Genomic DNA, 57,671 nt, shown 5'->3' on the forward strand with positions numbered 1-57,671 from the left:
AGATGACGTTGGTGGCGCCGATGTAGACCTGGCCCTCGCCGCGCGGCACGAGGTGCAGACCGCACGCGAACGACCGGTTCGGGGTCCGGATGACGCTGCGCGGCGCGGTGCCGTCGAACGTCTTCATCAGCACCGACACGCCGTAGCCGCTGACCAGCGGCGGAATGTGCCCGCCGACCGGCAGCCGGTCGAGCAGCGCCTGCGTGCGGGCGCCCGCGGCCAGCGCCACCTGCCCGCCGGTCAGGTGGTCGCCGTCGGTCAGCGTCACCCCGGTCACCCGGTCGCCGGTGTGGTCGACCTTGGTGGCCTCTGCCTCGACCAGCACGCCGCCGGCGGCGACGAAGGCGTCCTGCAACCGCACCATCAGGGCGGCCGAGTCGACCGCGTGCTCGCCGGGGATGTGCAGCGCCCTCAGCGGCCGGGAGAGCGGCTCCGCCTCGACCCACTCCAGGTCGAGCGGGTCCACGTCCTCGAACGGCGCGTCGTACCGGATCAGCTCGTCGCGGATGGCGCGGAAGTTCGTGTCGTCGATCTCGGCCATGCCGATGGCGTTGAGGATGACGGTGGTCCCGTCCGCGGTGAGGATCTCGTCGGCCGCGCCGTCGCCGAGGCCGTCGAGCCACTCCGGCCACATCCCGGTCGCCTTGATGCCGAGCTCCAGCTTGTGCCGGCCGGCGTCGCTGCCCACCAGCGTGGTGGTGACCTCGCCGAAGGTACCGAGCATCGCGCCGGACGCGGTAGTGCCCGCGAACGGGCGGTGCGACTCGCCCAGCACGGCGACGTCCTGCCCGCGTCGGGCCAGCACCAGGCCGAGCGACAGGCCGAGCACGCCGTTCCCGACGATGATCACGTCGAAGTTCTTCTTGGCCAGACCAGGAGAATTCATGCAGCTTCCCATCCAGTCAAAGGAAACCGCACGGCAAACTTTCATGGAATGTCGCCGAGCAGGATCGCCCGTATTCCGTGCGGCACTCCGGATCGTGCCACCGAATCCGCGATCCGACAATGAACGCAAGGCTGCGGCAACGCCGCGTCACGCACCCTCGCCGACAATTTCCACATCCCGTTTCACGCGCATGTGGATACGCTCGCCCTGTGGCCCGAGAATGTTCAGCACCTCGACCGGGCCCGCGCCCGTGGCGCCGAACCAGTGCGGCTCCCTGGTGTCGAACTCGGCCGCCTCGCCCGCCTCCAGCACCAGGTCCTGGTCGGCCAGGACCAGCCGCAATTGCCCCGAGAGCACGTAAAGCCATTCGTAACCGTCGTGCGTGCACAGGTCGGGCGTGCTGCGGTCCGGCGGGATGATCGTCTTGAAGGTGTGCAACGGTCCCGGCTCGCGGGTGAGCGCGAGCACCACGCTGCCGTCCACCCGGCGCGGTGTCGGCCGGACCCTCGGGTCGGCGACCTCCGGTCCGCCGATCAGCTCGTCCAGCGGAATCCCGTACACCCGGACAATGGGCAGCAATAATTCCAGGCTCGGCCGGCGCTGACCGACCTCCAACCGCGACAACGTGCTCCTCGATATCCCGGTCAGACCGGAGAGCTGGGACAGACTCATCCCGCGCTGGGTGCGAAGGCGGTTCAGCCGGGGGCCGACGGCGGCGAGGGCGGCCGTGATGTCGTCGAACTGTGCCATACCGCTATGACACCAGTGCGTCCCGGAAACGGCAACGGACGTTGCCCTGGCGCGCCCAGCCGATTCACCATGGCGGCGGAGGTGATCCACAATGACGGACTTGGCCACTGACAGCGACTACGACGTCGTCGTGATCGGCGCGGGCGCGGGAGGGCTCAACGCGGCTCTGCTGCTGGCCCGTGCTCGACGGAGGGTCGCGGTCGTCGACAACGGGCAGCCGCGCAACGCCCCGGCGGAGCACATGCACGGATTCCTGTCCAGGGACGGCATGTCGCCGTCGGCCTTCCTGGAGGTCGGCCGCGAGGAGGTGGTCGGCTACGGCGCCACGATGATCAACGCGGTGGTGGACGACCTGGTCGCGTTCGACGGCGGGGGTTTCACGGCGTCGATGGACAACGGGCAGGTGCTGCGCGCCAGGAGCGTGGTCGTGGCCACGGGCCTGCGGGACGAGCTGCCAGACATCCCCGGGGTGCGCGACCGCTGGGGCCGCGACGTCGTGCACTGCCCCTACTGCCACGGCTACGAGTTCCGCGACCAGGCGCTCGGCGTGCTCGGCGTCAGCCCCGGCTCGATCTCTCACGCGCAGCTGCTGCGCCAGTGGTCGGCCGACGTGACGCTCTTCGCCCACACCCTCGACCTGTCCGACGAGGACCGCGCCACGCTCGCGGCCCGGGGCATCGAGGTCGTGGACGGCGCCGTCGCCGAGGTCGTGGTGCGGGACGACGCCGTGCGCGGTGTCGTCCCGGCCGACGGCGACCTCGTGGCCCGCTCGGTGGTGTTCGTGGTGCCGCGCATGGTGCCGCGCGACGCCCTGCTGACCAAGGTGGGCTGCGCCGTCGGCGAGGACGGCTGGGTGACCGTCGACAAGGCCGGTCGGACCAGCGTGCCGGGCGTCTACGCGGTCGGCAACGTGATCGATCCGAAGGCTCAGGTCGTCACCGCGGCCGGGATGGGGTGCGCGGCGGGCTTCGCGATCAACTTCGACCTGGTCCAGCAGGACATCGCCGCCGCCGTGGCGGCGAAGACCTCCTGACCGGACGGCGGTGGGCGGGCGCACCGGGGGACACGGCCCCCGGTGCGCTCGGGTGTGCGATCGCGGGACATCCACTCGCGCGCTACTCCCCGACCGGAGGCGCTTCGCCCCAGCCCCAGACCTTGATGGACTCCCGCATGGCCGGTTGCGCGCCACGTTGCGAGTTGGCCATCGCGCCGCGCGAACCCCACTCCAGGTAGGCCACGAACGCCGACCGGAATTCCCGGTCCGTCGGCAGCCCCACGGCGTCGGCCGCCTGGAGCATCAGCCGGACCCAGCGCTCGCGCTGCTCGGGCTTGATGTCGCGGTTGCGGTGTTTGGACAGCAGGCGGGCGAACCCGCCGTGCTCGTCCGTGTACTCCTTGGGCCCGCCGAAAACCTCGCCGAGCATGACCGCGACGTCCTTGGGGTGGTCCGCGGTCATCCGCCGGAACACCGGCGCGAGCAACTCGTCCTCGAGGACGCGGCGGTAGAAGTCCTCGGTCAGCTTCTCCAGCGCTTCCGCGCCGCCCATCCACTCGAAGATGGTGGGTGTCCCCTCGACCATTGCGCGATCCTCCAGCTCTGTCCTGCGGTTACCGTGGGTCACAGTCCGAGCGAGCGCCCGATCATCTCCTTCATGATCTCGGTGGTGCCCCCGTAGATCGTCTGCACGCGGCTGTTGGCCCAGTGCGAGGAGATCGGGCTCTCCCTGACGTACCCGGAGCCTCCGTGCAGCTGGAGGCACCGGTCGGCGACCTCGACCTGGAGCTCGGTCGTCCACCACTTGACCTTCGCCGCGTCGGTGACGGTCAGCCGCCCCGCGTTCAGCTCGGTCGTGCAGTGGTTGAGGAAGACGCGGGCGAGGGTGATCTCGGTGTCCAGGGTCGCCAGCACGAACCGGTTGTGCTGGAAGCTGCCGATGGTCTGGCCGAACGCCTTCCGGGTGGTCGCGTGGGCCAGCGTGTCGGCGAGCATCGTCTCCGCGGTGGCGACCGCGACCGTGGCGATGCACATCCGCTCACGCGGTATGCCCGCCATCAGGTAGCCCTGGCCGGCGTTCTCCTTGCCGATCAGGTTGGCCACCGGCACGCGGCAGCCGTCGAAGAACAGCTCCGTGGTGTCGCTGGCCCGCCAGCCGAGCTTGTCCATCCGCCGACCGCGGGTGAACCCGGGCGTGCCGCGTTCGACGACCAGCAGGCTGATCCCCTGGTGGCCGCGCGCGGACATGGTCTTGGCCGCGACGATGACCAGGTCGGCGTTCTCGCCGTTGGTGATGAACGTCTTCTGGCCGTTGAGCACGTAGCAGTCGCCATCGCGCGAGGCTGTGGTCCTGATGCCGCCGAGGTCCGACCCCGCGCCCGGCTCGGTCATCGCGATCGCGGCGATGAGGTCGCCCGAGCACAGACCCGGCAGCCACCGCGCCTTCTGCTCGGGCGTGGTGCGCACGGACAGGTAGCAGGCGATCAGGTCGTTGTGCGCGACGAAACCCGGCGCGGTGACCCCGGCTCGGACCAGCTCCTCGATGAACACCCCGGTGTAGCGGAAGTCGGGCTCGTCGGCGCCGCCGTACTCGACCGGGACGCCGAGGCCGAGCAGTCCGGCCTTGCCCGCCTTGCGCCAGACCTCGCGGTCGATGATGCCCTGCTCCTCCCACCCGTCGTGGTACGGGACCGCTTCGCGGGCCAGGAACGTGCGGCACAGGTCGCGGAACTCCTCGTGGTGGGGCTCGTACGGGTTGACGTCCATCGGCTGTCCCCTTCGGTCAGCGGCGTGTGGCGAGTGGGTCGCCGGGGTCCGCACCGGTCGCGTCACCGGGGTCCGCACCGGTCGCGTCAGCGGGCGGGCACAACTCCGCGTGCACGAGCACGAGCGTCGCGGCCGGGTCCCTGAACGCGGCGAAGTGCCCACCGGTGATCTCGACCTGGTCGACCGGCGCGGTGGTGTGCTCGGCCCACAGCCGCATCTGCCGCGGCGTGACGTAGCGGTCGTCCCGTGCCGCGACCGTGGTGAGCGGGAACGGCACGAGCAACGTCCGATCCAGCGGGAACTGGGCGCGGACCGCGTGGTCCTCGCGCATCAGCCGGATCAGGTACCCGGCCATGGCCTCGTTGGCGAGCAGCTCCGGCGCGGTGCCGCCGTCGGCGCGGATCTTGTCCAGCAGTTCGGCGTCGCCGAGGGCGGCGACCTCGTCCTCGGTGGAGTGCAGCCGCGGCGGCAGCGAGGCCGACAGCACCGACCGCAGCGGCGGGTACCCGACCTCTCGGGCCACCGCGTCGGCCACGGCCAGGCTGACCAGCGCGCCGAAGCTGTGCCCGAACGTCGCGTAACGCGGCCGGTCCGAGGCCTGGCGCAGGTCGGTGACGACGCTGTCGGCCAGTGCCGCGACCAGCGCGCGGTAGTCGGTGACCCGCTGCTCGGCCCGCCGGGCGCCCCGGCCGGGCAGGTCGACGCCGACGACCCGCAGGCCGGCCGGCCCGACGGCACGCCACGGCCGGTAGATCGCCGAGGTGGCGCCCGCGTACGGGAAGCAGTAGAGGTGGACGGGCGACACGGCGCTCATCCGCCCATGGCGGCGGCGATCTTCTCCGCCAGCATGATCGTGGTGAGGTTGGTGGGCGCGCTGGGCATGGTGGGGAACACCGAGGCGTCCACCACGCGCAGGTTCACCACACCGTGGACGCGGCACTGCTGGTCGACCACGGACATCGGCACGCCGGCGGGCCCCATCCTGGCCGACCCGATCGCGTGCCAGCCGGGGCTCATGACGTTGCGGACGGCGCTGCGCAGCACCACGTCGTCCGCCACCATGGCGTCGTTCCACAGCTGGATCTCGGTGAGCCGTTCGGCGAACGCGGGCGAACGCAGGATGCGCCACGCCTTGCGCACGCCGAGCGCCAGGCGTTCGACGTCGTCGTCCACCGTGCCGAAGGCCAGCTCGATCACCGGCGAGCAGGCGGGGTCGGCGTCGGCCAGGTAGACCCGCCCGCGGGAGGCCGGTCGCAGCAGCATCACCGAGATGCCCACCACCATCGGCCAGCCGAGCCGGTCGGCGAACCCGGGGATCGACCTGGTCTCGACGTTGTTGAGCAGCCACACCTGGAGATCGGCGTCACCGTCGTCGACACCGCTGGACACCCGTGCGGCGACCTGCCGCCACGGGATGCCCGGCGTGCACAGGCCGTCCTGTGGCTTGGCCCAGATCACCACCGACGGGTGGTCGACCAGGTTCTCGCCGACGCCGGGCAGGTCCACGACCGACGGCACGCCCAGTTCCGCGCACCGCGCCGCGGCGCCGATGCCGGACCGCAGCAGGATCACCGGCGAGCCGATCGCACCCGCGCTGAGCACGACCTGACGGGCGCTGATCCGGCTGACCTCGTCGCCCCGCAGCACCTCCACACCGGTGACGCGACGTCCGTCGAGCAGCAGCCGCGTGACCTGGCAGCCGGTGCGGATCACCAGGCCGGGCAGCGAACGCGCCGGCGCGAGGTAGGCCGCGGCCGTGTCGACCCGCTCCACGCCCACGGTGTTGGCGGGCACCGGACCGACGCCGTCGGCCACCCCCGCGTTGAGATCGGGCAGCACGGGCAGCCCGGCGCGCACGCACTCGTCCCAGAACGCGGCGTCCAACGCGTGCAGCTCGTCGCGGCGCGGCCTTCGGATGGGGATCGGGCCGTCGGCGCCGTGATCACCGCCTGGGAAGTCGGTATCGCGCTCGATTTTCCGGTAGAACGGCAGCACCCGGTTCCAGGACCAGTCCGGGTTGCCCATGTCCACCCACTCGGCGAAGTCCCCGGGCAACGCGCGCATGGCCACGGCCCCGTTCACCGAGGACGACCCGCCGACCACCTTGCCCAGCCGGTAGGGGAACCGGCCCCACAACGCACGGGAGCCGCCGTTGCCGCCACCGCGCAGGTTGGCCTGGTAGTCCCAGTTGTGGCCCTCCAGGATCAGCTTCGTCCCGTCGCGCAGCGGGTTCGGCGCCGTCGGCACGAGCGGCTGGTCGGCGCCCGCCTCCACCACCAGGACCCGCCGCCCCGCCGCGGCGAGCCTGGCCGCGACCACGGAGCCGGCCGACCCCGCGCCGACGACGACCACGTCCCACTCCGGTGCGCCGGTCACGACTTCGAACCCCTGACCGCCTCGATCACCTTGGCGAAGTCGGCGACGGTCGCGTTGCTGAAGAGGGCCTCGACGACCTCCTGCTCGGCAGCGGAGTCGATGCCGAACTCCGAGCGCAGGACGCCGATGATGCCGACGGCGTGCAGGGAGTCGCCGCCCACGTCGAAGAAGCCGTCCTCGACGCCGAAGTCGGTGTGGCCCAACTGCTCCGACCAGAGCTTGAGCAGGCGGCGTTCGACGTCACCACGCGGCGCCGACCGCGCCTCCGACTCGGCGTAGTCGCGCCACGGCGCGGGCAGCGCGCCGTGGTCCACCTTGCCGTTGACGGTGAGCGGCACCGCGTCGATGGTCACGTAGTGGTTGGGCACCATGTAGCCGGGCAGCTGGTCGGACAGCGCGGCGCGCAGGGTGGTCGGGTCCGCGTCCTCGGGGCGGTCGACGACCAGGTACGCGGCCAGTTGCCGCTGCCCGCTCCGCGGGTGGGTCGGCGCGGCCACGAGCACCTGCCGCACGCCCGGCCGCCTGCTCAACGCGACCTCGATCTCGCCGAGCTCGACGCGGTAGCCGTTGATCTTCACCTGGAAGTCGTCGCGACCGAGGATCTCGATGTCGCCGCCCGGCAGGTACCGGCCCAGGTCACCGGTGCGGTAGAGCCGGTCGCCGGTGACCGGGTGGGTGACGAACCGCTCGGCGGTGCGCACCGGGTCGTCCCAGTACCCCAGCGCGACGCCGACACCCCCGATGTGGATCTCGCCGGTCACCCAGGTCGGGCACGAGCGGAACTCGCGGTCCAGGACGTGCGTCGTCTGGTTGGCCAGCGGCTTGCCGTAGGGGATGCTGCGCCACTCCTCCCCCACCTCGCCGATCGGGTGGAAGATCGACCAGATCGAGCCCTCGGTCGCGCCGCCGAGGCTGATCACGTCCATCTCCGGGAAGCGGGCGCGGATCCGGCCGGGCAGCGTGGTCGGGATCCAGTCACCGCTCAGCAGCGCCAGCCGCGGACCGCGCCCCGGCGGGAACTCGGCGCCGTTCAGCGAGTCGATCCAGAGCCGCATCGGCGCGGGCACGCTGTTCCAGATCGTCACGCGGTGCCGGTCGATGAGCTCGGTCCAGTGCACGACGTCGTCGGCCCGGCTCGGCGCGGGCAGCACTACCGCGCCACCCGCGCCGAGCACACCGAAGATGTCGTACACCGACAGGTCGAAGCCCGTCGGCGCCAAGGCCAGCACGCGGTCGTCACGGCCGAGGCCGAAGCGCAGGTTGATGTCCTGCACGGTGTTGCCCGCACTGCGGTGGGTGATCATCACGCCCTTGGGCTCACCGGTGGAGCCCGACGTGAAGATCACGTACGCCAGGTCGTCGTGCCCCTGCACGCGGTCCGGCGAGGTCGTGGGCCGGCCCACGGTCTCGGGGTCGTCTGCGGTGACCACCTCGACGCCGTCCGGCCAGACCAGTTCCTCCCGCAGGTCCGCGCTGGTGACCACGGCGCGCACCCGGCACCGGCGCAGCAGCTTGAGCCGCCGCTGCTCGGGCAGCTCCGGGTCGATGGACACGTAGGCGGCACCCGAGTGCAGCACCCCGAGGAGGGCGGCGACCAACTCCGCGCCCGGCCGGATCGACACCGCGATCACCGTGTTGGGATCGGCGCCGCAGCACTCGCGCAGCCGGTGGCCGAGCCGGTGCGCGGACTCCGTGAGCCGCCGGAAGGTGACCTCGGCGCCGCCGGCGATCACCGCGACCGCGTCCGGTGTGCGCTCGGCCGCCGCTCCGACCAGCTCGTGCAGCAGCACGGGCGGCAGGTCGGTGGCCGTGGCGTTGGCGCGCCGCCGTTCGTCCGCCTGCGCCGCGGGCAGCTCCACCACGCCGTCGATGCGCGTCCACTCGTCCTCGTCGTCGGCGAGGCGGTCGAGCAGCTCGCGGTAGGTGTGGAACATCGCGTCGACCATCCCGGGCGGGAACAGTCCGGTGACCCAGTTCCAGGTGACGACGACACCGCCGTCCCGCTCCACGACCTGGTTCTCCAGCCACACCTGCGGTGTCTGGCTCGCGCTGTGCACCAGCTCGCCGAAGCAGCCCAGGGCGTCGCCGTCCAGGCCGAGCATGTCGGAGAACACCACCGGCGCGGACGCCCGGTTGCCGTCGCCTCGCCTGCGGGTGAGCTCGCGCAGCACGCGGACGCCGCTGAACGCCGTGTGCTCCAGGTCCGCGTGCAGCCTGCGTCGGACGGCCGTCGCGCGGTCGAGGAAGGTCGGCCCGGCATCGGCCTCGACGGCGAACAGGCTCGGCGACAGGAAGTCACCCACGACCTCCTCGACAGCCGCGTGCGGCGGCGACTTGTCGAGCAGGCTCAACGCGACGGTGAAGTCCGGTCGGCGCGACCACGCGCGCAGGACCTCGCAGTACGCGGCGAGCAGCACGGCGCTCCGGGTGAGGTCGTGGCGGGCCGCCGCCGCGGTCAGCGCCGACCAGCGCGGTGCCGGCAGCACCGCGCTGCGACGGCTGAAGTCGGGCCTGCCGATCATCTCCGGCGCGGTGGCCAGGGGCAGCTCGGGCGCGGCGGGCAGTTCGTCGAGCCTGGAGAGCCAGTACTGCTCCGCGCGTTGCCCGACAGGCTCGGCGGCGACCTCGCGTTCGGCCAGCACGTAGTCGCGGAACGACAGGCCCGGCGGCGCGGGGTCGAACCCCGGGTCGTCGTAGTGGCGCCGCCACTCGCGCAGCAGCCGGAACAGGCCGCGGATGTCCACGAACAGCAGGTCCACGCTGACGTGCAGGCGGAGGCGGTCCTCCGGCAGGAGCGTCGCGCGGATGTCGAAGGAAGGCCAGTGGTCTACGGGCAGCACCTGGTCGGCCAGCTCGGCGCGGACCTCCGCCAACGCGGCCGAGCGCGCGGCGGGTGGCTCGCCGCTCAGGTCGGTCGCGGCGATCTCGTAACGCGGCGCCCGGTCGAGGACCCGCTGCTTGCCGTCCGGCTCCACCACCGCGCGCAGCATGTCGTGGCGGTCGACCACCTTGTTCAGGGCTTCGGTGAGCCGGATCAGGTCGAGCCGCGGGCTGTCGAACTCGTAGTAGAAGTGGCTGGAGACGCCGCCCAGCTCCAGGCCCCGGTTCCGCCCGATCACGTAGGCGTACTGGATGTCGGTGAGGGGGAAGGGCTTGTGGCGCCCGTCCGGCCGTACCCCGTCCTGGGCCGGTATCCGGCTGTTCAGCATCCTCGGCCTACTGGATGGATTCTCGTCCACGGCTCCGCTCCTCATTCTTGACAGCGGTGATCACAGGTGCCGGCGGATCGACACCACAATATGGGAAATCATTCCGCGAATGACCGCGCCACACCACGTCGAATCGACTCCGTAATCGTCCGGGCGTTTGACCGGTCGCCTGGCGCCTTCGCATGACACCAGCACCTCTTAGGCTTGTCAAGCAGGCCCTGACACTGCGGAATGGACGCGTTGAACACCCAAGAAAATGGCGGCACTCTCACCGCATGAGCCAAAACGTCCCGACGCCCGGCGAACCGCGTGTGCTCATCGGCGCGACCGGTTCGATCGCCGTGACCAACCTGCCCGCCTATCTCACCGAGCTGCGCGCCCAATTGGGTGGCACGTACACCGTGCTGATGACGCACACCGCTACTACTTTCATCCCCGCGACCACCGTGGCGATTTTCGCCGAACGGGTGCTCAGCGGCGATTCACCGAAGGACTGGCCGACCGACAAGCCGTCACGCCTCGCCGCCGAGCACGACATCGTGGTGGTCCTGCCCGCCACCGCGCACACCCTCGCCGCGGCGGCGACGGGCGCGGCGCCCAACCAGCTGACCACGGTCCTGCTCTCGGTGCGGTACCCGGTGGTGTTCTTCCCGTCCATGGGCGCGGCGATGTGGGAGAAGCCCGCGGTGCGGCGCAACATCGACCGGATCCGCGAGGACGGCAACCACGTGCCCGAACCCGCCTGGCACGACAGCCTCGACGTGTCCACGGGCGCCCGGTCCACCCACCCGACCATGCCGCCACCGCCGGTGGTCGCCAAGATCGTCGGTGGGCTGCTGTCCCCACGCCAGGCGGGCTGACCTGGGCAAACCCGCGGGTCCGGACCATCACCGGTCCGGGCCCGCGATGTTCTCCTCACACCTTGGCTTCGGCGCCCCTCGCCAGCCAGGTGGCCAGTTCGCACCACGTCTGGGCACACGCGTTGGCCAGCTCCGCGACCACGCCCCGGCAGTGCTCGGGCACGGTGTTCAGCAGGCGCCGCCGCTCCTCCGCGGTGAGCGCGTGCACGCTCAGCAACCGGATCAGCGCCCGCCCGGACTCGGTGAGGCGTATCGACGGGTCCTGCCTCAGCCGGACCAGCAACCGCGACATCTGGTCGTCGGTGCGCTCCGGCAGCACGTCGACGGACGCCGACCGCACCACCTCCGATCTCGGGCGTTGCCTGGACGGCACGGGGTCCTCGCCCCTGGCCAGCCGGTCGCGCACGTCGCGCACGGTGCCCAGGGAGATGCCCGAGGCCGAGGCGATCTGCCGCAGCGAGGCCGCCGGGTTCTCCTGGAGCATCACGCACGCCTGCAACCGACCGGCTGCGCTGCTGAGCGGGCGGACCCGGCCGTCGCGGCCGATCCGGGCGCGCAACTGCGGCGAGTCCTCACTCGCGCACCGGCGGATCATCCCGACGGTCTTGGCCGCGAGCCCGGTCACGGACGCGATCGCCCGGTCCGACCACTGCGGGTGCGACTCGATGATGCGCTCGGCGGCGACCCGGCGGTCGGCGAGCGACAGCGGCAGGCCGTGCGTGATGTTCGCTTTCACACCCAACACGAACGCCTCCGTGGCGGCGCCGTCGAAGTACCGCACCAGGACGGTCTTCTCCCCGCGCAGTTCCGCGGCCCGCAGCCGGTGCATACCGTCGATCACCCGCATCGTCGCGCGGTGGACCAGGATCGGCGGCAGCTCGGCCCCGGATTCGGCAAGCGTGCGCGCGTGGGCGGAGTTCTCCCCGGACGTCCGCGGCGAATCCGACGGGTGCAGCGCGTCGATGGACACCGACTCCGCAGGTGGGTGGCCGGGCGGACGCCCGAGGGACGGCAAGGCCGGGTGCGCGTCCCGACACCTCGTATCCATCAGCAAACTGTTCTCGGCGTGGTGCTCCAATTTGCACAACCCTCCGATTGGCTCGGTCCTCACGTGACCCTTGGTTGCATGCACAGCGGGCGATCCGGGCCGCGGGAGAAGCGTTACCCGGCCGGACCGCCGACTACGGCCCACCTGCCCGTGGTGGCCGGCGGATTCGGGAAAGTCGTCTGGTGCGGAGTGACCGCCGCCGCGCGGGCGCGTTCTCGACCCCGGCGCGGAAGGGCGATCAGCCGAACGGCACGCCACGGACCGCGACACGGTGCGCAGCGGGCGCCGTGGCGCGACCGGAGGAGGAACCGGGCGGTGTTCGGTGGAGGCGGCGAGGCGGCTCGGCCGGGCGGTAGGCGGTCAGGACCGGCCGACCGTCGATCTGGTGGACGCGGACCGGGTTGTGACGGTCACCGCCGGCCGTTCACCGGCGGGCTCCGACGTCCCGCGGGCACCCCCGGCGACTCCCGCTCGACTGTGGCAGCGCGCCCGAACAGGGCCACGTCGCGGATCGGCTGGTCCGTCTCGCTCATGAACCTCTCCCCCCAACTGTCGTGCCGCGAGTCACCTGCGGTGCGCCGCGGAACAACGGATCCGGCGCGGTGCCGCACGAGGACGATGGCGATGGCGATCGCCTTCGAAGGTTTCCGCGTGGCAGCGCGCACATATGTCGACACCCCTCGCCCAGTACGCCGAAACGATCAACGAGAGCCCCGCTGAAACATTAGCCGATGGCACATCGCAAACATTTCCACAGCAGCAATCAACATTCCAGAACCCGGACGCCACGTCACCATAACACCCACCAATAAGGCCTCGCGATTCCATCCGAGAAAGCACCGAAACGGCCCTTACTCGCGCACGGTGAGTGATGGGGCCACCGAAACCCGCAAGGAAGGGCACCCTGATAGGCGCACGCCGCCTTGCGGCACGACGACCGAACCCCACATTTGATCACCGACCGTAACCGGAGGCGTCATCGCGGAGAAATGCGCATGACATGCCTCAACCACCCACACGCGAGCCCATTCGGCCCCCGAGCAACATCGCCCTTGACACCGCTTGTCTCCATCAATGCCGGAAGAATCACGGGAGCACGGACGCGTCACACCCATTCAAAATACGGGAACCCGAATAATCGCGGCACGGAACGGCGGCGATGCCGTACGCCGGTTGAACCAACCCGGGTACGCCATCGCCGCCGGCCGCGACGAACATCATTTTCTCCGGTCACCGTTGAACGTGCGCGACACTCGGCAGCACCGCGGGAATCCGGTAAACCAGGGCCATTACTCGGCCACAAATCTTCGGCCGTCGGCCACCTTCCCCGCTGCCGGTGTGGCAGGAAACCCGCGTCCACCGTGATGCCCCGTGCGGGTGGTCCCGTGGCCCACCTGCCGTAGCCAAGGTCCTCGAGCCCGCGACCGAACGCGCCCAGGCTCAGCCGGTGAATTCGTTGACGCCGAGGGCGAAGTCCCAGTGGCCGACCCCGTTGCCGGCGAGGCCGACCGTGACCACGCCCAGTCCTTCCAGCCAGTGCGCCATCTTCAGGCCGCCGACGTCCAGCGGGCGCAGCCCGAGGCTCTCGACGAATGCCGCCACGCCCGCCTTGGCCCGCGCATCGTCACCGGCGATGAAGACGTCGGGCCGGCCCTTCTCCAGGACGTCGCGGAAGACGGTGTTGAACGCCTTCACCACGCTCGCGCCGGCCGGGGCCACCTTGGCGACTTCCTGCGCGATCGAGGTCTCCTCGCTGTGGGCCAGTCCGTCGAACGTGGCGTTGAAGGGGTTGCTGATGTCGACGATGACCTTGCCCGCGAGGGCGTCTCCGTACTCGCTGACGACCGGAACGACGCCGTTGTACAACAGGGCCGTGATGACGATGTCCCCGACCGGGACGGCGCCCCACTCGCCCGCCGTCGTGCCGCCGCCCAGAGCCTTGGCCAGGTCGTCGGCCTTGGACTGATCGCGTCCCATGACCTCGACGGTGTTGCCGCCCGCCACCGCGAGCGTGCCGATCGTGCGTGCCATGTTCCCCGTGCCGATGAGGGTGATGCTGCTCATGAACTCTTCCTGTTCTCGAAGTGTCGCTCTGCCTCGTCCGTGCCGGGTCAGATGGCGGTGGTGCCGCCGTCCGCGACCAGTTCCAGGCCGTTGACGTAGCTGGAGTCGTCGGAGGCGAGGAACAGGGCGACGGTGGCGATTTCCTCGGGACGGCCCATCTGTCCGCGGGGGATGAGGGATTCGAACGCGGACATGGTTGCCTCGTCGAACAGTTCTTCCTGTTTGGCGGTGGCGACCTGGCCGGGGGTCAGGACGTTGACCCGGATCTTGCGGTCGCGCAGTTCGTTGAGCCAGACACGGGCCCAGGCCTGCTGGACGGCTTTGCTTCCCGCGTAGAGGCTCCAGCCGGGGAAGGCGCCGAGGGAGGCGTTCGATCCGGTCATGAAGATCGAGCCGTTGTCGTTCATCAGCGGCAGTGCCTTCTGCACGGTGAACAGGGTGCCGCGCGCGTTGAGCCAGAAGGCGCGGTGGAACTGCTCCTCGGTGATCTCGCCGAGGACGGCGGGTTCGCCCATCCCGGCGCTGGCCCACAGCACGTCGATCGAGCCCTTTTCCCGCTTGACGGTGTCGTACAGGCGGTCCAGGTCGTCCAGCTCGGCCGCGTCACCCTGGACGGCGGTGATGTTGCGGCCGATCAGCTTGACTGCGTCGTCCAGTGCTTCCTGCCGCCGGCCCTGGATGAAGACGTGCGCTCCTTCCTCGACGAACAGCTTGGCGCCGGCCAGTGCCATGCCGGTCGATCCGCCGGTGATCACCGCTACCTTGCCGTCGAGCTTGCCCACGATCACTCCGTTGCCTTGATGGGTGTCCGAAACAGCCCGGTTCTTACGTACACCAAACTGTGTACGTAACGTACCCCGTGACCGGTCGGAGCGCAAGCTAAGTACACCGGTCGGTACCGACGGCGCACTATGTAGACCGACCTGTACCGAACCGCCTACACTGGAGGCATGACGGAGTTGGAGAAGGGCCCCCTGGGCCGGCGCCGGGGCAGGGGCGCACGCGAGCGGATCCTCAGCGCGTCACAGCAGCTGTTCCGCGATCAGGGCATCAACCGCACCGGCATGGACCAGCTCTGCGCCGTGGCCGAGGTGTCCAAGCGCACGGCGTACCAGCACTTCGCCGGCAAGGACGACCTCGTCGCCGAATACCTGCGCCGATTCGATCCCGACGTCATGCCCGGAGTGTTCGACCGCACCGACCTCACGCCCCGCGAACGACTCCTCGCAGCCTTCGAGATACCCGCGTCCACGCCCCTGTGCCCCTACATCGCGGCGGCCGTCGAACTCCACGACCCCCAACACCCCGCATCCCAGTACGCACGCGACTACAAGACCGCCATCGCCGCGCGGCTCACCGAAACCGCCCGCGAAGCCGGCGCCACCGACCCCGAACAGCTCGGCGAACAACTGGCGCTGCTCATGGACGGCGCCTCGGCCCGCACCCGGGTCCTCAACAGCGAATCCTTCCCCACCGCCGCCGCCATCGCCGCCGTCCTCATCGACAACGCCATCCCCGCGTCATCACCGCGCCAGCCCGGCGATGACCGCGGAACTACCGGGTCTGCACCCGTTCCGGTGGGAGGCCGATGACGGCCCGATCACGTCTCGTCGGCCGGAAGACGACGGCGAGTTCCGTGCGGCCGGAGCGGTAATCGCGGCCACGTCGGATTGCAGGTGGTTCACACCCCGCCAACGCCCGCGCCAACATGTCATGCGCTTCCCCGGCCAGCCCTCTTCCCCGCCGCCGGCGTGGCAGAGAGAACCCGCACTGTGGCCGGGCACGCCCGGGGGCCGGTCGGAACGCCCCGCATGCGAACTCCAGTACCCGCACATGGTGGAGCGGATGCGCGACGAGTCGCACTTCTCGCTGACCCGCCCCGGCAAGCACCGGGTGCCGCCGGACGACACGACGGAAAAGGCCTCGCGTCGACCGAGCGCGCGCGTGAGACGAAGGACGAGGTCAGGAAGGACCGGGAGGACTGACGAGTTCCCTAGAACGCCATGGGATACCAAGGGGGCGGCGACTGCCACACGGGCGCGGTCGGCCGTTGACCATCCGTAGCCATGAACTCGTGTGCTGCCCGACGGACGACGTCCAGGGGGATTTCGGAGTCGGCCGGGTATTCGGTGTCGCTGTTCATGTAGTAATACAGGATCGGATCGGCGGTACTCCACTCCGGACCAGGGCTCGCCTTGCTGAACCACGTCTGAGCGTACGACGAGTAGATGAGCGTCCCCTGAGCCGCTTCGCCGAACACACCGACGTACAGTGCCAAATGACGCATGGCCAGGTCCACGGGACGGTCAATCCACAGTTGAACGATGATCCGACCTTCCCAACCGGCGACCGTGTCCAGCACGGCGTCCAGTTCGGCAGCCGTTTCCACGGTCGTCGACTCGTCACTGTCAATGTCGAACGATGCCGTTAGCGCCACCACGGTACGGCTCCTCCTGTGTAGCGAATGCGGGTGCGTGTGCCGTTGGAGTTTTGTCCGTGCACGGTGAGTGTCGATCCTTCCGGCAACAGGACCGGAACGAGGGTGTCACAGCTGTCCCGACCTTGGCGACAGGGGACGTGGTTGATTATCACGGTTGCGTGTCTAATGCCGTTCGCGGCCATGTAGGCGGCCAGTTTCTGCTCGACGTCTCCGGACCGGGAGGAGCCTGCCGGCCGCCCCATCCGCGCCAGTTGACCCTGAACGAGTGCCGACCGCCGGTCGAATCCGCTTGCGATCGGTTCGGCGGTGCCGTCCGGGCCGATCCATTGACCGACTGTCTTCTGTCCGCTGCGGGGCACCACAGGCGGGGGGAGGGTCTTGCGTATCGCTTCCACCCGTTCTTGTGGCACCACGAACGGCTCGCGCTCACCGACCGGCGGCGGTGTGGACAGCTGCTGTTCGGGGTGAGGTTGAGCGGGCCGTGGGGTGTCCGGGGCGGGGAGGCGGTGCTCGCCCTCCAGGCTGGCCGTGATGCTTTCAGCCGCTCTCAGCGCTTCCGTGATCAGCGGCCACAGGTAGCCCTTCAACCCGTCCCGCGCGTAGACGAATGCGGCCAGCATCGCGGCCACGTCGGATTCCAGGTTTGTCGCACCCGCCAACGCCCCCGCCAACATGTCATGCGCTTCCTCCGCCAGGTCTTCCGCCTGTTCCAGCGCAGTCCGGCAATGCTCGGCTTTCTCGCACGCAGCCCGGATCTGCGCGACCACGTCCCCGGTCGACGCCACGGGCACCCCTCCCCGCCGCAAAGCGTGGCAGAGAACCCGGGCCAATCGTGAGGCCCCATGCGGGTGGTGCCGTGGCCCACTTTGACCACTGGCCAAGGTTCGAGGGACGGTGGCCGCACGCGCGGGGGCCGCGCCCGTTGCTGCTGGGCGCGGCCCCTGGTCGATCTTCATACGGATCAGCCGTCGAACCGGCCGTCCTTCACCCTGCCGAGGAGTGCCCCGAGGGCGGCAGGCGCCCACGCGAGCACCGGCCCGTCCGGGTTCTTCGAGTCACGCACGAACGCCGCGCCGGTTGTCAACGCCAGCTCGACGCAGTTGCCGCCCTCGCCGCTGGACCTGCTGGACTTGCGCCAGACGAGGGGAATGCCGGTCATGACCGACCCCTTTCAGTTGTCGCTCCCAAGTGCACCCGCCAGCGTATCCAGCGCGGACCGCGTTTCCTCCGGTGAGAGGGCCGCTGTGCTGATCTGCGCGAACAGGCTGACGTGCTCCTCGACCTCACGCTGCTTCTCGTAGTAGGTCGCCGACATCCAGCCCTCGGCGTAGGCGACGTCCATGCCCGGTGTCGAATCGAACCGCAGCACCGAGAACGCGTAGTCCATCCCTCGGTATGGCCCGGCCGACTTGGGCATGAGCTGGATCGAGATGTGGGGCAGCGACGACATCTTGATCAGGTGCTCGGTCTGGACTGCCGCAACGTCCGGACCGCCGACCATCCGGTCGAAGACGCCCTCGTCGAGGACGACTCGCAGCCGTGGCGGGTTCGAGCCGGTCAGCCGACGTTGACGTTCGGCGCGGACTTCGACGACCTGCCGGAGGTCCGCCTCGGACGCATTCGGCTTCGACACCAAACTCACAGCCCTGACGTACTCCGGCACTTGCAGCAGCCCGGCGACGAACGCCGTTTCCAGGGTCCACACCTCGGTGGCGTACGACTCAAGTCTGATGTAGTCCCGCGCGAAATCCGGCGCGACATCGGCGTGTGCCACGAGCAGGCCGCGATTGTTGCTCTCCCGCGCCATCCGCAAGAGCATGTCCAACTCCGGAGACGTCACGCCGTAGGCACCGGCCAAGAGGCGGACGTTCTTCTCCAGGATCGACTGCTCGGCGTTCTCGATCTTCGAGATGGTCGACCGGCTGAGGCCGGTGGCACGCACCGCGTCGTCCTGGGTCATCCGCGCTTCGTCGCGGAGTTCCGCGAGGCGGTACGCCAACTGTCGGCGACGGATCGGTGGCACGGGCTTGAGCTCGTCGGGCATTGCACTCCTCAGATCAGGACCGGTGCCAGTCTGCCTGCCTCCGGAACGGAACCGGGAGCAGGTTCACCCGATCGACATGTTCCTCACGCGACGTTCGTCACGCTACATTTTCGTCTGCCAGGCTGCGGCTTGGCGGCCCGCCTCGCTCCCCCGCTCCCAGGTGCAGGGAGCGAGGCGCGGTCCGGACCAGCTATCGGAAGGGAAGCCGATGGAGACCGAAGTGAAGCCCGCCGCCACGCGACTGAGCACCGCGCGCAGCCGGGAACTGGGCGAAGAGCTGCGACGGGCACGGCATCGGGCGCGGATGTCGTCCGGGTTCGTGGCCGGTGCTTTGGGCTGGTCGCTGGGCAAGTTGAGCAAACTGGAGACCGGCAGCCGGGGCACCAGCCCATGGGAGATCGGAACCCTGGTCGGGCGCCTGGGCGCGGACAAGCCGACCCGCGATCGCATCCTGACCATCGCCACCGAACCCGACACCGGCACGTTCGTCCGCCTGCACGGTCGATCCTCCGACGACCTGCCGGCCCTGTACGTCCACGAACAAGCGGCCCGGACGATCACCGTCTACGAACCGCTCGCCATTCCCAGCCTGGCCCAGACCGAGCCGTACTCACTCGCCCTGACCGGCAGCAAGGCAGTCGCCGACGCACGGAAGTCCCGCCAGGACCGTCTCCTTCGCCCAGACGGTCCCGACACAGTGCTGTACATCCACGAACTCGCCCTGCGCATGGTCGTGGTCGGGCCCGAGGTCATGCGGGACCAGATGCTGCACCTGACCCTGATGTGCGCCTCGGAGCGAATGTCCCCACGCCTGGTACCAGCGTCCGCGCCCACCCACGCCGCCCTTCGGCACCCGGCCACGTTGCTGACCTTCGACGCGCCGACCAAACCGCTGGCCTACGTGGAAACCGACACGGCGACCGTGTTCCACGACGCCCCGGAGGCCATTGCCGCCTACAACGCAAAGATGCGCCACCTCGCCGGCCTGGCCCTCACCGCCGAGCAGACCAGCGACGCGTTCGCCCGCTGGGCCGACGCCTACGACCGGCAATCCCGCTGATGGCACTGCGCCCGTTCACCTGGCTCCCGCACAACGGCAAGCGCCACGCGATCAAAGCCGACCTCGTCGCCCACGACGACACCACCACCCTGTGCGGCGAAGAACTCACCGTGCCCGGCGTCCGCCCCACGAAGGACGACTGGTGCCGGCCCACCTGCCCGCAATGTGACGCGGCCTGGCGAGCGGCTGAAGGGATTCCGGTGTTCCCCCGGCAAAGGTCGCTACAGGTGGACCGGCAGCGTCAGTGACGGCGCCGAGAGGTACCCACGCGGGCAACTAGCCGGTGCTGACCGTCGACTCGTGGCCCAGTGCGCGCAAGAACCACTCGAACATGGGTGCCGGGCTTTCCGGCGCCTGCCACCCGTTGACCACTGCCAACAGCCGCAGGTACCGATCCCGGCGGGTGTCGTTCGCGGTCTCCAACAACGCGGCCAGCTGCTCGCGTGAGACATGCGGCACCCGTTCCATGACCGCCGCGATCACGTTTCGGGCTTCGGGTGACGCCGGGTCGACCCTGGCGGCGAGCGCCGGGCCCACCTCGTCCAGCACCACCGCCGCCGGGTCGGGCCGCAGTCCTTCGCCCCGCGTGAGGACGTGCTGCTCGGCCAGCCGCTTGAGGCAGGCCCGGAAATCCGGGTCCTGCGCCAGCCTGGTCAACGAGACCCAGGCCTCGACCTGCTCGTCCGCCGGGTGTTCCGGCAGTTCCGGTGTCATCGACCGCACCATCCCCGCGAACCCCGGATCGCCCGCCAGGTCGCCGAACGCGGCGTCCAGGAACTCGCCGACGAGCCGCCGGCGGCCGTCCTCGGACAGTCTGCTCATGAGACCCACCTCCTCGATGCCGGTACCGCCCTCGGCCACCACCGTCAACACCGCCCGGCGCAGCCGCAGCACACCGATCTGCGCCGCCAGCGCGTCCACGTGCGCCGCGGCCACCTCGGCCAGCGTGCGCCTGTGCTCCAGGACGTCGCGGATCGTCGCCAGGTCCACTCCCAGCTCGCGCAACGTCCGCACGAGGTCGAGGCGCGCGACGGCGTCGTGGCCGTAGAGCCGGTACCCGGTCGGACTTCGACCGGTCGGCGGCACGAGCCCGCGGTCGGAGTAGAACCGGATCGCCTTGACCGTCAGCCCGGTCCGCCGAGCCAGTTCACCGATCGTGAACACCGCACCGTCCATGCGCCTACCCTCCTGCCTCCTCTCGGGGGAGACTCAAGTTCGACAGCGTCAGTGACGGCGTTTGCGGGACCGGAGGTAGTCGCTGACGACCGCCGCACCGAGGCCGTCCTCGTCCGGCGCGACCACCCGGCCACCCGAACGGCGGGCCACCGTGTCCACGAACTTGGTCAACCTAGGGTCGTCGCCAAGCCGGAACACGGTGATCGACGCGCCCAGGCGGGCCAGGGTGTCCACCTCGACCAGAGTCTTGCCGAGGGTCCGGTCGAGTGGCGGGTAGTGGAACTCCGCTTCACCGGTCGCCTCCAGGTGCGCCGTCGGCTCGCCGTCGGTCACCACCAGCACCACCGGTTGGGCGTCGGGATGCCTGCGGACGTGCCTCCCTGCCAGCAACAGCGCGTGGTGGAGGTTGGTGCCTTGCTCCCACACGCCTTCCAACGCGGTGAGTTGGCCGATGTCGACGGTCTCGGCATGCCGACCGAAGGTGATCAGCTCCAGCGCGTCGGTCCGGAACCTGGTGCGCACCAAGTGGTGCAGTGCGAGCGCGGTGCGTTTCATCGGCACCCAACGGCCGTCCTGCACCATCGACCACGACGTGTCCACGCACAACGCCACCACCGCACGTGACCGCTGCTCGGTCTCGCTGACCTCCACGTCCACCACGTCCAGCCGCACCGGACCACCGGCCGACCGCAGCACGGCGTTCGTCACCGTCCGCGGCACGTTCCAGGGCTCGGTGTCGCCGAACTGCCACGGCCGCGTCGACCCGATCAGCTCACCGGCCGCACCGGCCGACGAGTTGTCCCGCTGACCCTGCTGCCGCGCGCTGTCGATCACCCCGCGCAACGCCGTCTCGCCCAACCGCCGCAACGCTTTCGGCGTCAACCGCAGCGAACCGTCCGGCGCGCGTTCCAGCAGGTTCTGCGACCGCAGCTCCCGTTCCAGCTCGGCCAACCGCCGCGCGTCCACCCCGGCCTCGCCACCGAGCTGCCGGACCAACGCCTCGACATCGATGTCCTCCAGCCGCGCGCCGGGGTACGACTGGGACAGCTGCTCGGCCAACGCGTCCAGCTCCGCCAGGTCCGCCATCGCCTGCGCGCCCTCGCCCAACCCCATCGGGTTGTTGCCCCGGAACCGCGCCGAACCGGTCCAGTCCTCGCCGGGCCGCAGTCCTTGCAGCAGGGAGTCCAACCGGGACAGTTGCGACCCGATGCCCGAGTCGCCGAAAGCCTGCTGCGACAACGCCGACAGCTCATCGCGCTGCTTGTCCGTCAACGAGTTCATCATCCGCTGGGCGGCGGCGGACCGGGCGGCCAGCGCGTCGATCAGCTCCTCCACCGACCTCGGGTTCTCCGGGAAGAACTCGCCGTGCGCACGCATGAACTCCGCGAACCGCTCCGTCGTGTCCTCGCCTTGGGCGTGCGCGGCGAGCAGGGCGTTCAGGTCGTTCATCATGGACTGGATGCGCTGGACGTCCTCCGGCCGGACGTTCTCCATGGCCTGCTTCATGCCCTGGAACCGCTGGTCCATCAGCTCCCGGCCGACGAGGTTCCGGATCTGCTCGTAGGACTCGCGGGCCTGGGGCGACCGCCAGTCGTACTCGGCCAGCTCGTTCACCGCCGCCGCGGTCGACTGCGGCAACGCGTCCAGCTGGGCCTCGCGGAACCGCGCGTCGTCGTCCGGATCCGGGAACAGCGCGGCGCGCTCGGCTCGCAACGCCTCCTCCAGCAGCCGTTGGATCTCCTGGAGCGTGCCGTCCAACCGGTTCCGCCTGGTCAGCGCGGCACGTTTCTGCCACAGCCGCGCGGTCAGGTCGTCCAGGCCACGTGTGCCGGGCAGTCCTCGGCGCAGCAGCTCGCGCAACGCCGACTCGGGCGACGCGCCCTCCATGACCTCACGGCCCAGCTCGTCCATGGCCGCACGCAGGTCGGTCGGCGGCGCCAGCGGGTCCGGCCCGTCGACGTACCGGCCGTACCGGTAGGTGCTCATCCGTACACCGTCCGGTCGTCGTCGCTGTCCTTGGCGATCTGGCGGGTGAGGTAGAGCGATTCCAACGCCAGCTCGACGGCCGACGCGATGCGTCCCACCGGGTCCTTCGGTCCCGCGCCCACGCGCTGCGCGACCTCGTGCAGCACCGGCAGCTCGGGCAACGCGGCCAGCAGGTCGCCCGCGTGCACCCGTTCACCGGTCGCCACCGGGTGCCCGTCGGACACCAGCTCGGCCAACGGCCGCAGGTTGATCCCGGCGAACGTCGACCGCGCCGTGTCCGCGATCGCCCGGCGCAGCAGGTGGACCAGCACCTCCTGCTCGCGCCCCTCCTCGCCCGCCTCGAACTCCAGCTTGCCGCGCAACACCTCGGGCACGGAGTCCAGGTCGACCGGTCGGGCGATGGGCGGGTTCTCGCCGATCAGCGCGCTGCGTCGCAGGGCACTGGCCGCCACCGTCTCCGCCGCCGCGACCGCGAACCTGGCCGACACGCCGGAGCGCTGGTCGATCGAGGACGACTCGCGCAGGTGCCGCACGAACCGGGCGATGACCTCCAGCAGGTGGTCGCCGACCTCCGCGACCAGGCCGGCTTCCTGGCGCACCAGGTCGATCTCGGCGCCGATCTCCAGCGGGTAGTGGGTGCGGATCTCCGCGCCGAACCGGTCCTTGAGCGGGGTGATGATCCGGCCGCGGTTCGTGTAGTCCTCGGGGTTGGCGGTGGCGACGAGGAGGACGTCCAGCGGGAGCCGCAGCGTGTAGCCGCGGATCTGGATGTCGCGCTCCTCCATCACGTTCAGGAGGGCGACCTGGATGCGTTCGGCCAGGTCGGGGAGCTCGTTGACGGCGATGATGCCGCGGTGCGAGCGGGGCAGGAGGCCGTAGTGGATGGTCTCCGGGTCGCCGAGGCTGCGGCCCTGCGCGACCTTGACCGGGTCGACGTCGCCGACCAGGTCGCCGACGCTCGTGTCCGGCGTGGCCAGCTTCTCGGCGAACCTCTCGTCGCGGTGCTTCCACTCCACGGGCAGCTCGTCGCCCAGCTGCCGGGCGCGGCGCTTGGACTCGGGGGTGATCGGGTCGAGCGGGTGCTCGTTCAGCTCGGCGCCCGCGATCACCGGGGTCCACTCGTCCAGCAGGCCGACGAGGGTACGCAGCAGGCGCGTCTTGCCCTGGCCCCGTTCGCCGAGGAGCACCACGTCGTGGCCCGCGAGGAGGGCGCGTTCCAGCTGCGGGAGCACGGTGCGGTCGAACCCGACGATGCCGGGCCACGGGTTACGGCCCTCGCGGAGCGCGGCGAGCAGGTTTTCCCGGATCTCGGCCTTCACCCCGCGCGGCACGTGGCCTGCCGCGCGAAGGGCGCCTGCGGTGGTGGGGAGGTCGGAAGTCACCTCACCGAACCTACGCACCGATCGGTCATCGGTCGACGTAGAGCAGCTCCAACCGCTGGGGAAGGGAGGAACGGGGGTTGAGGTCAGCGGGCCAGGGTGAGGAGTTCGGCGAGCGCGGCCTCGTTGTCGAGGTAGGCGATGGCGTTCACCGGGGCCAGCGCCCGGCACCACTCGTGCAGGCGGTCGGGGTCCAGGAATGCTGCCTCGGCTACTCGCTTGGCGCGTTCGGCGACGCCTTCACGGCCCGCAGCGTCCAGCACGTAGTCCACGACGTCGAAGCACGGGTCGCCGACGCACGCCCGCGGGTCGATCGCGATCAGGCCGCGCTCCGGACCACCGTCCAGCACGTTGCCCAGGTGCAAGTCACCGTGCAGCAGCACGCGCGGCTGGGTGTCGAGCAGGGCGCGGCAGCGGTTGCGGGCCTTGTCCCACATCGCCGGTGAGATGTGCGCGGCGACGGTCGGGTCCGTCAGGCGGCGGCCGATGCGGGTGTAGAACTCCTCGCACCGGGCGCGCAACTCCAGCCAAGGCCCACCGGAGTCGGGCACGGTGTGCAGCGCCGCGGCCAGCGAGGCCCACTCCTCCGGCGTCGGCGGAACCGGCAGCTCGTCGGCCATCGTGCCCGGCCGGATCGCCTCCATCAGCAGCACGCCGTCGTCCTCCGCCAGCACGGCGGGCACCCGACCCGACGGGCCGAACAGCCGCAGCACGGCCGCCTGCTCGGCCAGGAAAACGGCATCGGGGCTGAGCTTGAGCGCCGCCTGGGCGCCGTCCGACCGCTCGCACGCCACCACGACCGACGACGCGCCCTGCGGCGTCATCTCGCCCAGCGTGAAACCCCAGCGTGCGGCGACCGAAGCCGCCTGCTCCGGCACCCGCGCACACCACTCGGCGACCGACGGGCCGAACCGGAGCGCCAACCGTTCGGTGATCTCTTCGACATCCACCGCCGCCACGCTAATCACCCGCCGCAACCGAATTAACGCCCCGTAGGCGGCGCCCGGAAAGGACGCCGCCTACGGAGTGCAGAGCTATTCAGTTGTCGTGCCAGTCAGCTGATGGTCACAGCGCCGGGTAGGCGTTGGCCATGAGCTCCTGGAACTGGGCCGAGAACCAGTGGCCCGACACCGGGGCGTTGGCCAGGGCACCCGAGAGGTTGTTGCCGTTACGCACGTTGCCCGTGTAGGTCGGGTCGCACATGCGGTCGAAGCCCTTGCCCTCGTCGTTCGGGATCTGGGTGCTGGAACCGTCGGACTCGCCCGGCGGCTTGATCCAGACGTAGGCGTCGATACCCGGCTTGGGAGCGGCCTTCGGACGCTCGCCCATACCGGCGCCGGCCTGGTTGCACCAGTTGCCCTTCTGGTGACGACGGTCGATGCGCGACTGGTTCACGTAGTCGTTCGCGTTGGTCGCGGTCGACTTCGCGGTGGGCCGGTTCGGGCCACCCCAACCGTTGCGCGAGGTGTCGATCAGCATGCCGATGCTGCTGTCGAAGCCCTGCTTCACCAGCTCGGCACGCATCGCCGTGGCGAAGCCCACCTCACCGTTGAAGTCGTTCCAGTCGACCCACGTCGCCGACTCCTTCACCGGGCGGCCACCGACGAGGTCGTCGACCGTCCAGAACGGCTCCTCCAGAGCGGAGTAGTTCGCCGTGTTGGTGACGAAGCCGTGGATCTTGTCCTTGGTGGCGCCGTTCTTGCCGAGGAGCGACGCGAACATCTTCGCCGAGGCGTAGAAGTTGTCGTACTCCGCGACCACGTCGCCCCACCCGATCCAGCCGTGGTGGCCGGCGTCGATGTAGTTGTAGACGTTGCCGATGGCGCCGAGCTTGCCCAGGGCGTACGAGACACCCTCGACGTAGTTGCCGTTCGCCTTCATGACATCGCAGTTCGCGACCGCGGTCGGACGCGGCGACACGTTGGTCACCAGGTTCGGCAGCGAGTCGATCTCGATGACGGGGACGATGCGCAGCTTCGAGTACTCCGGCCGCGAGACGATGCTCGTGATCACGTCGATGTACTCGGTCTTGTAGCGACCGATCTCGTCGGCCTTCAGCTCACCGTTCGACGCCAACGCCGCGCAGTCGCGGCCGGGCAGGTTGTACACCACGAACTGGAAGACCAGCTGGCCGTCCGCACGGGCGGCGCGCTGCTTCTCCGCCTCGTTCAGGTGGTCCGCCAGACCCATGGTGCCGGTGGTCGGCGAGCCGTTGCCGTGGATCGCGCTGGTCCGGTCCAGCCACACACCGGTCGGCTGGTTCGCGACCCGCGAGCCACCCGGCTCGGCAGCGGCGAGACGCGACCACTGCGGGTTCACGTAGACGCCGGCGCCGACGTACGGGTTGTCGACCTTCGGACCACCGGGGTTGTTCGACGAGCTGGTGGTCGAAGAGCTGGTCGTGGACGAGCTCGTGGTGGACGAGCTGGTCGTGGACGACGAGGACGTGGTGCTGATGTTCCCCGTGCAGATCGTCCCGTTCAGCCTGAACTGCGTGGGAGCCGGGTTGGACCCGTTCCAAGCGCCGTTGAAGCCGGGCGTGACCGTCGCGCCGGTGCCGAGGTTCGCGGCCCACGAGGGGTTGCGGACCGTCACACGGGCACCAGACTGGGAGAAGTTGCCGTTCCACCCCTGCTGAACCGTCTGGCCGGCGGCGAAGTCCCACTCCAGCGTCCAACCGCCGGAAATGGCGTCACCCAGGTTGGTGACCGTGACATTGGCGCCGAATCCGCCTTGCCACTGACTACTGATCGAATACGCGACCCGGCAGCCGGCAGCAGCGTTGGCGGTGGCCGTAGAGGCCACTACCCCGGCTACGGACAGGGCCGCCACCGAGGTCACCGCCAATGCTCCGGTGAGTTTCCGGGACCGTACAAAAGTGCGCAGACTCATGCATCGCCTCCTTGCGTGCAACCCGCCATCTGGGAGCGCTCCCAGGTCATTTCGCCGAGTCGGGATCCGACGCAAGACCGAGACAGCGACTTGGGGACTGGGAGCGCTCCCAGAACGAACGGTAACGCATGACACGCGGTGTTGACGAGGGGTTGACCTGGACATAATCCAGGGCTATACCCGTACGCGTACCGTGCCTCGAAGGCCCTGACCTGCGGTTACAGTACTTCAGTCACCAATGGGATTGCCAGACCGAAGCTGATCGGAATCGATTCGGGCGGCAAACGGATGCCACGCCGATCACCTGTTCGGCCTATTGCATCCGCCGATCCGGGATACTTCGCCGTCGACTTCGGGAAGACTTCCGGACGGCCAGTCGACGCGACATCGACGATTCCGGCGCGCAACGTTTCGCAAGTCACCGAATAAGTGTCGAATATTCGACGACCCACCGTCGGCCTAATGGCGGCCGGCGCCCTGATCCGAAAGGACTCGGACGGCTTCGTCGACGGCCGCGAGCCGAGCCCGCCGCACCGCCTCGGACAACGGCCGCAGCGCTTCGTCCCGGGCCCGCGTCGCGGTGGCCGAGACGGCGCCACCGGGCGCGTCGGACGCCGCCACGGCGAGGATCGCGGCGACCTCGGCGGCACGCTGGAGCACGCGCAGCGAACGCGGCGGCATCCCCGCCGGCCAGTCGACCTTCGTGTGCTCGGCGGACAGCTCGGCGATCTCGGCCCGCACGTTCGGCCGGTGCCGCGCCACGTCCAGCGTCACCAGCGCGGTGGCCGCCTCACGCATCGCGGACGCCAGACCGTGCTCGGCCTCCCCGATGGGCACGTACTCGCCACCGGGCGCGGACGGCAGGTCGAACACCGTCCACCGCATCACGCCGTCTGCCACCAGCGCGGGCACCAGGCCCACGCCGACCTCCGGCAGCACGGCGGCCTGACCGGCGCGCAGCGCGCACTTGGACAGCGGGCCGTTGCCGCCCAGGCCGCGGACGTCACCGGGCACGGGGATCACCAACCTGGCCGTGGTGGCCGAGGCGCGGCGCAGCGACGCCAGCAGCAGGGCGGGCCCCACCGGGACCTCGTCGGGGCCGGGCAGGTCGAGAGCGGTCGCGGTGCCGTCGTCATCCGCGGCCACTTCGTGCATCTCGGCCCAGAACCCCAGGGCGTCGAGGACGTCGTCGGCCGCGGCCGCACCATGCAGCCAGGCTGACGTCCAGACGACCAGCGTCGCACTCGCACAGGACACGCCTACCGAGGGTACGCGGCCGTTCGGACGCGTCAGGCCGCCGGGCCGACGTGTTCCACGAGCAGGGAGCGGAACGCCGCCACCGCTTCGTCGTCGGCGAACGCACGGCGCGGCACGGCGTACAGGGCCGTCGTGTCGGTCTTGAGGACGAAGCCTCGCGCCGTCTCCGACCAGCCGGGCAGTTCGGCCCAGTTCAGCTCGCTGCGCGCCGCCTCGCCGACGGACATCCGCAGCGAGTGGGCGTCCGCCGTGCCGGTCACGGTCTTGGCCGCCAGCGGGTGGTTGTGGAAGTTCACCGCGGTGCCCACCGGAACGACTGCGACGATGATCACAGCGAGGACGAGCCCGAACACGCCCGCCCACGTCATGCCCATCGCCAGCACGACGACACCCAGCACGCCGAGCGCAGCGGCGAACCACGGCGCCCACCGGTACAGGGGCACGGCGATGCGCAGCGCGTCACGCCAGTCCGCGGGCCTGGGCGACCAGCTGAAGTCGACGCTCACCGGCCCGCACCCGACCGCTTCGCGGGCTCACAGCACCGCGTGGCGCAGAACGCGCCGTTGGTGGTGCAGCCGAGGGCCGGGAAGCCCGACAGCTTGCGCACGGGCCCGTCGGACACGTGTTCGGCGACCAGCTCGGCCACCAGCTCGGCGAACCTGGGGTCGTCGTTGGGCGTGCCGGCGCGGGCGAAGCCCATGCCCAGCTCCTGGGCGCGCTCGCGGGCCTCCGTGTCGAGGTCCCACACCACTTCGAGGTGATCACTGACGAACCCGATCGGGCACACGACCACGTTCCGCACGCCCTTGTCGTACAGGGCCTCGACGTGGTCCACGACGTCCGGCTCCAGCCACGGGACCTGCGGCGGCCCGGACCGCGACTGCCACACCACGTCGAAGTCGGCCACGCCCACGGCGGCGGCGACCAGCCGGGACGCCTCGGCGACCTGCCGGGAGTACAGGTGGCCGCCGTCCTCGGGCGGCCCGGCGGCCTTGTCCGCCGACACCGGCACCGAGTGCGCGGTGAACACCAGGCGGTAGTCGCCTTCGGGCAGGCGGGAGGCGGCGGCGCGCACGGCGTCCGCGAACGACTCCACGAACAGCGGGTGGTCGAAGAACTGGCGCAGCTTCACGAGTTCCGGCGCGTCCTCGACCGCCGCACGGGCCCGCAGGATGTCCTCGTCGTACTGCCGGCACGCCGAGTAGCCGCCGTAAGCGCTGGTCGGGAAGACGAGCGCGCGCTTGACCCCGGCGGCCTTCATCTCGGCCAGCGCGTCCTCGACCATCGGGTGCCAGTTGCGGTTGCCGAAGTAGATCGGCAGGTCGACCAGGCCGCGCACGGCCTCGATCGCGGCCCGGTTGAGCGCGTTGATCGGCGACACGCCGCCGAAGTGCTGGTAGTGCTGCTCGACCTCGTCCAGCCGCTCGGGCGGGACGCCGCGACCGCGGGTCACGTTCTCCAGGAAGGGGCGGACGTCCTCGGGTCCTTCCGGTCCGCCGAAGGACAGCCAGAGCAGCGCGTCGTAACTCACCCCGTCATCCTCGCGCCGGCGCCCGGAGGCCGCTCAACCGGGTCGGCGTGATCGTTCGCACGCCGACCCGGCACCCATGCGCTGAAGGAGTTCGCCGACAGAGTTCGCCGACGGAGTCAGAGCCCCAGGAAGTGCACGCCGCCGTCGACGAACACCATCGAGCCGGTGGTGGCGGGGAACCAGTCGGACAGCAGCCCGCACACCGACTGGGCCACCGGCGTCGGGTCGTTCACGTTCCAGCCGAGCGGGGCCTTCTCGCCCCACATGGCCTCCAGCTCCGAGAAGCCGGGGATCGACTTGGCCGCCATCGTGCGCACCGGGCCGGCCGACACGAGGTTGACCCGGATGCCCTGCGGGCCCAGGTCGCGCGCCATGTAGCGGTTGATCGACTCGAACGCCGCCTTGGCCGCGCCCATCCAGTTGTAGGCGGGCCACGCCTGGCGGGCGTCGAAGTCGAGGCCGACCACCGACGCGCCGCGGCCCATCAGCGGCAGCGCGGCCTGCACCAGCGCCTTGTACGAGTACGCCGAGACGTGCATGGCCGTGGCGACGTCCTCCCACGGCGCGTCCATGAACGGCGCGCCGAGGCACGACGGCGGTGCGTAGCCGACGGCGTGCACGACGCCGTCGAGGCCGTCCACGTGCTCGCGCACCCGGTCCGCCAGCGTGTCCAGGTGCTCCTGGTTCTGCACGTCCAGCTCGACCACCGGCGCGGCCTGCGGCAGGCGCTTGGCGATGCGCTCCACGAGGGTCATCCGGCCGAAGCCGGTCAACACGACCTGGGCGCCCTGCTCCTGCGCGACCCTGGCCACGTGGAAGGCGATCGACGCGTCCGTGATCACCCCGGTGACCAGCAGCCGCTTGCCTTCGAGCAGTCCCGTCACTGAAACGTCCTCCGGATGTTGTGCTTGGTGGGGAAGTCGGTGGTCCGAGGGGCCTCAGCGGGCCACAACGGGACTCAGTGGCCCATGCCGAGGCCGCCGTCGACCGGCAGCACCGCGCCGGTGATGTAGGCGGCGGCGTCGGAGGCCAGGAACGTGACGGCGGCGGCGATCTCGTCGGTCGTGCCGTAGCGGCCAGCCGGCACCTGCGCGAGGATCTGGTCCCTGCGCTCCTCGGGCAGCGCGTCGGTCATGTCCGTGGTGATGAACCCGGGCGCGACGACGTTCGCGGTGATGTTGCGGCTGCCCAGTTCGCGGGCGATCGAGCGGGCGACGCCCACCATGCCCGCCTTGCTGGCCGCGTAGTTGACCTGGCCCGCGCCGCCGGCGAGGCCGACCACGGACGAGATGAACACGATCCGGCCGTAGCGCTTGCGCAGCATCCCCCTGGACGCGCGCTGCGCCACCCGGAACGCGCCGGTCAGGTTGGCGTCGAGGACGCGGGTGAACTGCTCGTCGGTCATCCGCAGCAGCAGCGTGTCGTCGGTGATGCCCGCGTTCGCCACGACCACCTCGACCGGTCCGTGCGCGGCCTCGACCTCGGCGAACGCCGCGTCGACCTCGGCGGAGCTGGTCACGTCGCACTTGACACCGAGCAGGCCCTCGGGCGCGCCGGAACCGCGGTGCGTGACCGCGACCTTGTCGCCCTGCGCGGCGAACGCCCGCGCGATCGCCAGGCCGATGCCCCGGTTGCCTCCGGTGACCAGAACGGACCTCGACACGCTTGCTCCCATCACTGCTGGTGGACACGGGGCTGGTTGATGCGGGCGAGGCTATCCCGTACCAACGGGTACGCCATCATCGGCCGGAGGTGGATCACAATCGGTCCGTGACCGGTTTCGTCGAGCAACTCCGGACGGCGGTGGACGGCGACGTGCTCGCCGACCCGGCCGACCGCGCCCTCTACTCCGTCGACGCCTCCAACTACCGACACGTGCCGTCGGTCGTGGTCAGGCCCCGGACGGTCGACGCGGTGGTGGCAGCGGTGGGGGTGGCGGCCGAGCACGGCGTGCCGATCACGAACCGCGGCGCGGGCACGTCGATCGCGGGGAACTCGGCGGGCGCCGGGATGGTGATCGACTTCTCGCGTTACCTCGACCAGGTGATCTCGGTCGACCCGGTCGAGCGGCTCGCGGTGGTCCGGCCGGGGGTGGTGCTGGACCGGCTCAACGACGCGGCCCGGCCGCACGGGCTGATCTTCGGGCCCGATCCGTCCACCCACTCGCGCTGCACGCTCGGCGGGATGATCGGCAACGACGCGTGCGGCGCGCACTCCGTGGCGTGGGGCAAGACCAGCGACAACGTGCGGGCGCTCGACGTGCTGCTGGCCGACGGCCGCCGGTTCGACACCCGCACTCCCCCGCCGCTGGACCTGCCGGACGTGGACCCGACGTGGTTCCCCGCGCTGGACCGGCGGGTGTCCGGGTACCGGCTGGACGCGTTGCCGGACCTGACCCGGGCGTTGGTCGGTTCGGAGGGCACCTGCGTGACCGTGCTGGGGGCGACTCTTCGCCTGGTGGAGGCCCCGACGCGGCGGGTGTTGGCGGTGCTCGGGTTCGACGGGCCGTACGACGCCGCCGACCTGGCCCCGGCGTTGCGCGAGCTGGACGTGCTCACGATCGAGGGCTTGAACGCCGAGCTGGCACGGGCGGCGGGTGACTCGCGGCGGCTGCTGCCGCGCGGTGAGAGCTGGCTGTTCGTGGAGACGTCCGAGGACGTGGTCGCCCACGCCGCCGCCGCGCTCGCGCCGCACTCGGTGGTGGTGACCGATCCGGGGCGGCAGCGCGCGCTGTGGCGGGTGCGGGAGGACGGCGCGGGGCTGGCGACCCGGATGGCGGACGGCGGCGAGGCGTGGTCCGGCTGGGAGGACGCGGCCGTTCCGCCCGAGCGGTTGGGCGCGTACCTGCGCGAGTTCGACGCGTTGCTGGCGGGGCACGGGCGGCGCGGCGTCACGTACGGGCATTACGGCGAGGGCTGCCTGCACGTGCGGATCGACTTCGACTTCAAGCAGGGGTACCGGTCCTTTGTGGAGGACGCGGCGGACCTGGTGGTGGCGCACGGCGGGTCGTTGTCCGGCGAGCACGGCGACGGGCAGGCGCGTTCGGAGCTGCTGCCCCGGATGTACCCGCCGGCCGCGATCCGGGCGTTCGGGCGGTTCAAGGCGGCGTTCGACCCGGACGACCGGATGAACCCGGGGCGGATCGTCGCGCCGCTGAAGCTGGACGCCGACCTGCGCGTGCTGGTCGCTCCCCCGGTGATCCCGACGCGCGCGGCGTTGGCGTTGCATGCCGACGGTGGTGACTTTGCGGCGGCGACGCGGCGGTGCGTCGGCGTGGGCAAGTGCCTGAACACGTCCGGTGGGGTGATGTGCCCGAGCTACCGGGTGACGCGGGAGGAGAAGCACTCCACCCGTGGACGCGCGCGGCTGCTGTTCGAGATGTTGGGCGGGCAGGTGGTTCGCGGCGGGTGGCGGTCGGAGGAGGTGCGGGACGCGCTGGACCTGTGCCTGGGGTGCAAGGGGTGCAAGCGGGACTGCCCGGTGGACGTGGACATGGCCACGTACAAGGCGGAGTTCCTGCACCACCACTACCGGCGTCGGGTGCGGCCGGCGGCGCACTACTCGATGGGCTGGCTGCCGCTGTGGTTGCGGCTGCGGTTGGTGAACCGGGTGAGCGCGCGGTTCGCCCGGTTCGGCGGGGTGGCCACCGAACGGCCGTTGCCCGTGCCGGTGCGGTCGTTCCAGTCGCGGTTCGCCGCTGTGGGGGGTGGTGATCGGGTGTTGCTGTTCCCGGACACGTTCACCAACTACTTCGAGCCGGGGATCGGGTTCGACGCGGCGGCGGTGCTGGGGCACGTCGGTCAGGGGGTGGAGGTGCCTTCGGGGGCGGTGTGCTGCGGGTTGACGTGGTTCTCGACCGGGCAGTTGGGCGTGGCGCGGCGGGTGGTCCGGCGGACTGCCCGGGTGCTGCGGCCGTGGACGCGGGACGGTGTGCCGGTGGTCGGGTTGGAGCCGAGCTGCACGGCGTTCCTGCGTTCCGACGCGTTGGAGGTGGCGGGCGACGATCCGGACGTGGTGCGGCTGGCGGAGTCCGTGCGGACGTTCGCCGAGCACGTGTCGCCGTTGCTGGAGCCGTTGCCCGAGGTGTTGCCCGAGGTGTTGCCCGGGGCAGATCAGGCGGTCGTGCAGCCGCACTGCCACCAGTACGCGGAGATGGGCTTGGACGCCGACCGTGAGCTGTTGACGAAGGCCGGGGTCACGGCGTCTCTGCTGGAGGGCTGCTGCGGCCTGGCCGGGAACTTCGGCTTCGAACGCGGCCACTACGACGTGTCGATGGCGGTGGGCGAGGAAACGTTGTTCCCCGCCGTGCGCGCCGCCCACGCCGACACCGCGATCGTCGCCGACGGCTTCAGCTGCCGCACCCAGGTCCGCCACGGCTCGTCCGCCGACCCCGTGCACACGGCCACGTTGATCAGGCAGCGGCTCGGCCTTCACACCCCGTGAGTCCTACGTTCAGAACGCGTGAGTCGTACCTTCAGGACCACCGTGTCCTACGTTCCCGTACCCCGAATTCAACGCTCAGAACAGCTCGAGCCGGCCAACCCGCGTTCTGAGCGTTGAATTCGGGGGTCCTGAACGTAGGACACGGTGGTTCTGAACGTACGACTCGCGGGGTCTGAACGTAGGACTCACGGGTGGATGCCGGTTAGGGCGAGGGTGAGCAGGCGGTCGGCTTCGGTGGGGTCGCCCTCGGTGGACAGCGACACGGCGTTCGCCAGCTTGAGCAGGTCGACCGCGGTGACGTCGGCACGGACGTCGCCGGCGCGTTGGGCGGCGGACACCAGGTGGTCGGCGGCGGTGATGATCATCCGGTGGCAGGTGGCGCCCAGGGACGGGTCCGCGCCGCGCATCAGGGACGCGGCCAGGCCCCGGTTCGCCGCCGCGTGCCGGCTGACCGCACGGAGCCAGGCGACCAGCGCGGGTCCGGGCTCCAGATCAGCGGAACGGGCCCGGTCGCACAGCGCCTCGACCCGGCCTCGGAACACCGCTTCCAACAACGCCTGACGGGTCTGGAAGTGGCGGTGCAGGGTGGCCGAACCGACCCCCGCCCGCCGGGCGATCTCCTCCAGTGACGCGTCCGCGCCCTGCTCGGCGATCGTCTCCCCCGCGACCGTGACGATCCGCTCCTGGTTGCGGCGCGCGTCGGCACGCATCGTCGGCTCCTCCCGATAGCCCGCTTAACCCACTGGACTAAGTGGGGTGGTCCTCCATATCGTACGACCCGACAAGTGGGGGGCCACCCCGCTTAAGAGGAGGACCCGTGGACAAGACGATTGCGGTGGTCGGCGCGACCGGACTCCAGGGCCGGGCCGTGACGACCCGCCTGCTGGCCGACGGCTGGCACGTGCGCGCACTGACCCGGGACCCGGACAAGGCGAACACGAAGGCAACGCCGGTGCGGGCGGAGATGGACGACGTGGACTCCCTGACCGCCGCGATGAACGGCGCGCACGGCGTGTTCAGCGTGCAGCCGACCGTCGGCTCACCGGGCACGACGCCGGACTTCACCACCGAGGACGAAGTCCGCTGGGGCGTCAACGTCGCCGAAGCCGCACGCCGCGCCGGTGTGGCGCACTTGGTGTTCAGCTCCGTCGCCGGCACGGGCCGCCACGACACCGAACGCCTCCCGGTCAACCTCGTCAGCAAGCACCGGATCGAGCGGCACATCGCGCACCTTGGCCTGCCCGCCACCATCCTGCGCCCGGTCTCCTTCATGGAGAACTTCACCGGCGGCTACGCCCTGCGTGACGGCACGGTCTCCACCGGCATGGCGCCGCACATCCCACAGCAGTTCATCGCCGTGGACGACGTCGCGGTGTTCGTGGCGCTGGCGTTCGCCGAGCCGCACGCCTGGATCGGCCGCACGGAGGACCTCGCGGGCGACGAGGTCACCCCGGCCGAGGTCGCCGCCGCCATCTCCGCCGCGACCGGCCGCACCATGCCGTACGAGCAGGTCCCGATCGAGCTGATCAGGCAGGTGAACGAGGACTTCGCGCACGCCAACGAATGGCTGAACCACCGCGGCTACCGGGCCGACGTCGCGGCCACCCGCCGCCTGCACCCCGGCCTGCTTGACCTGCGCACTTGGCTCACGACCACCGGTGTGGCGTCGATCACGGCGTTCCTGGCGAGGTGAACCGAACCTAAAGAACTCCTTAAGCGCACTTTGTGCCGACACGTCGTTTCCGGTCCACTACGCACCCATGACCACAAGTCCACCGGTTTCATCGGTCCTCGCGGCCGAGGGCGGCACACTGTCCACGGTCGAGCAAGCCATCAACAACGCGTTCACGCCGATCTCCGAAGCCGTCTCGGGCTTCATCTTCGCCGAGATCACCGTCTTCGGCGTGACCTTCCCCTGGATCGTCGGCTGGCTGGTGCTGGCCGCCACCGTCTTCACCGCGTACTTCGGCGTCATCCAGCTCCGCGGCTTCGGCATGGCGCTGCGGATCGTGCGCGGCAAGCACAGCAAGCCGGACGACCCCGGCGAGATCAGCCACTTCCAGGCGCTCAGCTCGGCCGTGTCGGGCACCGTCGGCCTCGGCAACATCGCCGGTGTCGGCGTCGCGGTGACCATCGGCGGCGCGGGCGCGACGTTCTGGATGATCCTGTGCGGCCTGCTCGGCATGTGCACGAAGTTCGTCGAGTGCACGCTCGGCGTGAAGTACCGGGACGTGCACGAGGACGGCTCGGTGTCCGGCGGCCCCATGCACTACCTGCGCAAGGGCCTGGCCGAGCGGTTCCCCAACGCGGCCGGGCGCGGTGTCGGGCGGGTGCTCGCCGTCGGCGCGGCGATCATGATCCTGTTCTTCGGGATCGCCGGCGGCAACATGTTCCAGGCCAACCAGACGTTCGCGCAGCTCCGCTCGGTGACGGGCGGCGCGGACGGCTTCCTCGGCGGCGACGGCGCGGCGCTCGTGTTCGGCATCATCCTGGCCGTGGTGGTCGGCGCGGTCATCATCGGCGGCATCAAGTCCATCGGCCGGGTCACCGGCAAGCTGGTGCCCTCGATGGCGATCGTCTACGTCACCGCGTGCCTCATCGTGATCCTCTTGAACATCACCACGATCCCGACCGCGATCGGCGAGATCATCAGCGGCGCGTTCAGCGCCGACAGCGTCGCGGGAGGCGCTATCGGCGCGATGATCGTCGGGTTCCAGCGGGCCGCGTTCTCGAACGAGGCGGGCCTCGGTTCGGCGTCCATCGCGCACTCCGCGGTGAAGACCCGCCGTCCGGTCACCGAGGGGTACGTGGCGCTGCTCGAACCCTTCATCGACACCGTCGTCATCTGCACGATGACCGCGCTGACCATCGTGGTGGCCCAGACCCAGTTCTGGAAGGACGCCCAGGCGACGGTCGCGGCGGGCGGGCCGCGGCCGGACGGCGTCACGGTCACCTCGGAGTCGTTCGGCACGGTGCTGCCGTGGTTCCCGTACGTGCTGACGGTGGCGGTGGTGCTGTTCGCCGTGTCCACGATCATCACGTGGAGCTACTACGGCGAGAAGGCGTGGGTCTACCTGTTCGGCAAGAGCAAGGGCAGCGAGACCGCCTACCGCGTGCTGTTCTGCGCGTTCACCGTGGTCGGCTCGGTGCTCACGCTGGGCAGCGTGCTGGACTTCGCCGACGCGGTGCTGTTCGCGCTGGCGCTGTTCAACATCATCGGGCTGTACCTGCTCGCGCCGGTGGTGAAGCGGGAGCTGAAGGCGTTCCGCGCGTCGCTCGCGGAGGAGCGCGCGCAGGCGGAGGCCGATCTGGAGCTGAAGTGACCGGACGGGTGGCGGCCCACAGCGCGCCGCCACCCTCCCGGCACGCTCAGGCCTCCGGCACGCTCAGGCTTCCGGCCGGGTCTCCGACGTGATCCACTCCAGGTAGTCGGTATTGCCGCCGAGCACCGGCAGCGCCACCACCTCGGGCACGTCGTACGTGTGCCGCGCCTTGACGAACTCGGTCAGCTCGTCCACCCGGTCGTAGGCGGTCTTGATCCAGAGCTGCCACTCGCGGTCGTCCCGCACCTCGCCGTCCCACCGGTAGACGCTGCGGATCGGGCCGCTGACCTGCACGCACGCCGCCAGGCGCGCCTCCACGACGGCCCGCGCCAACGTGCCCGCCGCGTCCTCGCTGTCGGTGGTGGTGATGACCACGACGTGGTTGTCGCTCATCCACCGGAGGGTAGCGCCAGAGGCGCGATCAGCGCGGCGCCGTGCTCGTCCGCTCGGTGAGGCGGGGAGGCAGCAGCGTCAACGGCGGGGTCGGGATCCGGTCCAGCTTGGCCATCAGCAGCGCGACCGCGTGCTGGCCCAACTGCTCGGCGGGCACGGCGACCGAGGTCAGCGGCGGCATCAGCCGGTCGGCCTGGTCGTCCGGGCAGATCGCGATCACCGCGATGTCGTCGGGCACCTTGCGGCCCGACGACCGCAGCACCTCGACCACGGACGGCAGCGCGGCCTCGTTGTGCACCACCAGGGCGGTGACGGACGGGTGCCGCTCCAGCAAGCCGGTGATCGCCACCCGGACCGACTCGTGGTCGGTGTCGGTGGGCAGGGTGGTCGACGAGACGTCCCGGCGCATCGCCGCGGCGCTGAACCCGGCCATCGTGCGGTGGGCGAACCCGGTGTCGCGCTGGTAGACGGCCCGCGGCGCGCCGACCAGCGCCACGTACCTGTGCCCGAGATCGGCCAGGTGGTCCACGCACCGCGAGCCCGCCTCGGCGAAGTCCAGGTCCACGCAGGTCAGCCCGGCCGCGTCGGCGGGGAAGCCGATGAGCACCGACGGCCGGTCCAGCTCGCGCAGCACCGGCACGCGCTCGTCGTGCATCTCCACGTCCATCACCAGCAGCCCGTCGACCTGGGCGCTGCCCGCCACCCGGCGCAGTCCCGCCGCGCCCTGGTCTGCGGTCACCAGCAGCACGTCGTGTTCGTGCCGGCGAGCCGCGTTGGCGACCGCGACGACGAACTGCATCAGCACCGGCATGTGCATGCCCTCACGCATCGGCAGCACCAGCGCCAGCACGTTGGCACGGTTGCTCGCCAGCGACCGCGCGCCCGCATGGGGGTGGTAGCCCAGCGCCCGCACGCTCGCCTCGACCCTGGCCTTGGTGGCCGAGGAGATCGAGCGGCGGCCCGTGAGCACATAGGACACCGTGCTCGGCGCGACCCCGGCGTGCCGGGCGACGTCGGCGATCGTGACCACGTCAGCTCACCTCCCTGACCCGCGTGCCCGCCACGTCCGCGGTGAGCACGATTGACGTTCCGTCGACCGAAAGCCTGGTGCCGGGCGGCGCGGACCGCGGTCCCGGCGTCACGTCGTGGAAGGCGATCCACGCGCCCTCACGGGTGAACACGACCTCGTCGTCCACCAACCGCACCCCGTCGCAATCGTCGAAGTCCAAGGCGCACAACGCACCCGTACGCGGCGCGATCGTCTCCCCCTCCACGTCCACCACCAGCCGTTCGCGGATGTCGCGCGAAGACGCGCCGACCATCAGCTCGTACCTCCCGGTCTCGACCACCCGACGTCCGGTGGTGACGTCCCAGTGCCACAACAGGTCCGTCCTCAACTCGACCACCGCCGTCTCGCCGGGCGCCAGGCGCACCCGGTGGAACGACTGGAGCTTGCACACCGGCTGCCGCACCCGCGAGTCCGGCGCCGCCGAGTACAGCTGCACGACCTCCGCGCCCGCGACCGGCCCGGTGTTGGTCACCGACATCCTGGCGACGCCGTCCGTCCACTCCAGACCGGAGTACTCGAACGCGGTGTAGCCCAGCCCGTGGCCGAACGGGAACAGCGGGTCGCCGGTGAAGTACAGGTATGTGCTGCCCGAGCGGATGATGTCGTAGTCGAAGATGTCCGGCAGGTCGTCGTCGGAGCGGTACCAGGTCTGGGTGAGCCGGCCGGACGGCGAGTACGCGCCGAACAGCGCCTCCGCGACGGCCCGTCCCTGCTCCTGCCCGCCGTGCGCGGTCCACACGATGCCGGGCAGGTGCCGCTCCTCGCCGTCCAGCGCGTACGGGTAGCTGCTCACGAGCACCAGCACCGTCGTGGGGTTCGCCTCACGCACCGCGCGCACCAGGTCCAGCCACGGCAGCCTCAACGTCGTGCGGTCCTGCGTCTCCCGGCCGTTGATGTGCGGGTCGTTGCCCAGCACCAGCACGACCGCGTCGGCGCCCGCCGCGACCTCGACCGCCGCCGTGACGCCGTCCACCACCAGCTCCACCGTGAACGGCCCGGTGTCGACCCCGGCGACGGTGTTGTGCAGCACCACACCGCCGTCGGTCAGCTGCGGCTCGAACAGCTCGCGCACGTCCCAGCCGCCCGGCGCGGCCGCGGTGGCGACCAGTGAGCCGTCCGCGGACGTGCCCAGGTAACGGCGGGAGCCCACGTCCCGCAACGTCCACACGCCGTCGCCCCAGTCGAAGCGGTCGAACAGCGCCCGCTCCCCCAGCCCGACGACACCGCCACGCACGCCGAGGTAACGGCCGTCCGCCGCGCGCAGCGCGATCCGGTCGACCCCTTCGGCGTAGGAGACGGAGGCGAACTCCTCCAGCCCACGGCGGACGGTCACCTGGTACGGGAGGGTGCCGCTGTACCAGTCCTCGAACAGCGTGTCCGCGTGCGTGCCGATGACCGCGAGGCTCGTGCCGCGCTCGAACGGCAGCACGGAATCGTTGCGCAGCAGCACAACCGCCTGCCGTGCGGCCTCCAGCGCCAGCTCACCATGCGTGCCGATCACGTCCGACGTGATCGCGGCGTAAGGGTTGTCGTCGACCGGGTCGAACTCGCCGAGCCGGAACCGCAGGGCGAGCACCCGGCCGACAGCCCGGTCCACCACCGCGCGCTCCAGCAGGCCGTCCTTGATGGCCGTGGTGACGCTCTCGATCATCAACGTCGGGTCGGCGTCCTGGTCGGTGAAGCTGTCGAGGCCCGCGTTCAGCAACGCCGCGTGCCCCTCCGCCTGGGTCGGCAGGAACGCCTGCAACCCGGCCACGTTCGACGGCGCGTACGCGTCGCTGACGATCGCGAGCCCGTCCGGCGCCCACGTCCGCAACTCGTCCTCGATCAACGGGCTCAGGTGCGCCGGCCGACCGTTCACGAGGTTGTACGACGGCATCACCGCCACCGCGGCACCCGCCTCGACCGGCGCGCGGAAGCACGGCAGCTCGTACTCGTGCAGCACCCTGGGCCGCAGGTCCGACGACGTCACGCAGCGATCGTCCTCGTTGTTGTAACCCAGGAAGTGCTTCAACGTCGGCGCGGTCCGCAGGTACCGCGGGTGGTCGCCGCGCAGCCCGCCCGCGTACGCCGTGCCCATCACCGCGGTCAGCGTCGGGTCCTCCGAGTAGCCCTCCTCGTTGCGACCCCACCTCGGGTCCCGCAACGGGTTCACCACCGGCGCCCACACGTTGAGGCTGTGCTCGACCGGGTGGCGGTGGTGGAAACCGCGCGCCTCGACGCCGACCGCCTCGCCGACCCGCCGCACGAGGTCGGTGTCCCACGAGGACGCCAGCCCGACGGCTTGCGGGAACACCGTTGCCACGCCCGACCCCGCGACACCGTGCAGCGCCTCCTTGCCGGTGTGGAACGCCGCCAGCCCGAGTCTGGGCACCGCCGGCTGGTGCTGGTGCAGCAGCGCCACCTTCTCCTCGTCGGTCAACCGGCCGAGCAGGTCGGTCACCCTGTCCTCGACCGGCAGACCCGGATCGCGGAACGGCAGCGGGTCCACGGCACACCTTTCGCGGTCGTCGAATTGTTCGAAGGTGCAGCTCACTGAATCGAATCGTTTCGATCGCTGCGAACAACTACGCCGACCGGAGTCAGCGAGGTGGGGTGCCAGAAATGTGGCACAGGTCTCTCACCCGCGTCAACACCGAAGTTTCGACGTTGTTTCGCCCACGATGTGGATGTCGAACGAATTCGACGATTGAGACGTTGTCACGACACGCCGAACACCCCCCTCACCACGTCGTGAGGGGGGTGCCGGCGACCTTCCGGGTCTACCCGAACAGTTCCACGTGCAGCTGGAACGCCGTAGCGATCTCAGCCTGCGCCCAGAACCGGTGGTAGGTGAAGGTCGGCGCGGGGCCGCCGTCCAGGTATGCCTGGACCTTCGGCCAGTCCGGGTCCTGCTTGAACATCGACCGCATGTCGACGAACGACGCGCCCGGCTTCACGATGTCGCCGTTGGGCATGTCGCCCGACCAGCCGGCCGGGACGTACGGACCCTCGCGCGTCGTCGCGTTGTAGACGTCGTCGAAGCGGTTGTAGTCCGCGCGCTGCTCCGGAACCGCGATGCCCTTGCTGTCCTGGTGCGACAGCATCGCCGTCAAGAGGCCCTCGCCGACGGTCTTCGCCTGGGCGTTGCCCGACTTGGCCGCGTAGTTGAGGAGCGTCTTGGCGTAGGACGCGGCGATGCCGACGTCCTGGCTGTGGTTGAGGACCTTGGCACGCAGGTTCGCGTTGGCGCCGGGGTTGGTGGCGTTCCAGTTGTCCGGAGCGCCCGTCCACTCCAGGTCGCTCGGGATCTGGAACTGGCCGCCGGTGCCGACGGTGGTGTTGGCGATGGCCCAGGGGACCCACTTGTCGAGGATCTTCTTGGCCGCCGCGTTGCCGGTCATCTCGTACAGGGCGGCGGTGCGCTCCATCTGCCACGCCTGGAAGCCGAACCAGCGGTTCGACGGCGGGTCGCGCCACACCGGGTGGGCGTCGTAGAACATGCCGTAGAAGGTCGGCGTGCCTGCCGGCGGCTGGCCGTACGAGCCTTCCCACGTGTTCGTGACACCACCGGCGATGGCGCCGTCAGCCGACTGGAGCCACTGGAGCATCTCCAGCTGACGGGTCATCGACGTGGCCCAGTCCTGCTGACCCGTCGCCGACTTCGGCTTCAGGGCCGGCACGTTCGCCAGCGCGTGCGCCGCGAGCGGGTTCTGGTAGCCCTGGTGCGAGGCGCCGGAACCGATGCGCCACGCCCAACCGGCGGACGTGTCGGTCGCGCCACCCCACGCGTAGTACCAGGACATCAGGTAGTGCGCGCTGTCCTTGCCGGTGCCACCGGGGCAGGACGAGGGGCTGGTGCAGTTGCCGATCTTCTTGAAGTACTTGTCGAACATGGCGTACCGGAGGTAGTCGCCCATCTTCGCGGCCTTCGCGATCTCCGGGGCGATCTCGGCGGCCTTGCCCTGCTCGGTCGCCCACTCCTGCGCCAGCAGCGCCACCTGCACCGCACGCGCGTCGGCGTCCGGGGCGTTGGTGTACTTGTACTGCTTGGCGTAGCTGGCGTCCTTGGTGAACAGGTCGAGGAAGCCGTTCGGGCCACCGTGCGCGAAGGTGTCGCAGGACGGCTGCGGGATGGTCTCCCACACCGACTCCGACGAACCGCGCTGGTAGGTGTTGATGTACGCGGGCGCCGCGTCGGACTCGTCGCCGCACCGGCCGAAGCCGTAGGTGTTGTCGACGTCGATCAGCCAGTGCATGCCGTAGATGTCGTCGGTCCCGTAGGCCGACTTCAGCTCCGCCGCGATCGGGTCGCGGCCGACCGGCACGCCGGTTTCCAGCTGCGACGGGTACATGTCCATCCGCGGGTGCTCGGGAGCGTAGGTCGCGGGCTTGGACGGGTCGTACTTGTTGTTCGTCGCCTGGTCGGCCGAGGACGGGATGATGTACTTCTCCATCGCCGCCCAGGCCTTCTTGAACGACGTCCAGTCACTGGTGATCCGGGCGTAGCTCGCCTCCAGCCAGAGGTAGTAGCTCAGGGCCTCGGACGTGGTCTGGTGACCGTGGTCCGGCGCCTCGACCATCAGCGTCTCGATCGAGTGGTACGGCACCTTGAGCCCATCGGGGAAGGTGCGGAAGTAGCCGCTCGCCGGGTCGTGGAGCTTCGCGTACTGGTCGAGGAAGGCCTGCTGGAACGGCGAACCGCCCTGGGCGAGCTCCTTGACCTCGACCGTGCCCGCGGTGGCCCCGGTGGCGCTCGCGGTGAACGTGGCCGTGCCGAGCTCGCCGCCGTTGGCCGCCGAGGTGACCGTGACGTTCTGCTTGGTCGCCCAGTTGGCCGTGGTGAACGTCAGCGAGGCGGGACCGGCCGTCAGGTCGGTGCTGCCCGCCGAACGCGCCACGGTCACCGTCACCGACGAGGCGGGCGCGGTGGCGAGGGAGACGCCGAAGGTGGCCGTGCTGCCCTGCCGCACCGTCAGCGACGGCGGGCTCACCTGGACCGCCTGGCCCGCGAGCACCCGGACGCCGATCGCCGTGGAAGCTCCCACGCCGCCCTTGTCGTCCGTGGCCCGGGCCACGAGGGTGTGCTCACCGGCGGTCGCGCCGGTCCACGAACCCGTGTACGGGGACGAGGTGTCGGTCGCGACGACCACGCCGTCGGCCAGGAAGTCGACCTTGGCGACGGTGCCGTCGCTGTCCGCGGCGGTCGCGGCCATCGGGATGGCCTGGCCGACCTGGAACGCCTGACCCGAGGTCGGCGACGTCAGCGACGCCGTCGGGTTCTTGTTCTCGACCACGCCGTTGCAGCGCGTGCCGTTGAGCGCGAAGTCCGTCGGCAGCGAGTTCGTGCCCGTCCAGGACCCGTTGAAGCCGGGGGTGGTCGAGGCGCCCGTGCCGAGGTTCGGCGCCCAACCGGGCGCGGCCACGGTGACCGCGGCGCCGCTCTGCGAGAACGTGCCGTTCCAGCCCTGCTGCACGCGCTGGCCGTCGGCGAAGGTCCACGTCAGGCGCCAGTTGTTGACCGGGTCACCCAGGTTGCGGATGTTGACGTTGGCGCCGAACCCACCCTGCCACTGACTCGTGATCTGGTAGGTGACCTGGCACGCCACGGCCGCGTTCGCCACCGGTGCGACGAACGGCATAACGCCCGCGGCGGTTGCCGCCGCGGCTATCAGCGCGAGCGGACCGGTGCGCAACCGTCCCGCTCTGGTGCGGTACCTCATGCGTCCTCCTCCTGCACGGATCAGCCATTGACCCGCGAGCTTTCAAAGGGCGGTGCGGCGAGTGGAGTCGGCACGGGACGCCTGGGCGCGCAGAACGCCCCGTGCCGAGATCGGGTGCTAGGGCTCTACGCCCCAGGCGAGGGTGCCGCCGGTGTACGCGGTCACCCGGTCGAAATCGGTCAGCGCCGAGCTGACCCGGTAGCTGTGGTCGTCGGCCTGGTTGAAGGAGGACCAGTCGGACTTGGCCACCCGCAACTGGATGTCGCCGGTGCTCGCGCCGGCGGCGAGCGTGCCCGCGCCGAAGGACACCTGGAGGTACGCGTCCGCGCCGGGACGCCCGTTGGGCAGCTTCACCACGGTGGCGCGCACGTTCGCGCAGCCGACCACCGCCCAGTCGCAGAACACCTGGTAGTTGGCGTTCGCGGTGTCACCGGTGAACCAGTACCGCGCGGTGACGGCAGACCGGTCGACCGCCGTCGTGCCCCGGTTGACCACCGCGATCGTCGCGCCGATCTGGTTGGAGCTCGCCGCGCCGCTGCCGCGCTGCTGCACGGCGATCGCGCCCGCCACGCCGCCGGACGTGGTCCGGAACGTCACCGCGGCGCTGGCCGCCGAGACGTTGCCGGAGGTGTCCTTGGCGCGGACCGTGAACGTGTACGGGGTGTCCGCCGCGAGGTCGGTGAACTTGTGGCTCAGGCCGGTGGTGGTGGCCGCGATCGTCCCGTCGGAGCGCAGGACCTCGTAGCCCGACACGGCCTGGTTGTCCGTGGACGCCGCCCACGTCAGCGTCGCGCCGGTGCTGGTGACCGCGGACGCTGACAGTCCACTCGGGACGGTCGGCGGCTCGCGGTCGTCGATCTCGGTGACGGTGATGGAGATCGGCTCGCTCGCCGCCGAGAGGTTGCCCGCCGCGTCCTTGGCCCGCACGGAGAACGTGTGCGTGCCGGGGGACAGCGCGGCGAGTTGGAACGTCGGGGTGCCCGTGGCACCTACGATCGTGCCGCCCGCCCGCAGCACTTCGTAGCCGGTCACCCCGACGTTGTCCGTGGAGGCCACCCAGCTGAGGGTGGCGCTGTTGGTTCCGGTGCTCGTCGCACGCAGTCCGGTGGGGACGGTCGGCGCCTCGCGGTCCTCGACCGCGGGGCCGGGTTCCTTGCCCCACACCACTTTGCCGTCCTGGACGAGCACCACGCGGTCGGTCTGCGCCACCGTGTTGCCGGTGCCCAGGCCCGTGTACGACCAGTCGTTGGACGGGTCCCACGTGCCGGCGCTGGTGATGCGGAACTGCACCTCGTGCTTGTGCGCGGACTGGCCGCCCGGGTAGACGCCGGGGCACGGGACGTCCACGTAGTACACGGAACCGCTGTGCTGCTTGGCTGCGCTGGGCGTGCCGCACTGGTTGTAGTTCGTGGTGACGGTGATCTGGTTCGGCGTGGTCGTGCCGTCGAGGGTGAAGTAGTAGCGCAGCGAGCCGTTGAACATCCGGGCCGGCCACGCGGACTTGTTGAGCACGAACGACTTGATCTCCGTGAAGCCGGCCGCGCTCTGGTTCACCGAGGCCTGCACGGTCAGCTCGGGGCCATCCGGGGTCTCGGCGACCGGGAAGTTCGCCACCGGGGTGCCGCCGTACTCCTTGTACAGCCGGGCGAGCGCGCCGGTGAACGCGGCGTTGTAGTCCAGCGCGACCTCGTTGGCCACGAAGTCCTTGCGGCTGTCCACGTAGGAGTCGTTGTTCGTGCCGGGGCCGCCGACCAGCGCGCCGTACAGAACGTGCCTGCTGGTGACCGGTTCTTCCATCGTGTCGGCCCATGCGCCGTGTGCCGTGCGGTGGTGCGGGTTCTTCGGCGGGTTGGCGCCGAAGCCGACGACGTAGCTGGCGTTGCGCGGGTTGTCGCCCAGCGCGTAGTTGATCTGCCGCACGCCGAAGTCGTGGTAGACGGTCGCCTTCGCGGCGTCCCGCTCGCGCAGCCAGTCGCTGTAGACCAGCGCGACGAACGCGGTGTTGGCGGCGTACCGCAGCGAGCCCCACGTGTCGAGGTGGGCCTGGCCGCCCGGCGAGTACCGCACCCGGCTGCCGTTGTAGCCGGTGGTCCAGTAGTCCAGCCAGCGGTTGGCGTCGGCGATGTACTCGGCCTCACCGGTCAGCTTCGCCATCAGGGCGTACGCGCCGTAGGACTTGTCGTCCCAGGCGATGGTCCACCGGTAGGACCGCGTGGTGGTCTGCGACTCGGTGGACAGCTTCGGGTACTCCGCCTTGGCCTTGGCCAGGTAGCTCGCGTCGCCGGTCGCGCGGTACAGCCAGATCGCGCCCCACACGAGCTCGTCCTGGTAGCCGCTCCAGGAGTTGTAGAAGTTCGCCGAGTCGGTGATGCACGCGCTGTACTTGCCGCGGTAGGTGTCGGCGAAGCTGTAGAGCTGCTTGGCGTGCGTCAGCAGGGTCGCCGAGTAGGCGGGGTCGGTCTGCTTGAACACCATCGAGGCCGACGCCATCGCCGCGGCGTACTCGCCCGCGAGGTCCGAGCCGGGACAGGACGCGTCCACCTTGTACGCCGGCCGCGCCATCTGCATGACCTCGGCCGCGCCCCACCACTTGTGGTCGTCGTCGCCCTTGCCGACCTGCCCGTACACCACGTTGGGCGACGGGTGCGCCTTGATGATCCAGTCCGTGCCCCACTTGAGGTTCGCCATCAGGTGCCGCAACTGGCCCGACGTCTCGTACGCGTCCCGGTTCTCCACCGCGCCCCAGGCGAGCATCGACATCGTGGCCGCGAACGGGAGGCCGAACTTGACGTGGTCGCCCGCGTCGTAGAAACCGCCCGACAGGTCGAGGCCGACGTCGCTCCCGTCGCGGACGGCGGAGTCGCCGCGCCAGCTCACCCGGTTGTCCGCGGGCAGGGCCCCGGACCGCTGGGCGTCGTAGAACCAGATCGACTTCTGCAACGCCTCGGCGTAGTTGAACGCAGGCGCGGCCATCGCCGTGGACTGGAACGGTGTCAGCGTCAAGGCGCTGACCAGCACAGCTAGCGTGCCGGCCAAGGCTTTGAACATGCGTCGTCGCATGTGGTGCCTCCGATGGGGCAGGGCGGTGGAGGGTTCTGGGAGCGCTCCCAGTCGGGACTGTAACGGCAACGAAACACCGTGAAAAGAGGGTTGAGCCACAAAGCCTTGACAAATTCGGCTTCAAGGCACCCGCCTACTGGGCCGAACGTTGGCCCACGCTGCGCCGAATGACGCAGCGTGGGGGAGCGCTCCCAGAAAGTAGTCAAGACCCGTCGCTACCTTGATCGGCAGGTCAGCTCGGGCGTCGAGGCCGCGCCGCTCGCCACGTACCCGAAGGACCCCGAAGCGCCGGCTCCGAGCGTGCCGTTCCAGCCGACGTCGTCCACGGATGCCGAGGTCGCGGTCTGGGTCAACCTGCCGTTCCACAGCGAGTTGATCATCTGGCCGCTCGGCTTGGTCCAGGTGACGGTCCAGCCGTTGATCCCGGCGGCGCCCCGGTTGGTGACGGTGACCTCCGCCTGGAACCCGCCCTGCCAGGAGCTCGCGATGCGGGTCGTGGCCACGCAGCCGGCGGACGGTTGCGTGGTGGTGGTGCTGGTCGGCGTGGTGGTCGTCGTGGTGGTGCTGGTCGGGGTCGCCGTCGTGGTGGTTGTGGTGCTGGTCGGGGTCGTGGTGCTGGTCGGGGTGGTCGTCGTCGTGCGCGGGGCGTAGCTCAGGCCGTGGCCGAGCGGGTACAGGGCGGCCTTGCCGTCACCGGCGTTGATCGGCTGCTGCGAACCGCTGTTCATCCAGGTCACGGGCAGGGTTCCGGTCGGGTTGTAGTCGCCGAAGAGGACATCGGCCACGCCGCGCCCCTCCGTGCCGGGCAGCCACGACGCGAGCAGCGCGTTCCAGTCGCCGACCTGGTTGGCGATGTCCATCGGCCGACCCGAGACCAGCACGACGACCACCGGGATGCCCGCCGAGCGGAGCCGGTTGATCGTCTCCAGGTCCTCCCGGTCCAGGCCCAGGCCGTAGGGCCGGTCGCCCTCGCCCTCGGCGTACGGGGTCTCCCCCACCACCGCGATGGCCGCGGTGTACGAGCCGTCCACGCCGGCGCCGTAGCGGTCGTGGGTGATGGCCGCGCCGGAGCCGACCGTCTCGCGGATGCCCTGGAGAATCGTGGTGCCGGGGGTGACGTTGCCGCTGCCGCCCTGCCAGGAGATCGTCCAGCCGCCGCTCTGGTAGCCGATGTTGTCGGCCGACTTGCCCGCGACGAAGTACTTGCCGGTCTTGGCCAGCGGCAGCACGCGGTCGTTGCGCAGCAGCACCTGGGACTGGCGGACGGCCTGGCGGGCCAGGTCGCGGTGCGCGGCCGAGCCGACCGTGCCGGTCAGCGAGCGGTCGGTGAGCGGGCGCTCGAACAGGCCCAGCTCGAACTTCTTGGTCAGGATGCGCCGGTTGGCGTCGTCGATCCGGGTCATCGGCACGCGCCCGGCCTGCACTTCCGCCTTGAGCAGGCTGATGAACTTCCGGTAGTCGTGCGGGACCATGACCATGTCGATGCCCGCGTTGACCGACGCGGCGACCTCGGCTCCGGTGAACCCGAGCGCGCCGTCGATCTGGTCGATGCCGGCCCAGTCCGAGACGACGAGCCCGGTGAAGCCGAGCTCGGTCTTGAGCACGTCGGTGATCAGGTAGCGGTGGCCGTGCGCCTTGACGCCGTTCCAGCTGCTGTAGGAGATCATCACCGAGCCGACCTTCCGGTCCACCGCGGCCTTGAACGGCGGCAGGTGCACCGAGCGCAGCTCCTGCTCGCTGATCTGGGCGTTGCCCTGGTCGTCGCCGCCGCTCGTGCCGCCGTCGCCGATGTAGTGCTTGGCCGTGGCCAGCACGGAGCTGTTCGTGCCGCCGAGCGTCGTGCCCTGGAGGCCGTCGATGTACGTCGTCATCGCGGTGGGGATCTCCGGGACCTCGCCGAACGACTCGTACGTGCGGCCCCACCGGTCGTCGCGGGCCACGCACAGGCACGGCGCGAAGTTCCAGTCGATGCCGGTGCCCGCGACCTCCTTCGCGGTGGCCTCGCCGATGCGCCGGACCAGCTCCGGGTCACGGGTCGCGCCCAGGCCGATGTTGTGCGGGAACATCGTCGCGCCGCGCACGTTGTTGTGCCCGTGCACCGCGTCGACGCCGTAGATCAGCGGGATGCCCAGCGGCGTGGACATGGCCGTGCGCTGGAAGTTGTCGTACATGTCGGCCCAGCCCTGGGCGGTGTTCGTGGCCGGGGCCGAGCCGCCGCCGGACAGCAGCGAGCCGATCCGGTAGGTGGCGAGGTCCTGCGGTGAGTCGAGCGCGCCGCGGTCGACCTGGGTCATCTGGCCGACCTTGTCGTCGAGCGACATGCGGGCGAGCAGCTGCTCCACCCTCGGGTCGGCTTGAGCCGCCACCTGCGCGGTGGCGACCGGTCGCAGGTGCGGCACCAGCACGGTGGCGGACAGTGCGACGGCCGCCAGGACGGCCGTGGTCACCGCCACCGCGACGGGTCGGGAGGGAGTGCGCGTCATTGCGTGGCCTCCGGGTCGAAACGGGTCGAAAACGGGGTGAGAAGAGGTCTGGGAGCGTTCCCAGACTACGATTGTCCGTTTTTCCGCACCAGGGATGAGTCTTTCGGTCTAGTGCGCCTACGTCCTCACGGCGTAACTTCATCGAATTGCGGACATCAACTTCGATTCGCCCGTGACGCGGATCTCAGTCACCCGTTCAGCCCATTCACTCGCAAGAATGTCTACGCAGAGTCGACAGAAATGGGGTTCCGCACCGGCCGGCCGGTCTTAACCACGGTCCATCACGCCACTTCTTCACGGAACGTGACACACCGCGGTGCACCCCGGCGCGATGTGCCCTCTTTTCCTCAACGTTTCCGACTGGCTACAGTCCTGCCACCTGGGAGCGCTCCCAGTGCCAGCCAGCCCCCGTTCAGCACCGACGCTGCGAGGACCTCCCGATGCGAGCACAGAACGCCACCCACACCGGCAGCGCCGGCCACCGACCACGTAACAAGGCCAGGTTGGCCGCGGCGAGCGCGCTCTCCAGCGCGTTGGTGGCCAGTGCGGTCGCCCTGGTCCTAGGCGGCGGCGCGACCACCGCCCAGGCGGCCGACTCGGTGTTCTACGTCGACCCGAACACGTCGGCGGCGAGGTGGGTGGCGCAGAACCCGAACGACTCGCGGGCCGCGGTGATCCGCGACCGGATCGTCAACACGCCGCAGGCGCGCTGGTTCACCACCACCAACACGTCCGAGGTCAGGGGCCAGGTGGACGCGTTCGTCGGCGCCGCGGCGGCGGCCGGGAAGATCCCGATCCTGGTCGTCTACAACGTGCCGAACCGCGACTGCGGCGGCGCGAGCGGCGGCGGTGCCCCTTCGCACTCCGCGTACCGGGCGTGGGTCGACCAGGTCGCCGCGGGTCTCGGGGGCCGTCCCGCGTCGATCGTGCTGGAGCCGGACGTGCTCCCGATCATGAGCACCTGCCAGAGCGAGTCGCAGCAGAACGAGACCAAGGCGTCGATGGCCTACGCGGGCAAGAAGCTCAAGGCCGGCTCGGCGCAGGCGAAGGTGTACTTCGACATCGGCCACTCGGCGTGGCTCACCCCCGGTGAGGCGGCCAACCGGCTGCGCGCGGCGGACATCGCCAACAGCGCGGACGGCATCTCCACCAACGTGTCGAACTACCGGCACACCCGCGACGAGGTCGCGTTCGCAAAGGCGGTGCTGAACAACCTGGGCGACTCGCGGTTCAAGGCGGTCGTCGACACCAGCCGCAACGGCAACGGACCGCTCGGCAGCGAGTGGTGCGACCCGGCCGGCCGGGCGATCGGCACGGCCAGCACGACCAACACGGGTGACTCGCAGATCGGCGCGTTCCTGTGGATCAAGCTGCCCGGCGAGGCCGACGGGTGCATCGCGGGCGCCGGTCAGTTCGTGCCGCAGCGGGCGTACGACATGGCGATCGCGGCGGGTCCGACGACCAGCACCACCACGCAGTGGACCACCACCTCGCCGGGCTCGACCACGTGGACCTCGACCACCACGAACACCACTACTTCCACGACCACTTCCACCACGACGACCACGACTCCGCCACCCGGCGGATGTCGGGTGACGCACCGCGTGGTGAGCCAGTGGTCGGGCGGTTACACCGGTGAGATCGTCATCGAGAACCGGGGCGCGGCGCTCAACGGCTGGACCCTGACGTTCTCCGCACCCGCTGTGACCGTTTCCCAGGGCTGGAACGGAACGTGGACCGACTCTGGCGACATCGTTCGCGTCGGCAACGCTTCCTGGAACGGCGGGCTCGCAACCGGTGGTACCGCGACCATCGGTTACAACGCGAGCTTCTCCGGCGGCACCCCACCGTTCACGTCTCCCACTTTGAACGGTGCTGCGTGCGGCTGACGCCGTAGCCGGCCCTCCCTCGAAGCGGCTCCCCTCCCCGACTGGCAGTCAACGGGAGGGGGGCCGCTTCCCTCTATATCCTGGGTTCCGTGACCGAACCGATGTCCGTCGCGCGCGGTGTCGCGCTGGCCAACGACCCGGACGACGCGGTGCGCGAGGCGTTGTCGACCAATCCCTCCGCGCCCGCCGAGGCGTTGGCGCTGCTCGCCGACGACCCGCGACCGGCGATCCGGGCGAACCTGCTCACCAACCCGGCTGCGCCCGCGGACGTGCGCTACCAGGTGCACGCGTCCCTGTCCGCGGACGCCGCCGCCGGTGACCTCGAGGCGGAGAACGCGCTGGCCTGGGTGCGCTACGACCGTTCCGGCCGCACGCCGTGCGCCAAGCCGAAATGACGTCGTCCGGGATGACGTCGTCGAATGACGTCGTGACCACTCGCTGCCCGTGCGGTCTGGGCGATCCTTACGACGCGTGCTGCGGCCCGTTCCACCAGGGCCGCCGCAAGGCCCCGACCGCCGAAGCCCTGATGCGCTCCCGCTACAGCGCCTTCGCCCTGGGCCACGAGGACTACCTGCTGGCGACCTGGCACCCGTCCACCCGGCCGACGTCCGTCGACCTGGACCCGGACCAGCGCTGGACCCACCTGGAGATCCTGTCCCGGACCGACGGGACGCCGTTCCAGACGACCGGCACCGTGGAGTTCCGCGCCCATTACCGCTGGCAGGGGCAGCGGGACGTGCTGCACGAGAACAGCCGGTTCGTCCGGGAGGACGGCGCCTGGCACTACCTGTCGCCGGTCTGATCCCGGTCGGTCCGATCGGCCTCGTCCGACGGTCCGCGCACGGACGCGAGCAGGTTCCGGGCCACGTCACGCAGCTTGGTGTTGTGCCGCTGCGACTCGCCCACCAGCCGGGTGAACGCCTCCTCGGCGTCGACGCCGTGCGCGGCCATCAGCACGCCCTTGGCCTGGTCGATCTCGCCACGCGACTCCAGCGCGCGCTGCAAGTGCTCGACCAGCCGGCGTGACCGCTCGTACCGGCGGAATCCGGTGATGGACGTGGAGGCGGCGGTGACGAACAGGCGCAGCAGCGCCTCGTCGAACGGGTCGAACGCCCGGTCGTCCGAGCTGTAGAGGTTCAGCGAGCCGATCACGTCGTCCTCGACCACGATCGGCGCGGACAGGTAGGCCCGCACGCCCGCGCGTTCGGCGGCGGCGGCGAACTCCGGCCACTTCTCCCGGCCGCCCTCCACGGTGGCCCGCACCGGCCGCTGGGTCCTGGAGGCTTCGAGGCACGGTCCGTCACCGGTCGCGTACTGCTTCCGGTCGATCTCGACGACCCTCTCGTCGGTCCAGGCCTCGGTGGACGCGCCCTCCGGCCCGACGACGGTCACGCTCACGTTCTCGGCGTCCGGGATGACCCGCGACGCCGATTCGACCAGCTGCTGGAGGGCGTCGTTCAGGGTCTGGCCGCCCGCCAGCACCCCGGCCAGTTCCTCCAGCGCCTCGCTGGCCTCGTCCAGCAGGGCCGCCGGTACCTGTTCCTCGATGCTCACAAACCCTTGTCTACACCTCGGAGGCCATAATCGCCCCAACCGAAGGTGGTGGACGAAGTGCGCGTGCTGCTCGTCGAGGACGACGACGGGGTCGCGGACGCCCTGGTCGAAGCGCTGGAGGCGAACGACCACCGGCCGATCCGGGTGGCCCGCGGTGCGGACGCGCTCCTCGTCCACCGTGATTTCGACCTCCTCCTGCTCGACCTGGGCCTGCCCGACACCGACGGGCTGGAGGTGCTGCGCAAGATCCGCAAGGTGTCGTCGGTGCCGGTGCTGGTCCTCACCGCACGGGGTGACGAGCGGTCGCTGGTGCGGGGTCTGCGCCTCGGCGCGGACGACTACCTGGTGAAACCGGTCCGGCTGGGCGAGTTGCTGGCCCGGATGGACGCGGTCGCGCGGCGCAGCGCGGCGCTCACCGGGCCGAAGGACCGGGTGGTGCGGGTCGGCGACCTGGAGATCGACCTGGAGGGCAGGCGGGTGGTGGTCGGCGACGCGGAGGTCTCGTTGACCACCAAGGAGTTCGACGTGCTGGCGGCGTTGGCCAGTCGGGCGGGCACGGCGGTGAGCCGGCAGCAGCTCATGGACGAGGTGTGGGGCGACGCGTACCTGGCGGTGTCACGGACTCTGGACGTGCACCTGACGGGGTTGCGGGCGAAGCTGAACCGGCCGAGCCTGCTCACCACGATCCGCGGTTTCGGCTACCGGCTGGGTGAGTGAATGCGCCGCCGCCTGCTGCTGGTGCTGCTGTCGTTCTCCGCTGCCGCCGTGGCGGCTTTCGCGGTGCCCTTGTTGTCGGCGACGGCGGCCGAACGCACCCAGCGGTTCGTGCTGACCCGCACCGCCGACCTGGACCGGTTCGCCGCGCTGGCCCAGCAGGCCGACACCACCGGGGACAGCGCGGCGCTGGTGGACGAGGTCGCCGCGTACGTGCAGCTGTACGGCGAGCCGGTCGTCGTGGTGGACGCGCGCCGGCAGCCGGTCGCGCAGGCGGGTCTGACCTCGGCTGATCCGGCGTTGGCGCGGGTGTTGGACGCCGCGCTGCGCAACCAGCCCGCGCCGCCGGTGGCGACCGTGCTGCCGTGGTCGTCCGGCGACGTGGTGTTCGCCCGGCCGGTCGGCACGGGCACGCGGGTGGCGGGGGCGGTGGTGCTCCGGGCGTCGGTGGAGCGTGCGGCGGCGGACGTGACCACGCGGTGGCTGTTGATCCTGGGTGGGGCGTTGGCGGCGGCGGTTGTCTCGATCCTGCTGGTGCTGGCGGTGACCCGGTGGCTGCTGAAACCGTTGGCGGAGCTGGCGGTCGGTGTGCGTGCGGTGGCGGCGGGCGAACGGCGTGCCCACGTGGCGGGCAGCAGTGGACCGCCGGAGGTGCGTGAGCTGTCGGAGTCGTTCAACCGGATGTCGGACGCCGTGACGGAGGCCGCCGACCAGCAGCGGCGGCTGATCGCGGACGCGTCGCACCAGTTGCGCAACCCTATGGCGGCGTTGCGGCTGCGGATGGACACGTTGAGCGGGCAGGTGAAGCCCGAGGGTCTGCGTGCGTACACGGCGGGCGTGGCCGAGATCGAGCGGCTGGAGTCGTTGCTGGACGGGCTGTTGGCGTTGGCGTCGGCGGAGAGCGCGGCCACGGAGGTCGCGGCGGGTGGGCGTGAGCCGGAGTTGACCGATCTGGGCGCGCTGGCGGTGGACCGGGCGGGGTTCTGGCAGGTGCCGGTGCCGGGGACGCCGACGTTGCCGGTGCTGGTGCGCTGCCCGGAGTCGGACTTGGCGCAGGTGCTGGACGTGTTGCTGGACAACGCGGTCAAGTACGGCGGGGCGGTGCGGGTGTCGCTGGGCGCGGACCGTTCGGCGGGTGTCGGGTGGGTCGAGGTGCACGACGACGGTCCGGGGCTGACGGCGGAGGAGCTGACGCTGGCGACGTCGAGGTTCTGGCGTGGACGGTCGGGGAAGCCGGGCACGGGGCTGGGTCTGGCGATCGCGGATCAGTTGGCGCGGGCGCGGCAGGGTGTGCTGGCACTGTCTTCTGTGGACGGGTTCACCGCGCGCGTCACGCTGCCGTTGGAGCCGACGCTGTGAACCGGCGGGTGTTCCTCCTCGGCTTGCTGGCTTCTGGGTGCACGGCAGGGCTGCCATCAGATGAGTTGGCCATCGCGGCCGGTGAGCGCGGCGGGATGTACTTCGACTTCGCCACCCTGCTGGCCGAGCAGCTGATCGACGTGCGCGGGCGGGTGCTGGAGACGGAGGGCAGCCTGGCGAACCTGGCCCTGCTCGGCGGCGGTCGGGCGCAGGTCGCGCTCACGCTCGCCGACTCGGCCCGGGTCGCGGATCCCCGGCTGGAGCTGCGTGCGCTCGGTCGGGTGTACGAGAACTACCTCCAGCTGGTGGTGCGTGAGGACGATCCGGCGCAGGCGCCCGCCGACCTGGCCGGGCGGACCATGTCGCTGGGTGCGGAGGGGTCCGGCGCGTCGTTGTCCGGTGAACGGATGCTGGTCGCGCTGGGTCTGCGGGATTCGGTGCGGGTGGAGCACTTCAAACTCGGTGAGGCCGCGCAGGCGTTGGTGGAACGGCGGATCGACGCGCTGCTGTGGTCCGGTGGTGTGCCGACGCCGACGTTGGACGGGCTGTCCGGGATCCGGCTGCTGCCGTTGGCGGAGTTGCTGTCCGGTCTGCGCGCGGCCCACGGTTCGGTGTACGAGCAGGTGCCGGTGCCGGTCGGGGTCTACGGGGCGGACCGTGAGGTGCCGACGATCGGGGTGGCGAACCTGCTGGTGTGCCGGGCGTCGTTGCCGGACGCCGTGGCCGCCGCGATCACCCGCACGTTGATCTCCCGTGCCGCCGCTTTGGTGCCCCGGCAGACTTTGGGCACCCAGTTCCTGGACGTCCGGAGCCTGATCGGCACCGCCGGCCTCCCCCTCCACCCCGGCGCCGCCACCACGTACCGCACCCTCCACGGCTAACCCCTCCGCGTGAGTCCTACGTTCAGACCCCGTGAGTCCTACGTTCAGGACCACCGTGTCCTACGTTCAGGACCACCGAATTCAACGCTCAGAACACGGGTCGGCTGTCCTGGGCGTGGAACTCGGGGGTCCTGAACGTTCGACTCGCGGGGCCTGAACGTTCGACTCGCGCGTTCTGAGCGTTGAACTCGGGGGTTCCGAACGTAGGACTCACGCGTTCTGAACGTAGGACTCACGCGAGGGGTTAGGTGTTGGCGGTGTAGGCCTGGCGGAGTAGGGAGAGGGTGTCGTCGTCCACGTCGTCGGCGCTGACGACGCCGATCCGGACGGTGATGGTGTCGTTGCCCAGGGAACGCGCCGCTTCCAGCAGGCCGTTCGGCTCGTGGCCGGCCAACCGGAGACCCAGGTCGACGCGAGTGCGCGAAGCGGGCTTGACGATGGCGAACGTGCGCCGCGGCGACACCAAGGCCACGTACGTCCTCCGCGCCTGGACGCGCATCGGCCCCAGCAACGCCGCCTCGGCCAGCAGCCGGTCCAGGATGGGACGCAGCTCGGGCCGGTCGGCGTACTGGGCGTCCACCAACGCGTCCGACGACGTCTCCAGCACGTCCGGGTAGCCGAACCGCTCCATCACCAACAGCATCTGCGGGTACCCCGTGACACCCTGCTCACGCAGCCAAACCCGCAGGTCACACTCGTTGTCGAACCCCGAGGACAGCACCCGCCGGTTCCACTCGGGCACGCCCTCGCCGGTGCCGCGGCGCAGCAGCGCGGCGGACCAGTCGACCATCTCCCGCAACCTCGTCGACACCACGGCCGACATACTGCACCCTCACGGCAGACGTTGCCCGAAGAGCAGCGCTCCCGCCACGGCGATCATCCCCAGCACGGTGCCCAGCGCCACCCACGGCCGCGACGCGTCGGACTGCTTCTTCTCGTACCCGATCTGCTCACCCAGCGTGTCGTACACCCGGCGCAGCTCCTCGGCGCTCGCCGCCTTGAAGAACTCACCGCCCGACCGCTCGGCGATCTCCTTCATGGAGTCGTCGTCCACCGGCACTTCCTGCTGCCGACCCTCGATC

The 57,671-nt window shown here is 70.4% G+C and carries 49 protein-coding genes and 1 pseudogene (2 of these 50 cut by a window edge); 14 read left to right on the forward strand and 36 right to left on the reverse strand.

Going from position 1 to position 57,671, the window contains the following annotated elements; translation table 11 throughout:
* Together F4560_RS18850 and F4560_RS18855 are read right to left on the reverse strand one after the other, a co-directional pair.
* Positions 1 to 886 carry the 5' portion of an NAD(P)/FAD-dependent oxidoreductase gene (locus F4560_RS18850; RefSeq protein ID WP_184921762.1) on the reverse strand. 566 nt of this gene lie to the left of the window's left edge, so 886 of the gene's 1,452 nt are visible here — the first part of the coding sequence; it begins with the start codon at positions 884 to 886; its stop codon lies off the left edge, out of view.
* A gap of 147 nt (positions 887 to 1,033) precedes the next feature.
* Complete coding sequence (locus tag F4560_RS18855) at positions 1,034 to 1,636, reverse strand: helix-turn-helix domain-containing protein (RefSeq protein ID WP_184921763.1); 603 nt, start codon at positions 1,634 to 1,636, stop codon at positions 1,034 to 1,036.
* 91 nt (positions 1,637 to 1,727) lie between these two features.
* On the opposite strand from F4560_RS18855, the gene F4560_RS18860 reads away from it, so the two are divergent.
* The gene (locus F4560_RS18860; RefSeq protein WP_184921764.1) at positions 1,728 to 2,669 is read left to right on the forward strand and encodes an NAD(P)/FAD-dependent oxidoreductase; all 942 of its coding nucleotides are present in this window, start codon (positions 1,728 to 1,730) and stop codon (positions 2,667 to 2,669) included.
* An 82-nt stretch (positions 2,670 to 2,751) separates the two neighbouring features.
* Here F4560_RS18860 and F4560_RS18865 read toward each other — a convergent pair whose 3' ends face one another.
* Genes F4560_RS18865 through F4560_RS18885 form a run of 5 tightly spaced genes read right to left on the reverse strand, consistent with a single transcriptional unit; the run spans position 2,752 to position 10,012 of the window.
* Positions 2,752 to 3,216: a group II truncated hemoglobin gene (locus F4560_RS18865; RefSeq protein WP_184921765.1), complete on the reverse strand. Its 465-nt coding sequence runs from the start codon at positions 3,214 to 3,216 to the stop codon at positions 2,752 to 2,754.
* 38 nt (positions 3,217 to 3,254) lie between these two features.
* Positions 3,255 to 4,397 carry an acyl-CoA dehydrogenase family protein gene (locus F4560_RS18870; protein ID WP_184921766.1) on the reverse strand — a complete coding sequence of 381 codons (1,143 nt, stop codon included), beginning with the start codon at positions 4,395 to 4,397 and terminating at the stop codon, positions 3,255 to 3,257.
* Between the two features lie 16 nt (positions 4,398 to 4,413).
* Positions 4,414 to 5,211, reverse strand: coding sequence for a thioesterase II family protein (locus F4560_RS18875; protein ID WP_184921767.1), 798 nt, complete (start codon positions 5,209 to 5,211; stop codon positions 4,414 to 4,416).
* Positions 5,208 to 6,773: a GMC family oxidoreductase gene (locus F4560_RS46220; RefSeq protein ID WP_184921768.1), complete on the reverse strand. Its 1,566-nt coding sequence runs from the start codon at positions 6,771 to 6,773 to the stop codon at positions 5,208 to 5,210. The genes F4560_RS18875 and F4560_RS46220 overlap by 4 nt, the downstream gene beginning before the upstream one ends.
* Positions 6,770 to 10,012 (reverse strand): non-ribosomal peptide synthetase, encoded by a 3,243-nt coding sequence (locus tag F4560_RS18885; RefSeq protein WP_312869359.1) that lies wholly within the window; start codon positions 10,010 to 10,012, stop codon positions 6,770 to 6,772. Before F4560_RS18885 ends, F4560_RS46220 begins: the two co-directional genes overlap by 4 nt.
* 245 nt (positions 10,013 to 10,257) lie before the next feature.
* Between F4560_RS18885 and F4560_RS18890 the strand changes: the two genes are divergently transcribed.
* Positions 10,258 to 10,842 (forward strand): flavoprotein, encoded by a 585-nt coding sequence (locus tag F4560_RS18890; protein WP_184921771.1) that lies wholly within the window; start codon positions 10,258 to 10,260, stop codon positions 10,840 to 10,842.
* Between the two features lie 55 nt (positions 10,843 to 10,897).
* Here F4560_RS18890 and F4560_RS18895 read toward each other — a convergent pair whose 3' ends face one another.
* The 4 genes from F4560_RS18895 to F4560_RS18905 form a co-directional block, all read right to left on the reverse strand.
* Entirely contained in the window at positions 10,898 to 11,890 is a 993-nt protein-coding gene (locus tag F4560_RS18895; RefSeq protein WP_184921773.1) for a ParB/RepB/Spo0J family partition protein, read from the reverse strand.
* Positions 11,891 to 12,300: 410 nt separating this feature from the next.
* Positions 12,301 to 12,423 (reverse strand): hypothetical protein, encoded by a 123-nt coding sequence (locus F4560_RS45660; protein WP_281391931.1) that lies wholly within the window; start codon positions 12,421 to 12,423, stop codon positions 12,301 to 12,303.
* Between the two features lie 907 nt (positions 12,424 to 13,330).
* Positions 13,331 to 13,954: an NADPH-dependent F420 reductase gene (locus tag F4560_RS18900; RefSeq protein ID WP_184921775.1), complete on the reverse strand. Its 624-nt coding sequence runs from the start codon at positions 13,952 to 13,954 to the stop codon at positions 13,331 to 13,333.
* 47 nt (positions 13,955 to 14,001) lie between these two features.
* Positions 14,002 to 14,736 carry an SDR family NAD(P)-dependent oxidoreductase gene (locus tag F4560_RS18905; protein ID WP_184929241.1) on the reverse strand — a complete coding sequence of 245 codons (735 nt, stop codon included), beginning with the start codon at positions 14,734 to 14,736 and terminating at the stop codon, positions 14,002 to 14,004.
* A gap of 168 nt (positions 14,737 to 14,904) precedes the next feature.
* Between F4560_RS18905 and F4560_RS18910 the strand changes: the two genes are divergently transcribed.
* Positions 14,905 to 15,546 (forward strand): TetR/AcrR family transcriptional regulator, encoded by a 642-nt coding sequence (locus tag F4560_RS18910; protein WP_184921777.1) that lies wholly within the window; start codon positions 14,905 to 14,907, stop codon positions 15,544 to 15,546.
* Between the two features lie 401 nt (positions 15,547 to 15,947).
* On the opposite strand, the gene F4560_RS18915 is transcribed toward F4560_RS18910, so the two are convergent.
* The 4 genes from F4560_RS18915 to F4560_RS18930 all read right to left on the reverse strand — a co-directional run bounded on the left by F4560_RS18915 (position 15,948) and on the right by F4560_RS18930 (position 18,438).
* The gene (locus F4560_RS18915) at positions 15,948 to 16,394 is read right to left on the reverse strand and encodes an Imm1 family immunity protein (protein ID WP_184921778.1); all 447 of its coding nucleotides are present in this window, start codon (positions 16,392 to 16,394) and stop codon (positions 15,948 to 15,950) included.
* Complete coding sequence (locus F4560_RS18920; RefSeq protein ID WP_184921779.1) at positions 16,382 to 17,179, reverse strand: DddA-like double-stranded DNA deaminase toxin; 798 nt, start codon at positions 17,177 to 17,179, stop codon at positions 16,382 to 16,384. The genes F4560_RS18915 and F4560_RS18920 overlap by 13 nt, the downstream gene beginning before the upstream one ends.
* Positions 17,180 to 17,355: 176 nt before the next feature.
* Positions 17,356 to 17,553 carry a DUF397 domain-containing protein gene (locus F4560_RS18925; RefSeq protein ID WP_184921780.1) on the reverse strand — a complete coding sequence of 66 codons (198 nt, stop codon included), beginning with the start codon at positions 17,551 to 17,553 and terminating at the stop codon, positions 17,356 to 17,358.
* 12 nt (positions 17,554 to 17,565) lie between these two features.
* Positions 17,566 to 18,438, reverse strand: a complete 873-nt coding sequence (locus F4560_RS18930) for a helix-turn-helix domain-containing protein (RefSeq protein WP_184921781.1) — start codon at positions 18,436 to 18,438, stop codon at positions 17,566 to 17,568.
* Between the two features lie 208 nt (positions 18,439 to 18,646).
* Here F4560_RS18930 and F4560_RS18935 point away from each other — a divergent pair, with 208 nt between their 5' ends.
* Positions 18,647 to 19,498: a helix-turn-helix domain-containing protein gene (locus tag F4560_RS18935; RefSeq protein ID WP_184921782.1), complete on the forward strand. Its 852-nt coding sequence runs from the start codon at positions 18,647 to 18,649 to the stop codon at positions 19,496 to 19,498.
* The gene (locus tag F4560_RS18940; RefSeq protein ID WP_184921783.1) at positions 19,498 to 19,746 is read left to right on the forward strand and encodes an HC3 family zinc finger protein; all 249 of its coding nucleotides are present in this window, start codon (positions 19,498 to 19,500) and stop codon (positions 19,744 to 19,746) included. The genes F4560_RS18935 and F4560_RS18940 overlap by 1 nt, the downstream gene beginning before the upstream one ends.
* 28 nt (positions 19,747 to 19,774) lie before the next feature.
* Here the strand turns inward: F4560_RS18940 and F4560_RS18945 are convergent, their stop codons facing one another.
* From F4560_RS18945 to fabG, 10 genes are all read right to left on the reverse strand, one after another.
* Positions 19,775 to 20,674 carry a MerR family transcriptional regulator gene (locus F4560_RS18945; RefSeq protein WP_184921784.1) on the reverse strand — a complete coding sequence of 300 codons (900 nt, stop codon included), beginning with the start codon at positions 20,672 to 20,674 and terminating at the stop codon, positions 19,775 to 19,777.
* Between the two features lie 48 nt (positions 20,675 to 20,722).
* Complete coding sequence (locus F4560_RS18950; RefSeq protein WP_184921786.1) at positions 20,723 to 22,660, reverse strand: vWA domain-containing protein; 1,938 nt, start codon at positions 22,658 to 22,660, stop codon at positions 20,723 to 20,725.
* Complete coding sequence (locus tag F4560_RS18955) at positions 22,657 to 24,042, reverse strand: sigma 54-interacting transcriptional regulator (protein WP_184921788.1); 1,386 nt, start codon at positions 24,040 to 24,042, stop codon at positions 22,657 to 22,659. Before F4560_RS18955 ends, F4560_RS18950 begins: the two co-directional genes overlap by 4 nt.
* An 83-nt stretch (positions 24,043 to 24,125) precedes the next feature.
* Positions 24,126 to 24,989, reverse strand: a complete 864-nt coding sequence (locus F4560_RS18960) for an aminoglycoside phosphotransferase family protein (protein WP_312869360.1) — start codon at positions 24,987 to 24,989, stop codon at positions 24,126 to 24,128.
* 115 nt (positions 24,990 to 25,104) lie between these two features.
* Positions 25,105 to 26,931, reverse strand: coding sequence for a glycoside hydrolase family 6 protein (locus tag F4560_RS18965; RefSeq protein WP_184921793.1), 1,827 nt, complete (start codon positions 26,929 to 26,931; stop codon positions 25,105 to 25,107).
* A 459-nt stretch (positions 26,932 to 27,390) separates the two neighbouring features.
* Complete coding sequence (locus F4560_RS18970; RefSeq protein ID WP_184921795.1) at positions 27,391 to 28,188, reverse strand: Rv1486c family protein; 798 nt, start codon at positions 28,186 to 28,188, stop codon at positions 27,391 to 27,393.
* Between the two features lie 32 nt (positions 28,189 to 28,220).
* Entirely contained in the window at positions 28,221 to 28,694 is a 474-nt protein-coding gene (locus F4560_RS46225) for a YcxB family protein (RefSeq protein ID WP_184921798.1), read from the reverse strand.
* Entirely contained in the window at positions 28,691 to 29,719 is a 1,029-nt protein-coding gene (locus tag F4560_RS18980) for a ferrochelatase (RefSeq protein WP_184921800.1), read from the reverse strand. The genes F4560_RS46225 and F4560_RS18980 overlap by 4 nt, the downstream gene beginning before the upstream one ends.
* A gap of 116 nt (positions 29,720 to 29,835) precedes the next feature.
* On the reverse strand, positions 29,836 to 30,603 hold the full coding sequence (gene fabI / locus F4560_RS18985) for an enoyl-ACP reductase FabI (RefSeq protein WP_184921802.1): 768 nt from the start codon (positions 30,601 to 30,603) through the stop codon (positions 29,836 to 29,838).
* A gap of 74 nt (positions 30,604 to 30,677) precedes the next feature.
* Positions 30,678 to 31,382 carry a 3-oxoacyl-ACP reductase FabG gene (fabG, locus tag F4560_RS18990; protein ID WP_312869361.1) on the reverse strand — a complete coding sequence of 235 codons (705 nt, stop codon included), beginning with the start codon at positions 31,380 to 31,382 and terminating at the stop codon, positions 30,678 to 30,680.
* 107 nt (positions 31,383 to 31,489) lie between these two features.
* Here fabG and F4560_RS18995 point away from each other — a divergent pair, with 107 nt between their 5' ends.
* Positions 31,490 to 34,162 carry an FAD-binding and (Fe-S)-binding domain-containing protein gene (locus F4560_RS18995; RefSeq protein WP_312869362.1) on the forward strand — a complete coding sequence of 891 codons (2,673 nt, stop codon included), beginning with the start codon at positions 31,490 to 31,492 and terminating at the stop codon, positions 34,160 to 34,162.
* 185 nt (positions 34,163 to 34,347) lie between these two features.
* On the opposite strand, the gene F4560_RS19000 is transcribed toward F4560_RS18995, so the two are convergent.
* Entirely contained in the window at positions 34,348 to 34,872 is a 525-nt protein-coding gene (locus tag F4560_RS19000) for a TetR/AcrR family transcriptional regulator (RefSeq protein WP_184921808.1), read from the reverse strand.
* A 107-nt stretch (positions 34,873 to 34,979) separates the two neighbouring features.
* Between F4560_RS19000 and F4560_RS19005 the strand changes: the two genes are divergently transcribed.
* Complete coding sequence (locus F4560_RS19005) at positions 34,980 to 35,855, forward strand: NmrA/HSCARG family protein (protein ID WP_184921810.1); 876 nt, start codon at positions 34,980 to 34,982, stop codon at positions 35,853 to 35,855.
* A gap of 67 nt (positions 35,856 to 35,922) precedes the next feature.
* Positions 35,923 to 37,485, forward strand: coding sequence for an alanine/glycine:cation symporter family protein (locus tag F4560_RS19010; RefSeq protein ID WP_184921812.1), 1,563 nt, complete (start codon positions 35,923 to 35,925; stop codon positions 37,483 to 37,485).
* A 63-nt stretch (positions 37,486 to 37,548) separates the two neighbouring features.
* Here F4560_RS19010 and cutA read toward each other — a convergent pair whose 3' ends face one another.
* The 7 genes and pseudogenes from cutA to F4560_RS19040 form a co-directional block, all read right to left on the reverse strand.
* Positions 37,549 to 37,878: a divalent-cation tolerance protein CutA gene (gene cutA / locus F4560_RS19015; RefSeq protein ID WP_184921813.1), complete on the reverse strand. Its 330-nt coding sequence runs from the start codon at positions 37,876 to 37,878 to the stop codon at positions 37,549 to 37,551.
* A 28-nt stretch (positions 37,879 to 37,906) separates the two neighbouring features.
* The gene (locus tag F4560_RS19020; RefSeq protein WP_184921815.1) at positions 37,907 to 38,908 is read right to left on the reverse strand and encodes a LacI family DNA-binding transcriptional regulator; all 1,002 of its coding nucleotides are present in this window, start codon (positions 38,906 to 38,908) and stop codon (positions 37,907 to 37,909) included.
* Position 38,909: 1 nt separating this feature from the next.
* Positions 38,910 to 41,438 (reverse strand): beta-glucosidase family protein, encoded by a 2,529-nt coding sequence (locus F4560_RS19025; protein WP_221483566.1) that lies wholly within the window; start codon positions 41,436 to 41,438, stop codon positions 38,910 to 38,912.
* 271 nt (positions 41,439 to 41,709) lie between these two features.
* Positions 41,710 to 44,649, reverse strand: coding sequence for a glycoside hydrolase family 48 protein (locus F4560_RS19030; RefSeq protein WP_184921817.1), 2,940 nt, complete (start codon positions 44,647 to 44,649; stop codon positions 41,710 to 41,712).
* 117 nt (positions 44,650 to 44,766) lie between these two features.
* A complete protein-coding gene (locus F4560_RS19035) occupies positions 44,767 to 47,709 on the reverse strand; it encodes a glycoside hydrolase family 9 protein (protein WP_184921819.1) in 2,943 nt (980 codons plus the stop codon).
* Positions 47,710 to 47,924: 215 nt separating this feature from the next.
* Positions 47,925 to 48,212 (reverse strand): cellulose binding domain-containing protein, encoded by a 288-nt coding sequence (locus F4560_RS44785; protein ID WP_312869858.1) that lies wholly within the window; start codon positions 48,210 to 48,212, stop codon positions 47,925 to 47,927.
* Between the two features lie 144 nt (positions 48,213 to 48,356).
* A pseudogene (locus F4560_RS19040) lies at positions 48,357 to 50,192 on the reverse strand (glycoside hydrolase family 3 protein); the annotation flags it as partial.
* Positions 50,193 to 50,632: 440 nt separating this feature from the next.
* On the opposite strand from F4560_RS19040, the gene F4560_RS19045 reads away from it, so the two are divergent.
* From F4560_RS19045 to F4560_RS19055, 3 genes are all read left to right on the forward strand, one after another.
* Positions 50,633 to 52,081, forward strand: a complete 1,449-nt coding sequence (locus F4560_RS19045) for a glycoside hydrolase family 6 protein (RefSeq protein ID WP_184921823.1) — start codon at positions 50,633 to 50,635, stop codon at positions 52,079 to 52,081.
* An 89-nt stretch (positions 52,082 to 52,170) separates the two neighbouring features.
* Positions 52,171 to 52,476 carry a hypothetical protein gene (locus F4560_RS19050; protein ID WP_184921825.1) on the forward strand — a complete coding sequence of 102 codons (306 nt, stop codon included), beginning with the start codon at positions 52,171 to 52,173 and terminating at the stop codon, positions 52,474 to 52,476.
* 11 nt (positions 52,477 to 52,487) lie between these two features.
* Positions 52,488 to 52,883 (forward strand): YchJ family protein, encoded by a 396-nt coding sequence (locus F4560_RS19055; RefSeq protein WP_184921827.1) that lies wholly within the window; start codon positions 52,488 to 52,490, stop codon positions 52,881 to 52,883.
* Here F4560_RS19055 and F4560_RS19060 read toward each other — a convergent pair.
* The gene (locus tag F4560_RS19060) at positions 52,865 to 53,635 is read right to left on the reverse strand and encodes a GAF and ANTAR domain-containing protein (RefSeq protein ID WP_184921829.1); all 771 of its coding nucleotides are present in this window, start codon (positions 53,633 to 53,635) and stop codon (positions 52,865 to 52,867) included. The two genes, F4560_RS19055 and F4560_RS19060, sit on opposite strands and share 19 nt — an antisense overlap.
* 57 nt (positions 53,636 to 53,692) lie before the next feature.
* Between F4560_RS19060 and F4560_RS19065 the strand changes: the two genes are divergently transcribed.
* Genes F4560_RS19065 through F4560_RS19075 form a run of 3 tightly spaced genes read left to right on the forward strand, consistent with a single transcriptional unit; the run spans position 53,693 to position 56,589 of the window.
* Positions 53,693 to 54,352 carry a response regulator transcription factor gene (locus F4560_RS19065; RefSeq protein WP_184929243.1) on the forward strand — a complete coding sequence of 220 codons (660 nt, stop codon included), beginning with the start codon at positions 53,693 to 53,695 and terminating at the stop codon, positions 54,350 to 54,352.
* The gene (locus F4560_RS19070; RefSeq protein ID WP_184921831.1) at positions 54,353 to 55,708 is read left to right on the forward strand and encodes a sensor histidine kinase; all 1,356 of its coding nucleotides are present in this window, start codon (positions 54,353 to 54,355) and stop codon (positions 55,706 to 55,708) included.
* Entirely contained in the window at positions 55,705 to 56,589 is an 885-nt protein-coding gene (locus tag F4560_RS19075; protein ID WP_184921833.1) for a TAXI family TRAP transporter solute-binding subunit, read from the forward strand. Before F4560_RS19070 ends, F4560_RS19075 begins: the two co-directional genes overlap by 4 nt.
* A 244-nt stretch (positions 56,590 to 56,833) precedes the next feature.
* Here the strand turns inward: F4560_RS19075 and F4560_RS19080 are convergent, their stop codons facing one another.
* Together F4560_RS19080 and F4560_RS19085 are read right to left on the reverse strand one after the other, a co-directional pair.
* Positions 56,834 to 57,412: a DUF5655 domain-containing protein gene (locus F4560_RS19080; RefSeq protein WP_184921835.1), complete on the reverse strand. Its 579-nt coding sequence runs from the start codon at positions 57,410 to 57,412 to the stop codon at positions 56,834 to 56,836.
* Between the two features lie 9 nt (positions 57,413 to 57,421).
* Positions 57,422 to 57,671, reverse strand: partial view of a VWA domain-containing protein gene (locus F4560_RS19085; RefSeq protein WP_184921837.1) — the final stretch only. 716 nt of this gene lie beyond the right edge of the window; the window shows 250 of its 966 coding nt (coding positions 717-966); the start codon falls outside the window, past its right edge — the gene reads right to left on this strand; it ends in the stop codon at positions 57,422 to 57,424.

The sequence above is a fragment of the Saccharothrix ecbatanensis genome, assembly GCF_014205015.1.
GTDB classification, from domain to species: domain Bacteria; phylum Actinomycetota; class Actinomycetes; order Mycobacteriales; family Pseudonocardiaceae; genus Actinosynnema; species Actinosynnema ecbatanense.

Coding starts and splice junctions, on each gene's coding strand:
- F4560_RS18855 (WP_184921763.1), bottom strand. CDS start 1,636: ATGGCACAGTTCGACGACATCACGGCCGCCCTCGCCGCCGTCGGCCCC.
- F4560_RS18860 (WP_184921764.1), top strand. CDS start 1,728: ATGACGGACTTGGCCACTGACAGCGACTACGACGTCGTCGTGATCGGC.
- F4560_RS18865 (WP_184921765.1), bottom strand. CDS start 3,216: ATGGTCGAGGGGACACCCACCATCTTCGAGTGGATGGGCGGCGCGGAA.
- F4560_RS18870 (WP_184921766.1), bottom strand. CDS start 4,397: ATGGACGTCAACCCGTACGAGCCCCACCACGAGGAGTTCCGCGACCTG.
- F4560_RS18875 (WP_184921767.1), bottom strand. CDS start 5,211: ATGAGCGCCGTGTCGCCCGTCCACCTCTACTGCTTCCCGTACGCGGGC.
- F4560_RS18890 (WP_184921771.1), top strand. CDS start 10,258: ATGAGCCAAAACGTCCCGACGCCCGGCGAACCGCGTGTGCTCATCGGC.
- F4560_RS18895 (WP_184921773.1), bottom strand. CDS start 11,890: ATGGATACGAGGTGTCGGGACGCGCACCCGGCCTTGCCGTCCCTCGGG.
- F4560_RS45660 (WP_281391931.1), bottom strand. CDS start 12,423: ATGAGCGAGACGGACCAGCCGATCCGCGACGTGGCCCTGTTCGGGCGC.
- F4560_RS18900 (WP_184921775.1), bottom strand. CDS start 13,954: ATGAGCAGCATCACCCTCATCGGCACGGGGAACATGGCACGCACGATC.
- F4560_RS18910 (WP_184921777.1), top strand. CDS start 14,905: ATGACGGAGTTGGAGAAGGGCCCCCTGGGCCGGCGCCGGGGCAGGGGC.
- F4560_RS18925 (WP_184921780.1), bottom strand. CDS start 17,553: ATGACCGGCATTCCCCTCGTCTGGCGCAAGTCCAGCAGGTCCAGCGGC.
- F4560_RS18930 (WP_184921781.1), bottom strand. CDS start 18,438: ATGCCCGACGAGCTCAAGCCCGTGCCACCGATCCGTCGCCGACAGTTG.
- F4560_RS18935 (WP_184921782.1), top strand. CDS start 18,647: ATGGAGACCGAAGTGAAGCCCGCCGCCACGCGACTGAGCACCGCGCGC.
- F4560_RS18940 (WP_184921783.1), top strand. CDS start 19,498: ATGGCACTGCGCCCGTTCACCTGGCTCCCGCACAACGGCAAGCGCCAC.
- F4560_RS18945 (WP_184921784.1), bottom strand. CDS start 20,674: ATGGACGGTGCGGTGTTCACGATCGGTGAACTGGCTCGGCGGACCGGG.
- F4560_RS18950 (WP_184921786.1), bottom strand. CDS start 22,660: ATGAGCACCTACCGGTACGGCCGGTACGTCGACGGGCCGGACCCGCTG.
- F4560_RS18965 (WP_184921793.1), bottom strand. CDS start 26,931: ATGAGTCTGCGCACTTTTGTACGGTCCCGGAAACTCACCGGAGCATTG.
- F4560_RS19000 (WP_184921808.1), bottom strand. CDS start 34,872: ATGCGTGCCGACGCGCGCCGCAACCAGGAGCGGATCGTCACGGTCGCG.
- F4560_RS19010 (WP_184921812.1), top strand. CDS start 35,923: ATGACCACAAGTCCACCGGTTTCATCGGTCCTCGCGGCCGAGGGCGGC.
- cutA (WP_184921813.1), bottom strand. CDS start 37,878: ATGAGCGACAACCACGTCGTGGTCATCACCACCACCGACAGCGAGGAC.
- F4560_RS19030 (WP_184921817.1), bottom strand. CDS start 44,649: ATGAGGTACCGCACCAGAGCGGGACGGTTGCGCACCGGTCCGCTCGCG.
- F4560_RS19035 (WP_184921819.1), bottom strand. CDS start 47,709: ATGCGACGACGCATGTTCAAAGCCTTGGCCGGCACGCTAGCTGTGCTG.
- F4560_RS19045 (WP_184921823.1), top strand. CDS start 50,633: ATGCGAGCACAGAACGCCACCCACACCGGCAGCGCCGGCCACCGACCA.
- F4560_RS19055 (WP_184921827.1), top strand. CDS start 52,488: ATGACGTCGTCGAATGACGTCGTGACCACTCGCTGCCCGTGCGGTCTG.
- F4560_RS19070 (WP_184921831.1), top strand. CDS start 54,353: ATGCGCCGCCGCCTGCTGCTGGTGCTGCTGTCGTTCTCCGCTGCCGCC.
- F4560_RS19080 (WP_184921835.1), bottom strand. CDS start 57,412: ATGTCGGCCGTGGTGTCGACGAGGTTGCGGGAGATGGTCGACTGGTCC.